At 40.8% G+C, this 57,671-nt stretch carries 56 protein-coding genes and 1 pseudogene (2 of these 57 running past the window's edge); 16 read left to right on the forward strand and 41 right to left on the reverse strand.

Annotated elements, in window-relative coordinates:
• From leuS to K6I41_RS16395, 6 genes are all read left to right on the forward strand, one after another.
• On the forward strand, positions 1-2,442 hold the 3' portion of the coding sequence (gene leuS, locus K6I41_RS16370) for a leucine--tRNA ligase (RefSeq protein WP_250374792.1). Its footprint begins 183 nt before the window's first position; only the last 2,442 of its 2,625 coding nucleotides appear in the window; its start codon lies beyond the left edge, outside the window; its stop codon occupies positions 2,440-2,442.
• Between the two features lie 27 nt (positions 2,443-2,469).
• Positions 2,470-2,979 (forward strand): LPS-assembly lipoprotein LptE, encoded by a 510-nt coding sequence (locus tag K6I41_RS16375; RefSeq protein WP_004794663.1) that lies wholly within the window; start codon positions 2,470-2,472, stop codon positions 2,977-2,979.
• A gap of 18 nt (positions 2,980-2,997) precedes the next feature.
• Positions 2,998-3,987: a DNA polymerase III subunit delta gene (gene holA / locus K6I41_RS16380; protein WP_049837889.1), complete on the forward strand. Its 990-nt coding sequence runs from the start codon at positions 2,998-3,000 to the stop codon at positions 3,985-3,987.
• A 107-nt stretch (positions 3,988-4,094) separates the two neighbouring features.
• Positions 4,095-5,435: a MacA family efflux pump subunit gene (locus K6I41_RS16385; protein WP_004794665.1), complete on the forward strand. Its 1,341-nt coding sequence runs from the start codon at positions 4,095-4,097 to the stop codon at positions 5,433-5,435.
• A gap of 2 nt (positions 5,436-5,437) precedes the next feature.
• Positions 5,438-7,432, forward strand: a complete 1,995-nt coding sequence (locus tag K6I41_RS16390) for a MacB family efflux pump subunit (protein ID WP_005302315.1) — start codon at positions 5,438-5,440, stop codon at positions 7,430-7,432.
• Positions 7,433-7,454: 22 nt separating this feature from the next.
• Positions 7,455-8,849: an efflux transporter outer membrane subunit gene (locus tag K6I41_RS16395; protein ID WP_250375803.1), complete on the forward strand. Its 1,395-nt coding sequence runs from the start codon at positions 7,455-7,457 to the stop codon at positions 8,847-8,849.
• A gap of 69 nt (positions 8,850-8,918) precedes the next feature.
• Here K6I41_RS16395 and K6I41_RS16400 read toward each other — a convergent pair whose 3' ends face one another.
• The 3 genes from K6I41_RS16400 to orn form a co-directional block, all read right to left on the reverse strand.
• Positions 8,919-9,722, reverse strand: coding sequence for an enoyl-ACP reductase FabI (locus K6I41_RS16400; protein ID WP_023274323.1), 804 nt, complete (start codon positions 9,720-9,722; stop codon positions 8,919-8,921).
• Between the two features lie 137 nt (positions 9,723-9,859).
• Entirely contained in the window at positions 9,860-10,591 is a 732-nt protein-coding gene (locus tag K6I41_RS16405) for a Bax inhibitor-1/YccA family protein (protein ID WP_250374793.1), read from the reverse strand.
• Positions 10,592-10,745: 154 nt separating this feature from the next.
• Positions 10,746-11,312: an oligoribonuclease gene (orn, locus tag K6I41_RS16410; RefSeq protein ID WP_005302306.1), complete on the reverse strand. Its 567-nt coding sequence runs from the start codon at positions 11,310-11,312 to the stop codon at positions 10,746-10,748.
• A gap of 124 nt (positions 11,313-11,436) precedes the next feature.
• Between orn and rsgA the strand changes: the two genes are divergently transcribed.
• The 4 genes from rsgA to secB all read left to right on the forward strand — a co-directional run bounded on the left by rsgA (position 11,437) and on the right by secB (position 13,762).
• Complete coding sequence (gene rsgA / locus K6I41_RS16415) at positions 11,437-12,498, forward strand: small ribosomal subunit biogenesis GTPase RsgA (protein ID WP_005302303.1); 1,062 nt, start codon at positions 11,437-11,439, stop codon at positions 12,496-12,498.
• 98 nt (positions 12,499-12,596) lie between these two features.
• Positions 12,597-13,013: a rhodanese-like domain-containing protein gene (locus K6I41_RS16420; protein WP_004794673.1), complete on the forward strand. Its 417-nt coding sequence runs from the start codon at positions 12,597-12,599 to the stop codon at positions 13,011-13,013.
• An 11-nt stretch (positions 13,014-13,024) separates the two neighbouring features.
• Positions 13,025-13,282 carry a glutaredoxin 3 gene (grxC, locus tag K6I41_RS16425; protein ID WP_002114715.1) on the forward strand — a complete coding sequence of 86 codons (258 nt, stop codon included), beginning with the start codon at positions 13,025-13,027 and terminating at the stop codon, positions 13,280-13,282.
• A 27-nt stretch (positions 13,283-13,309) separates the two neighbouring features.
• Positions 13,310-13,762 (forward strand): protein-export chaperone SecB, encoded by a 453-nt coding sequence (gene secB / locus K6I41_RS16430; RefSeq protein ID WP_003654925.1) that lies wholly within the window; start codon positions 13,310-13,312, stop codon positions 13,760-13,762.
• A 69-nt stretch (positions 13,763-13,831) separates the two neighbouring features.
• Here secB and K6I41_RS16435 read toward each other — a convergent pair whose 3' ends face one another.
• The 33 genes from K6I41_RS16435 to K6I41_RS16595 form a co-directional block, all read right to left on the reverse strand.
• On the reverse strand, positions 13,832-14,488 hold the full coding sequence (locus K6I41_RS16435) for a 4'-phosphopantetheinyl transferase family protein (RefSeq protein WP_151988829.1): 657 nt from the start codon (positions 14,486-14,488) through the stop codon (positions 13,832-13,834).
• Between the two features lie 24 nt (positions 14,489-14,512).
• Positions 14,513-14,947: a hypothetical protein gene (locus tag K6I41_RS16440; RefSeq protein ID WP_004794675.1), complete on the reverse strand. Its 435-nt coding sequence runs from the start codon at positions 14,945-14,947 to the stop codon at positions 14,513-14,515.
• An 11-nt stretch (positions 14,948-14,958) separates the two neighbouring features.
• Positions 14,959-16,185, reverse strand: coding sequence for a beta-ketoacyl-ACP synthase (locus K6I41_RS16445; protein WP_111855463.1), 1,227 nt, complete (start codon positions 16,183-16,185; stop codon positions 14,959-14,961).
• Positions 16,185-16,910 (reverse strand): 3-ketoacyl-ACP reductase FabG2, encoded by a 726-nt coding sequence (locus K6I41_RS16450; RefSeq protein WP_192835832.1) that lies wholly within the window; start codon positions 16,908-16,910, stop codon positions 16,185-16,187. Before K6I41_RS16450 ends, K6I41_RS16445 begins: the two co-directional genes overlap by 1 nt.
• A 23-nt stretch (positions 16,911-16,933) precedes the next feature.
• Positions 16,934-17,359, reverse strand: a complete 426-nt coding sequence (locus K6I41_RS16455) for a hotdog family protein (RefSeq protein WP_000762337.1) — start codon at positions 17,357-17,359, stop codon at positions 16,934-16,936.
• Positions 17,359-18,561 carry a beta-ketoacyl-[acyl-carrier-protein] synthase family protein gene (locus K6I41_RS16460; protein ID WP_250374794.1) on the reverse strand — a complete coding sequence of 401 codons (1,203 nt, stop codon included), beginning with the start codon at positions 18,559-18,561 and terminating at the stop codon, positions 17,359-17,361. Before K6I41_RS16460 ends, K6I41_RS16455 begins: the two co-directional genes overlap by 1 nt.
• Positions 18,558-19,103, reverse strand: a complete 546-nt coding sequence (locus K6I41_RS16465) for a DUF3261 domain-containing protein (protein ID WP_016142227.1) — start codon at positions 19,101-19,103, stop codon at positions 18,558-18,560. Before K6I41_RS16465 ends, K6I41_RS16460 begins: the two co-directional genes overlap by 4 nt.
• Positions 19,104-19,105: 2 nt before the next feature.
• Complete coding sequence (locus K6I41_RS16470) at positions 19,106-20,401, reverse strand: NAD(P)/FAD-dependent oxidoreductase (RefSeq protein ID WP_250374795.1); 1,296 nt, start codon at positions 20,399-20,401, stop codon at positions 19,106-19,108.
• 29 nt (positions 20,402-20,430) lie between these two features.
• A complete protein-coding gene (locus K6I41_RS16475) occupies positions 20,431-22,746 on the reverse strand; it encodes an MMPL family transporter (protein WP_250374796.1) in 2,316 nt (771 codons plus the stop codon).
• Positions 22,721-23,350, reverse strand: coding sequence for a LolA family protein (locus K6I41_RS16480; protein WP_250374797.1), 630 nt, complete (start codon positions 23,348-23,350; stop codon positions 22,721-22,723). The genes K6I41_RS16475 and K6I41_RS16480 overlap by 26 nt, the downstream gene beginning before the upstream one ends.
• On the reverse strand, positions 23,350-23,778 hold the full coding sequence (locus tag K6I41_RS16485; RefSeq protein WP_003654902.1) for an acyl-CoA thioesterase: 429 nt from the start codon (positions 23,776-23,778) through the stop codon (positions 23,350-23,352). The genes K6I41_RS16480 and K6I41_RS16485 overlap by 1 nt, the downstream gene beginning before the upstream one ends.
• 9 nt (positions 23,779-23,787) lie before the next feature.
• Positions 23,788-25,323, reverse strand: coding sequence for an HAL/PAL/TAL family ammonia-lyase (locus K6I41_RS16490; RefSeq protein WP_151767333.1), 1,536 nt, complete (start codon positions 25,321-25,323; stop codon positions 23,788-23,790).
• 1 nt (position 25,324) lies between these two features.
• The gene (locus K6I41_RS16495) at positions 25,325-26,251 is read right to left on the reverse strand and encodes a lysophospholipid acyltransferase family protein (RefSeq protein WP_250374798.1); all 927 of its coding nucleotides are present in this window, start codon (positions 26,249-26,251) and stop codon (positions 25,325-25,327) included.
• 2 nt (positions 26,252-26,253) lie between these two features.
• Positions 26,254-26,994 (reverse strand): glycosyltransferase family 2 protein, encoded by a 741-nt coding sequence (locus tag K6I41_RS16500; RefSeq protein WP_250374799.1) that lies wholly within the window; start codon positions 26,992-26,994, stop codon positions 26,254-26,256.
• A 2-nt stretch (positions 26,995-26,996) separates the two neighbouring features.
• Complete coding sequence (locus K6I41_RS16505) at positions 26,997-28,655, reverse strand: ApeI family dehydratase (protein ID WP_250374800.1); 1,659 nt, start codon at positions 28,653-28,655, stop codon at positions 26,997-26,999.
• 9 nt (positions 28,656-28,664) lie between these two features.
• Positions 28,665-29,219, reverse strand: a complete 555-nt coding sequence (locus tag K6I41_RS16510; RefSeq protein WP_250374801.1) for a COG4648 family protein — start codon at positions 29,217-29,219, stop codon at positions 28,665-28,667.
• Positions 29,216-29,470, reverse strand: a complete 255-nt coding sequence (locus tag K6I41_RS16515; protein ID WP_080649511.1) for an acyl carrier protein — start codon at positions 29,468-29,470, stop codon at positions 29,216-29,218. The genes K6I41_RS16510 and K6I41_RS16515 overlap by 4 nt, the downstream gene beginning before the upstream one ends.
• Before the next feature lie 5 nt (positions 29,471-29,475).
• Positions 29,476-29,736, reverse strand: a complete 261-nt coding sequence (locus K6I41_RS16520) for a phosphopantetheine-binding protein (protein WP_000067033.1) — start codon at positions 29,734-29,736, stop codon at positions 29,476-29,478.
• A gap of 1 nt (position 29,737) precedes the next feature.
• Positions 29,738-30,541, reverse strand: coding sequence for a lysophospholipid acyltransferase family protein (locus K6I41_RS16525; protein WP_199987233.1), 804 nt, complete (start codon positions 30,539-30,541; stop codon positions 29,738-29,740).
• Positions 30,526-31,140 carry a beta-ketoacyl synthase chain length factor gene (locus K6I41_RS16530; RefSeq protein WP_198307471.1) on the reverse strand — a complete coding sequence of 205 codons (615 nt, stop codon included), beginning with the start codon at positions 31,138-31,140 and terminating at the stop codon, positions 30,526-30,528. The genes K6I41_RS16525 and K6I41_RS16530 overlap by 16 nt, the downstream gene beginning before the upstream one ends.
• A gap of 197 nt (positions 31,141-31,337) precedes the next feature.
• Positions 31,338-32,747, reverse strand: a complete 1,410-nt coding sequence (der, locus tag K6I41_RS16535; protein WP_004794708.1) for a ribosome biogenesis GTPase Der — start codon at positions 32,745-32,747, stop codon at positions 31,338-31,340.
• A gap of 187 nt (positions 32,748-32,934) precedes the next feature.
• The gene (gene bamB / locus K6I41_RS16540; RefSeq protein WP_250374802.1) at positions 32,935-34,080 is read right to left on the reverse strand and encodes an outer membrane protein assembly factor BamB; all 1,146 of its coding nucleotides are present in this window, start codon (positions 34,078-34,080) and stop codon (positions 32,935-32,937) included.
• On the reverse strand, positions 34,080-34,778 hold the full coding sequence (locus K6I41_RS16545; RefSeq protein ID WP_004794712.1) for a YfgM family protein: 699 nt from the start codon (positions 34,776-34,778) through the stop codon (positions 34,080-34,082). Before K6I41_RS16545 ends, bamB begins: the two co-directional genes overlap by 1 nt.
• Before the next feature lie 27 nt (positions 34,779-34,805).
• A complete protein-coding gene (gene hisS, locus K6I41_RS16550; RefSeq protein WP_013198977.1) occupies positions 34,806-36,098 on the reverse strand; it encodes a histidine--tRNA ligase in 1,293 nt (430 codons plus the stop codon).
• Positions 36,095-37,210 carry a flavodoxin-dependent (E)-4-hydroxy-3-methylbut-2-enyl-diphosphate synthase gene (ispG, locus tag K6I41_RS16555; RefSeq protein WP_004698760.1) on the reverse strand — a complete coding sequence of 372 codons (1,116 nt, stop codon included), beginning with the start codon at positions 37,208-37,210 and terminating at the stop codon, positions 36,095-36,097. The genes hisS and ispG overlap by 4 nt, the downstream gene beginning before the upstream one ends.
• A 21-nt stretch (positions 37,211-37,231) precedes the next feature.
• Positions 37,232-38,023, reverse strand: a complete 792-nt coding sequence (locus K6I41_RS16560; RefSeq protein ID WP_005302244.1) for a helix-turn-helix domain-containing protein — start codon at positions 38,021-38,023, stop codon at positions 37,232-37,234.
• Positions 38,014-38,814, reverse strand: a complete 801-nt coding sequence (gene pilW / locus K6I41_RS16565) for a type IV pilus biogenesis/stability protein PilW (RefSeq protein ID WP_250374803.1) — start codon at positions 38,812-38,814, stop codon at positions 38,014-38,016. The genes K6I41_RS16560 and pilW overlap by 10 nt, the downstream gene beginning before the upstream one ends.
• Positions 38,815-38,829: 15 nt before the next feature.
• Positions 38,830-40,065: a dual-specificity RNA methyltransferase RlmN gene (rlmN, locus tag K6I41_RS16570; protein WP_004794719.1), complete on the reverse strand. Its 1,236-nt coding sequence runs from the start codon at positions 40,063-40,065 to the stop codon at positions 38,830-38,832.
• A gap of 123 nt (positions 40,066-40,188) precedes the next feature.
• Entirely contained in the window at positions 40,189-40,620 is a 432-nt protein-coding gene (ndk, locus tag K6I41_RS16575) for a nucleoside-diphosphate kinase (protein WP_003654870.1), read from the reverse strand.
• 113 nt (positions 40,621-40,733) lie between these two features.
• The gene (gene iscX, locus K6I41_RS16580) at positions 40,734-40,934 is read right to left on the reverse strand and encodes a Fe-S cluster assembly protein IscX (RefSeq protein ID WP_003654869.1); all 201 of its coding nucleotides are present in this window, start codon (positions 40,932-40,934) and stop codon (positions 40,734-40,736) included.
• A 99-nt stretch (positions 40,935-41,033) separates the two neighbouring features.
• Positions 41,034-41,585: a phosphatase PAP2 family protein gene (locus tag K6I41_RS16585; RefSeq protein WP_013198979.1), complete on the reverse strand. Its 552-nt coding sequence runs from the start codon at positions 41,583-41,585 to the stop codon at positions 41,034-41,036.
• Positions 41,586-41,609: 24 nt separating this feature from the next.
• A complete protein-coding gene (locus K6I41_RS16590) occupies positions 41,610-42,899 on the reverse strand; it encodes a glycosyltransferase family 4 protein (RefSeq protein WP_250375804.1) in 1,290 nt (429 codons plus the stop codon).
• 138 nt (positions 42,900-43,037) lie between these two features.
• The gene (locus K6I41_RS16595; protein WP_004794726.1) at positions 43,038-45,221 is read right to left on the reverse strand and encodes a carboxy terminal-processing peptidase; all 2,184 of its coding nucleotides are present in this window, start codon (positions 45,219-45,221) and stop codon (positions 43,038-43,040) included.
• Between the two features lie 192 nt (positions 45,222-45,413).
• On the opposite strand from K6I41_RS16595, the gene nagZ reads away from it, so the two are divergent.
• Entirely contained in the window at positions 45,414-46,433 is a 1,020-nt protein-coding gene (gene nagZ / locus K6I41_RS16600) for a beta-N-acetylhexosaminidase (protein ID WP_250374804.1), read from the forward strand.
• An 80-nt stretch (positions 46,434-46,513) separates the two neighbouring features.
• Entirely contained in the window at positions 46,514-47,356 is an 843-nt protein-coding gene (locus tag K6I41_RS16605; protein WP_250374805.1) for a class I SAM-dependent methyltransferase, read from the forward strand.
• A 53-nt stretch (positions 47,357-47,409) separates the two neighbouring features.
• On the opposite strand, the gene K6I41_RS16610 is transcribed toward K6I41_RS16605, so the two are convergent.
• Entirely contained in the window at positions 47,410-48,723 is a 1,314-nt protein-coding gene (locus K6I41_RS16610) for an alpha/beta fold hydrolase (RefSeq protein ID WP_250374806.1), read from the reverse strand.
• A 299-nt stretch (positions 48,724-49,022) separates the two neighbouring features.
• Between K6I41_RS16610 and K6I41_RS16615 the strand changes: the two genes are divergently transcribed.
• Positions 49,023-50,288, forward strand: coding sequence for a glutamate-5-semialdehyde dehydrogenase (locus K6I41_RS16615; RefSeq protein WP_005302218.1), 1,266 nt, complete (start codon positions 49,023-49,025; stop codon positions 50,286-50,288).
• Positions 50,289-50,358: 70 nt separating this feature from the next.
• Here the strand turns inward: K6I41_RS16615 and K6I41_RS16620 are convergent, their stop codons facing one another.
• From K6I41_RS16620 to edd, 4 genes are all read right to left on the reverse strand, one after another.
• Positions 50,359-50,871 (reverse strand): gluconokinase, encoded by a 513-nt coding sequence (locus K6I41_RS16620; RefSeq protein WP_192455142.1) that lies wholly within the window; start codon positions 50,869-50,871, stop codon positions 50,359-50,361.
• 17 nt (positions 50,872-50,888) lie between these two features.
• Positions 50,889-52,247: a GntT/GntP/DsdX family permease gene (locus tag K6I41_RS16625; protein ID WP_004698779.1), complete on the reverse strand. Its 1,359-nt coding sequence runs from the start codon at positions 52,245-52,247 to the stop codon at positions 50,889-50,891.
• A gap of 186 nt (positions 52,248-52,433) precedes the next feature.
• Positions 52,434-53,063, reverse strand: a complete 630-nt coding sequence (gene eda / locus K6I41_RS16630) for a bifunctional 4-hydroxy-2-oxoglutarate aldolase/2-dehydro-3-deoxy-phosphogluconate aldolase (RefSeq protein ID WP_005302210.1) — start codon at positions 53,061-53,063, stop codon at positions 52,434-52,436.
• Positions 53,064-53,083: 20 nt separating this feature from the next.
• Complete coding sequence (gene edd, locus K6I41_RS16635) at positions 53,084-54,937, reverse strand: phosphogluconate dehydratase (protein ID WP_005302207.1); 1,854 nt, start codon at positions 54,935-54,937, stop codon at positions 53,084-53,086.
• Between the two features lie 659 nt (positions 54,938-55,596).
• Between edd and K6I41_RS16640 the strand changes: the two are divergent.
• The 3 genes and pseudogenes from K6I41_RS16640 to pta all read left to right on the forward strand — a co-directional run.
• Positions 55,597-55,717 (forward strand): annotated as a pseudogene (locus K6I41_RS16640) (hypothetical protein).
• Entirely contained in the window at positions 55,699-56,901 is a 1,203-nt protein-coding gene (locus K6I41_RS16645; RefSeq protein WP_191900508.1) for an acetate/propionate family kinase, read from the forward strand. Before K6I41_RS16640 ends, K6I41_RS16645 begins: the two are co-directional and overlap by 19 nt.
• A 41-nt stretch (positions 56,902-56,942) precedes the next feature.
• Positions 56,943-57,671, forward strand: partial view of a phosphate acetyltransferase gene (pta, locus tag K6I41_RS16650; RefSeq protein ID WP_005302202.1) — the 5' portion only. Its footprint extends 1,416 nt past the window's final position; only the first 729 of its 2,145 coding nucleotides appear in the window; it begins with the start codon at positions 56,943-56,945; the stop codon falls past the right edge of the window.

The following is a 57,671-nucleotide window of genomic DNA, read 5'->3' on the forward strand; positions in this document are numbered from 1 at the left end:
ACAATTGGCGATGTAATTAGCCGTTTTTACCGTTTAAAAGGTGAAACTGTATTACAACCTATGGGTTGGGATGCATTCGGTTTACCTGCTGAAAACGCAGCAATTGCCCATAAAGTTGCTCCAGCAAAATGGACATTTGAAAACATTGCTTACATGCGTGACCAATTAAAAAAATTAGGTCTATCTGTAGACTGGGATCGCGAATTCGCAACTTGTACACCAGAGTATTATCACTGGGAACAATGGTTATTTGTTCAGCTTTATAAAAAAGGTCTGATCTACCGTAAACTTTCAACAGTAAACTGGGATCCGGTTGACCAAACAGTTTTAGCAAACGAGCAAGTTGAAAATGGTCGTGGCTGGCGCTCAGGTGCATTGGTTGAAAAACGTGACATTCCAATGTACTACTTCCGTATTACGGATTATGCACAAGAATTATTAGACGATCTTGACACTTTACAAGATGGCTGGCCTCAACAAGTGTTGACCATGCAACGTAACTGGATTGGTCGCTCTACAGGTATGGAAATTACTTTCCCATCTGCCAATACTGAAATCTATGCTGATGGCTTAACTGTTTATACAACACGTGCCGACACGCTAATGGGTGTGACATATGTTGCTGTTGCAGCAGAACACCCTCTCGCGCTTAAAGCTGCTGAAAACAACCCTGAATTGGCTGCATTTATTGAAGAGTGCCGCATGGGTTCAGTTGCAGAAGCTGACTTGGCAACAGCCGAGAAAAAAGGCATGGCAACAGGTTTGTTTGTAAAACATCCTGTAACTGGTGAAGAGCTTCCTGTCTGGATCGCAAACTACGTATTAATGTCTTATGGTTCTGGTGCAGTAATGGCTGTACCAGCGCATGACGAACGTGATTTTGAATTTGCTAACAAGTTCAACTTATCAATTAAACAAGTGATCGATGCCAAAGGTGCTGATGACGCAGACTACTCTGCAACTGAATGGCAAGAGTGGTACGGTTCTAAAGAAGGTAAACTTGTTAACTCTGGTGAGTTCGACGGTTTAGCATTCCAAGCTGCGTTTGACGCATTCCTTGCAAAATTAGAACCACAAGGTTTAGCAAACTCTAAAGTTCAATTCCGTTTACGTGACTGGGGTGTTTCTCGTCAACGTTACTGGGGTTGTCCAATTCCAATGATTAACTGTGATACTTGTGGTCAAGTCACAGTTCCAGAAGACCAGCTTCCAGTTGTATTACCAACAGACGTTGTTCCAGATGGTTCAGGTAATCCGCTGAACAAAATGCCTGAATTCTATGAAACTAAATGTCCTTGTTGTGGTGGCGATGCTCGTCGTGAAACAGATACTTTAGATACTTTCGTAGAGTCATCTTGGTACTATGCACGCTATGCTTCTCCAGACTTTACTGGTGGTATGGTTAAACCTGAAGCAGCTCAAAACTGGCTTCCTGTAAACCAATACATTGGTGGTGTTGAACACGCAATTCTTCACTTACTTTATGCACGTTTCTTCCACAAATTAATGCGTGATGAAGGCGTTGTACAAGGTAATGAGCCATTTACCAACTTGTTAACTCAAGGCATGGTACTTGCAGATACGTTCTATCGTGAAGCAGAAAATGGCAAGAAAACTTGGTTCAACCCAGCTGATATTGAATTAGAACGCGATGAGAAAGGTCGTATTCTTTCTGCAAAATATTCAGGCGACGGTCAAGAAGTTGTGATCGGCGGACAAGAAAAAATGTCTAAGTCGAAAAATAACGGTATTGACCCACAAGCGATTATTGATCAATACGGCGCAGATACAGCTCGTGTATTCATGATGTTTGCTGCCCCACCAGATCAATCTTTAGAATGGTCTGATGCAGGTGTTGAAGGTGCAAACCGTTTCTTGAAGCGTGTATGGCGCCTTGTTGCTGGCTTCCTTGAAAAAGGCAACTCAGCTTCTACGATTGATGCAGCTAATTTGTCTAAAGACGCTCAAGATTTACGTCGTAAAACACACGAAACTATTCAAAAAGTAAGTGATGATATTGAACGTCGTCATGCATTCAATACTGCGATTGCTGCTTTAATGGAGCTATTAAACGCAAGTAACAAGTTTGAAGCAAAAGATGACAATGACATTGCTGTAGAACGTGAAGCAATCACAACACTGTTAACTTTACTTGAACCGTTTGCACCGCATTTAAGCCAAACTTTATTGGCTCAATTTGGTACAGATGTTACAGCAGCAACTTTCCCTGAAGTTGATGCTTCTGCGTTGATGCGTAATACGCAAACGATTGTTGTACAGGTTAACGGTAAACTTCGCGGTAAACTTGAAGTTTCTGTTGATATTTCTAAGGAAGATCTATTAGCTCAAGCTAAAGCTCTACCAGAAGTTCAACAATTCTTAACCGGACCAACAAAAAAAGAAATTGTGGTTCCAAATAAATTAGTTAACCTCGTGGTTTAATTAAAGTTATTAATGAGAGGATCAAGCATGCACTTAGCCAAACGTTTAGCCGCTGTTGTTTTAACCTTAGGCCTTAGTGCAGGCTTAGTCGGGTGTGGATTTCATTTAAAAGGAACCAACCCGACTGCGACTCCGCTTGTTTATAAAAAGTTAAGCCTTGAGTTACCGGCTAAAACTGATGATTTGGAAACGCAGTTAAAAGTGTATTTAGCTGCAAATGGTGTTCAACTCAGCAATGATAATGATGCCTACGTACTTCGTGTTTTAGAGTACACCCCACGTCGTCAGCTTTTAAATGGAAAACTAACTGAAGTATTATTACGTTTGACCGTAACCTTCCAGATCGAAGATCGTCAGGGTAATAAAATTACTGAGCCACGCTCATTAACTGCATCTCGTAGTTATCAATATGACTTGGCAACAGTCAACACTGAAAATCAGCAAGAAAGTTACTTACAACGTATTGTAATTGATGATATTGCGCAGCAGATTACTCGTCAGATTTCAGCAAATCGCTTACCAAAAGCTCAGCCTTAATCTGTATTTTTGCCAGCAATGAAAATTGACTATTTACAAGCCTTAAAACGTACTCCGGAAGCTCGGGGTGCGTGGATTTTGCATGGGCAAGAGCCTTTATTAGAACAAAATTTATTAGATGCCTTTCGAAAAAGCTGGCAACAACAAGAAGTTGAAAGACAGCGCTATGATATTAGTAGCGTAAGCGACTGGAAAAATGTCTTTAACGCACTTAATAGCTTATCTTTATTTTCTCAGCAGCTTGCTATTGAAGTACACGGCAATATAAAACCTGATGCGAATGGCTTAAAACAACTCAAAAGCTATATACAACATAATGAACATAACCTGCTATTAATTGTTTTACCCAAACAAGATAGTAGTAGCCTAAAATCTGCTTTTTTCCAAGTTGTTGAAGCAAATGGGGTTGTAGTTGCCCTCACGGCAAATTACCCACAAGATCGCCAAAGAATTTTATCTGCTGAAGCAGAGAAACTTGAAATTCAACTCGACAATGATGCTTGGCAGTGGTTAATGCAACATCATGAGCACAATTTGCTGGCAGCTAAAAATAGCTTGATGCGTGTAAGAGACACATTTCCAGACCAACAACTCATTCAAATTGAACAATTATATGCGTGCCTACAAGATCAATCACGCTATACCACCTATGATTTAAGTGATGCGTTATTAGAAGGCAACCTTGGCCAATCTATTAAGATTTTTCAATATTTAATTGCAGCAGGCGAACCAGACAGTTTGATTTTATGGACTTTAAGTAAAGAAATGCGCTTGTTAATGCAATTGTTTGAACAACCCCATAATGCCTTGCAGCTCGGTATATGGAAAACAAAAGTCAGCTTATATCAACAAGCATTAAGAAGATTAAATCCACAACAGTTTCTAGGCTGGTCTACCCTTCTATTGCAAATTGATGCAGCAATTAAAGGAATGTCGAACGAAAATGCAGAACATTTAATGCAGCAAGCGATTGCTGAATTATGTGGGAAAACATTATTTATACACTAATTCGGCTGAATCATTTTTCTTCATTCCTGAAATATCATAAAAATTCACGTTTTATCCTCATTTCGCTTTTATACTAAATTAAATTTTAAACTTTTCGACCTCTCGCCATGCCAAAAATAAAGCCAATCAAACTTGTTATTATCATCGTCTGTATAGTCATTATTGCTCTTTTAGCCTGGAAGTTTTTCAAGCCAAAACAGCAGCAGCCTCAATATATTACTGCCGAAGTAACACGCGGGGATATTGAAAATAATGTACTTGCAACGGGTACACTTGATGCAACCAAACTGATTAGTGTCGGTGCACAGGTATCTGGTCAGGTTAAAAAGATGTATGTGCAACTTGGCGATCAGGTTAAGCAAGGTCAACTTATTGCGCAGATTGATTCAACGACCCAAGAAAATAGTTTAAAAACCTCTGATGCGAATATTAAAAATTTAGAAGCACAGCGCCTTCAGCAAGTTGCTTCTTTGAATGAAAAACAACTTGAATACCGCCGTCAGCAACAAATGTATGCGCAAGATGCAACACCACGTGCAGATTTAGAATCGGCTGAGGCAAGCTATAAAACAGCTCAGGCACAAATCAAAGCGTTAGATGCACAAATCGAATCGGCAAAAGTCACAAAATCTACGGCGCAAACCAATATTGGTTATACGCGTATTGTTGCTCCAACAGATGGTACGGTCGTTGCGATTGTGACCGAAGAAGGTCAAACAGTAAACGCCAATCAAAGTGCGCCAACAATTGTCAAAATTGCAAAACTACAAAACATGACGATCAAGGCTCAAGTCAGTGAAGCTGACATTATGAAAGTAGAGAAAGGACAACAAGTTTATTTCACTACCTTAGGTGAAGACACTAAACGTTACGCAACCTTACGTCAGATTGAACCTGCTCCAGATTCTATTTCTAGCGAATCAACAAGTACGACAAGCTCAACAACGAGTTCAGCTGTTTACTATAATGCCTTATTCGATGTGCCAAATACCGACGGTAAATTGCGTATTGATATGACTGCACAAGTTTATATCGTATTAAACTCAGCTAAAAATGCTCTACTCGTTCCATCATCAGCACTGAGCTCTAAACAATTTTCAGGTCAAAGAAAATCAGGCCAATCATCTGATAAAGCAAGCTCTACACCTGAAGCGGCTAAAAAATCTCAAGGAAATGGAGCTCGTTTGGAGCGTCTTAACCTGACTGCTGAGCAAAAACAGTTAATTGAACAAGGTAAATTAACGTTAAGTGTTGTACGTGTATTACAAGCTGATGGCACAACTAAACCAACTCAAATTTTGGTTGGCATTAACAACCGTGTAAATGCGCAAGTTCTTGCGGGCTTAAAACAAGGTGATCAAGTTGTCATTGCCGATAGCGCAGATACTTCTGCTGCATCAGCTAATAGTAGTAATAACCGTCGCCGTAGTGGCCCAATGGGAATGTAAGCATGACAAAACAAGCTTTGCTTGAAGTCAGCAATCTAGTCCGGGAATTCCCTGCTGGCGAAAGCACGATACAAATTTTAAAAGGCATTGACCTTACCATTTACGAAGGTGAACTGGTTGCCATTGTCGGTCAGTCTGGTTCTGGTAAGTCAACACTCATGAATATTTTGGGCTGTTTAGACCGTCCTACGAGTGGTAGTTACAAGGTTAGTGGGCAAGAGACAGGTAAACTCGAACCAGATCAACTCGCTCGACTACGCCGTGAATATTTTGGTTTTATTTTCCAGCGCTACCATTTACTGGGTGACTTATCCGCTGAGGGTAACGTTGAAGTTCCCGCAGTTTATGCAGGTGTTACCCCTTCTGAGCGTAAACAACGCGCAACGGCTTTACTGACCGAATTAGGTTTAGGTACTAAAACACTCAATAGACCAAGCCAGCTCTCTGGCGGTCAGCAGCAACGTGTTTCTATTGCCCGTGCCCTTATGAATGGCGGTGACGTTATTCTGGCAGATGAACCGACAGGGGCACTCGACTCTCATAGTGGTGTTGAGGTGATGCGTATTTTGCGTGAACTCAATGCCGCAGGTCACACTATTATTTTAGTCACCCACGATATGCAAGTTGCAAAAAATGCGACGCGTATTATCGAAATTAGTGACGGAGAAATTATTAGTGACCGTCCTAATGTTCCTGATCAAGCAGCCGAACCAGGCAATTCTGATCCTGATGCCGCTCCTGCTTTGCAAGGCAAACAAAAGAAAGGCAAAAGTATTTCTGCATGGCGTTCTACTTTAGATCGTTTGTCAGAAGCTTTTCAAATGGCTTTACTGTCTATGAATGCCCACCGCATGCGTACTTTTTTAACCATGCTTGGGATCATTATTGGTATTGCATCTGTTGTTACAGTGGTCGCGCTAGGTAAAGGTTCTCAACAACAAATTTTAAGTAATATTAGTAGTCTGGGAACAAATACGATTACGGTGTTTCAGGGCCGTGGTTTTGGTGATAACTCCAAAACTGCAAACTTTAAAACATTGGTTCCTGCCGATGCTGATGCGTTAATGACTCAACCTTATGTCAGCGCAGTCAGCCCAATCGTTAGTACATCAAAAACCATGCGTTACCAGCAGAATGAAGCAAACGCGACCATTAATGGTGTGAGTAACGATTATTTCGATGTAAAAGGTTTAGTCTTTAAAGATGGGCAAACTTTTGACCAACGTAGTGTGCGTGATCGTTCACAAGATGTTGTCATTGATACTAATACACAAAAACAATTCTTTGGAGATGGTAGCAATCCAATTGGCCAAGTCGTACTGCTCGGTAGTGTACCAGCACGTATTATCGGAATTGTAGAACCGCAGACAAGCGGCATGGGCTCAGATGATACGTTAAATGTCTATATGCCTTATACAACCGTAATGAGCCGTATGTTAGGTCAATCTAATGTACGTAATATCGTGGTTCGTATTAATGACAAATATTCAACTGCTGCCGCAGAAAATGCGATTGTAAACCTATTAACTCAGCGCCACGGTGCACAAGATATTTTCACCATGAACAGTGACAGTATCCGTCAAACCATTGAGAAAACAACCAGCACAATGACGCTTCTGGTTTCAGCAATTGCCGTAATTTCACTAGTGGTTGGTGGTATCGGGGTGATGAACATTATGTTGGTTTCGGTGACTGAACGTACTCAGGAAATTGGCGTACGTATGGCCGTAGGTGCTCGTCAAAGTGATATTTTGCAGCAATTCCTAATTGAAGCAATTTTGGTGTGTTTAATTGGTGGTGTGCTTGGCGTCTTACTATCGCTTGGCCTTGGACAACTTATTAATAAATTTGCTGGTGGTAACTTTAGCGTGGCTTATTCAAGCACTTCTATTATTGCAGCATTTGTCTGTTCAACCCTGATTGGTGTCGTATTCGGTTTCTTGCCTGCCAAGAATGCCGCGAAACTTGACCCTGTTGCCGCACTATCACGAGAATAAGGAAAATTGCATGTCTTTCTCTATGACTAAACTCAGCACAGCACTTCTTCTCACAGGTTCTCTTGTAGGATGTGCAGCTGTAGTAAAAACACCTTATGAAACGCCTGCGGTACAAGTTCCGGGTAGCTTTCAATATGACACAGCAAAAGCAAAAAACATGTCTGCCGATCAATACTCTGATCGTTGGTGGACGCTTTTCAATGATGCACAGCTCAATCAGCTTGTAAGCAATGTATTAGAACGTAACAGTGATTTAGCAGTTGCAGGTATTGCCTTAAAGCAAGCTCGTTTACAAGCTGATCTAACTGCAAACCAACAAGGCTTGCGTACCAGTTCTAGCGTTTCTACAGGACATTCTTTCGATTTAAATTCGGGAGATGATAGCTCTAAAGGTCTATCAATGAGTGCGGGTGTAAGCTATGAGCTTGACTTGTTTGGCAAGCTTGCACGCCAAACTGAAGCAAGTAAATGGGAAGCCTTAGCGACCGAACAAGACCTACAAGCCACTGGGCAAAGTTTAATTGCAACCACTGCAAAACTCTATTGGCAACTCGGTTATTTAAATGAGCGCTACACAACTGCCCAGCAAAGTCTCGCAACATCACAAAAGCTTTATGACTTGGTACAGATTCAATATAAAGCTGGCGCTGTTTCAGGTGTAGATCTGACTCAAGCAGAACAATCGGTACAAAGCCAGAAAGCGAGTTTAAGCCAGATTGAACAACAATTGGTTGAAACACGTACGGCTATTGCGGTGCTATTGCATGAGCCATTGCAACAATTAAACATTCAAGAGCCAAAGCGTTTACCACGCACTGCCCTACCTGCAATTGGTGCTGGTTTACCTGCCGATATTTTATCGCGCCGCCCTGATTTGCAAGCAAGTGAGTTACGTTTAAGAAAAGCATTAGCCACTAAAGATGCTACTAAGGCGAGTTACTATCCATCAATTAGCTTAACCAGTAGTTTGGGTTCAAGCAGCACATCGTTAACTGAGTTATTACGTAACCCTGCTCTGACACTTGGGGCGAGTTTGAGCTTACCATTTTTGCAATATAACGATATGAAGAAAGATATCGCGATTAGCAATCTAGATTATGAAAAAGCGATTATTCAATATCGTCAAACGCTTTATCAGGCTTTTGCTGATGTAGAAAATGCTTTATCGAGTCGTACCGAACTCGACAAACAAGTAGCGTTACAGGAACGTAATGTTGAACTTGCAGAAAAAACTGAACGTTTAACTGCAGTCCGTTACCGTTATGGTGCTGTCGCATTAAAAACACTTCTCGATGCTCAGCAAACCACACGTACTGCACGGTTAAGCCTCGTTGAAACCAAGCAAAGCCAATACAACGCGTATGTCACTCTCATGCAAGCTTTAGGTGGTTCACCTGTAAAAGAACTTCCTCAGTAACTTGTACCAATTAAAAAAGCCGTAGTCCTTCAACTACGGCTTTTTTTATGGCTAAATAAGTTTTAAAACTTATTCATCATCCATCATAGATTGGCTCATACCTACAGTATTGAAACCAGCATCTACATATAGAATTTCACCAGTAATACCTGAAGCCCAAGGTGAGCATAGGAACAACGCTGCATTACCTACTTCTTCAATCGTTACGTTACGTTTTAACGGCGCAACTTTTTCATTGGCATCTAACATTTTACGGAAAGATTTAATACCAGAAGCAGCTAGAGTACGGATTGGACCCGCCGAAATCGCGTTTACACGAATACCATCAACACCCAAGCTTGATGCTAAGTAGCGAACACCAGCTTCTAAAGATGCTTTCGCCATACCCATTACGTTGTAGTTAGGCATAACGCGCTCAGAACCTTGGTAAGTCAAAGTCAATAAACAACCTTGGCGAGCTTGTAATAATGGTTTTGCAGCACGAGCCATTGCAATAAAGCTGTATGCACTGATGTCATGGGCAACTTTAAAACCATCACGGTCAGTCACGTCAGTGAAGTCACCATCAAGCGTGTGTGCAGGTGCAAAGCCGATTGAGTGCACAACACCGTCTACACCGTCCCAATGTTTTGCAAGTTCTGCAAATGCATTATCAATTTCAGCATCAACAGCAACATCACATGGAAACACAAGCTTAGAACCGAATTGCTCAGCAAATTCATCCACACGTTTTTTTAATTTTTCGTTTGGATAAGTAAACGCAAGCTCTGCACCTTCACGGTGTAATGCTTGTGCAATACCAAAAGCAATTGATAATTTACTAGCAACGCCTGCAATCAAAAAGCGCTTACCTGCTAAAAGTCCTTGTGTCATGCCGATCTCACTCAAAACAATTTCAAGCATAATGCCAATATTCAGCGGTTTTCGAAATTGCATAATGCATCTTTTTTCAAAAATCGCACGAAAAAAAATCGCCCCTATAGAGGAGCGACTTCTCGATAAATTCAATCTTAGTCGTCAGACAATAAGCCAAGTAAGCGTAAGAAAGAAATATACATCCACACTAAAGTTGCAAGTAATGCTATACCACACAACCATTCCATGAATTTTGGTGCACGATATGCTGCATTAGTTTCGATTAAATCAAAATCTAAAATCAGGTTAAGTGAAGCAATCACTGCAACAAATGCAGCAAAGCCAATGCCTAACCAGTTGCTTTCAAAAATATAAGGAACGCTTGAACCAAATGCTAAACGCATGACCATCTGGACGATAAATACAATAAAGATCGCCAAAGATGCAGAGATTACAACTGACTTGAACTTTTCAGTTGCGCGAATAATTTGGAATTTATATAGACCAAACATCACCAAAGTCGTAACGAAAGTCGCTAATAAAGCTTGAAGAGGAACACCTGGGTATTTCAACTGGAAAGTAAAAGAAATACCACCTAAAAAAGCCCCTTCAAATAAGGCATACGGAATTGCCAATGTTGGCGCGGTCGTTGGTTTAAACGTTGTAATTAAAGCTAAAACCAAGCCACCAATTACACCCACAATTGAAGCCGCGTAAGCAATGCCAACATTTGCAGTAAAGGCTGCATAGAAAAATAAAGCGACACCCACCGCAGCAGCAATAACTGTCAACATTACAGATTTTTGAATCGCACCTTGCACAGTCATCGGTTGACTATAGTCACTGACCGTTTCAACACGGGTCAGTATCGGGTTATTACTTTGCATAAATGCTCTCTTTTTATAATAAAAATTTAAAACATCATTTTAAGCAAAATGAATATGAAAGCCAAATCAGGCGATCGGCATTATTGTAACAATCCCCTTTAAACAATAAAAAAGGAGGCAATAGCCTCCCTTTCATATCACTCAGGCAAAGTCATTAATCTTTACCGTCAGTGTTCATGATAAAAAAATATTCACGGTAGTATTTCAACTCAGAAATCGAGTCACGAATATCATCCATTGCCAAATGCGATGCATTCTTTTTCAAACCGCTCATGATTTCAGGGCGCCAGCGTTTTGAAAGTTCTTTTACCGTAGATACATCAAGATTACGGTAGTGAAAATACTGCTCAAGTTCAGGCATAAGACGGTGTAAGAAACGGCGATCCTGACAGATCGAGTTACCACACATCGGTGAAACTTTTGGATTCACCCATTTTTTTAGGAATTCTAAAGTTTGTAACTCAGCATCACGAGCTGTTAATTTGCTGCGACGAACTCGTTCAATCAGACCAGATTGCCCATGCTGGCGAGTATTCCACTCATCCATTGCATTTAAAATACGGTCAGGCTGGTGAACGGCTAAAACCGGACCTTCGGCAAGTACATTTAAATGATCATCTGTAATAATTGTTGCGATTTCAATAATTTGGTCATTATCGGTATCTAATCCGGTCATTTCCAGATCAATCCAAATTAATCGTGTATTTAAAGTACTGCTCATGTATGTACGTTCTAAAATGCCGTAAAAACATCAATAGTAGCAAATTTCTTGCATCTGCGCTGTAATTCTATAGCCGCTTCATGCTATTTTTGCCATCTTCAAACAGTGGTTTTTTGGGATATGAATGGCTTTAATTCGTAAGCGTCGTTTAACTGAACAACAGCAACGTCGTATTGAAAAACAGCACAAAACTCGCCAAGAAGAGGCCGATACTTCACAAGATCTGGACGGACTCGTTGTACAACATTATGGCCGCCAACTTGAAGTACAAGCACTCTCTGTACCTGAGCATCACCCAGAAAAACCTCAAGTTGCCGAAGGAGAGCCAGAACCTTTCTGGAAACCTATCGAGCTCAAAAGCGTATGGCGCTGTCATACTCGAACAAACTTAGAATTACTTGTGACTGGTGATCGAGTTAAATGGCAAGCTGACCCAAACACGGGTTTAGGTATTATTACAGCCATTCACCCTCGTACCTCTTTACTTACCCGTCCAGACCGTTATCACAAAGTTAAACCTGTGGCAGCAAATATCAGTTTGATTGTGATTGTCTTTTCACCGCTTCCTGAACCTGCACCAACGTTAATTGACCGTTATTTAGTTGCTTGTGCAGATGCTAATATTCCTGCTCTTTTAGTCCTCAATAAGTCTGATTTGTTAACCGAAAATGACCCAATTCTCACACTATTAGAAGAATATAAAACTTTGGGTTATGAGGTGATGATTTGTCAGTCTAAAAAGGGAGATATCTCTGCTTTATCTGAACGTTTAGATGGCGAAACAGTCGCTTTCGTTGGCCAGTCAGGTGTAGGAAAAAGTTCTTTAATTAATGTGCTCATTCCAGAAGCAGAGCAAAAAACAAATATTATTTCTGAAAACTCTGCACTTGGTCAGCACACAACAACCTCTACACGTTTAATGAATTTCGGTAAAAATGGGGCGTTAATCGACTCACCGGGAATTCGTGAATTTGGGCTTTGGCATCTTGATTTAGAAAAAATTCGTATGGGCTTTCCAGAAATTGAAGCACATTTGGGTTCTTGCCAATTCCGTAATTGCACCCATACTCATGAAAAGAACTGTGGGTTAAAACATGCTGTAGAATCTGGTGAAATTTTACCACGGCGCCTAGATAGCTTTTTGCGTTTAAATGATGAGATTCAAGAAGCACAGCAAAAAAACTAATTTTCTGTCCGCTTTGCCCTTGAAGTGGTGATTTTGATCACCATCTATATACGCTATACTCTAGGTCAATTTTGTTTTTAATTTTTTTTAGGTGACTTGTGGAACGCTGGTTAGAGTTTATGGGGAATCACCCCATTTTGTTTGGTACGCTCGGAGTCTTGGTCGTGTTGTTCTTCATTTTTGAAGGTCAACGTAACGGTCGTAAAATTTCACCACAGTCGCTTGGTATTTTAGTGAAAGCGAAAAATGCCATACTCATCGACTTGCGCGATAGTAAAGACTTCCGTGAAGGTCATATTAGTGGTAGCCGCAATATTCCTTTCAGCCAAATTGCAAGTCATGCTGATGAATTAAAAGCAAGTGACCGTCCATTAGTATTTATTTGCAACCTCGGGCAAGTCGCTGGTAGTGCTTTGCAAAAAGTTGCTCACCATGACAGCTATCGACTCGATGGTGGCATTAGTAACTGGAAAGCACAAGGCTTACCTCTTGTAAAAAGCAAACCAAAAGCTTAAGGAGAATTATTATGGCTGCAAATGTCATTGTTTACTCAACTTCTGTATGCCCGTATTGTGTTCGTGCTAAACAGTTACTTGAGCGTAAAGGTGTTGCTTACAAAGAAGTAAATCTTTCTGTTGAAGCACCGGAAGTACGTGTTGAATTAATGCAACGCACTAATCATCGTACTGTCCCACAAATTTTTATTAACGATCAGTTTATTGGTGGTTTTGACCAACTTTATGCTTTAGAGCGTGAAGGTAAACTCGACGAATTATTGGCTTAATCTCGCATCCATATTAAGGAAAAAACAATGAGCGAAGAACAACAAGTTCAACCACAATTAGCTTTAGAGCGTATTTATACAAAAGATATTTCTTTTGAGGTTCCTGGGGCGCAGGTTTTTACTAAACAATGGCAACCTGAACTCAATATCAATCTTTCTTCTGCTGCAGAAAAAATTGATCCAACTCATTTTGAAGTTTCTTTAAAAGTTGTGGTACAAGCCGATAACGACAACGAAACAGCGTTCATTGTAGATATCACTCAATCAGGTATTTTCTTGATCGACAACATCGAAGAAGATCGCTTACCGTATATTTTAGGCGCTTATTGCCCAAATATTTTGTTCCCGTTCTTACGTGAAGCGGTAAATGATTTAGTAACTAAAGGTAGCTTCCCACAGTTACTTCTTACACCAATCAACTTTGATGCAGAGTTCGAAGCGAATATGCAACGTGCTCAAGCTGTTGAAGGTCAAGCTTAATTTTATAGCTTGCTCTAAACTAAAAAAACCGCGTAATTCGCGGTTTTTTTATGTCTGCTATTTCGCTTATTAAACATCAATTGAATGAAGCTGAATTGTAGGAAATTGAAAACCACGGCAAGATAATTCTGAGCGCCATGCCACTGTTAAAATCATATTACCCGCAACGAAGTTTTGATAAGCAAATGTCCCGATCAGTGGATGAGAACATATTCCGCCACGGTCTGTAGGATGTGCTTGAGTATTTAAAGTATTTAAATCTAAACGGATACCAAGGCCTGAAGCTTTTAGAACAGCCTCTTTTGTCGTCCAGACTTTAAACCAATATTCTCTATCTTGTTCTAGACTTTGCCATGTTGCATATTCATCGGGATGAAATGCATGCTGCGCTAGAGCTTCCAAACGTACTTTACGGTCTAACTCTTCAACGTCTATACCGATATCTTTAACATGCTGACTCATCGCTAAAGCATAATATTGTTGGCTATGAGAGTGATTAAAATTTAAATCGTGATTCAATAAATAGGGCTTGCCATGCTCATGCTTTGCAAACTCCAAATCCGTTATTTTAATTTGTAATTTCTGTGCTATCAGCTCGTTTCTAATATTATGTATTTGCTGTTTTTTATAATGATTAAATGTACGAAAGTCTGGAAAATCTTGTTTAGATTTTAAAAGAAGCTGGGACAATGTCTGTGTGTAGACTTCAATATTACGTTTAGACATTATCCCGACCTTATTTAAAATTAATTAGAACTTAACCACATCGCCTTTTAAGGTAACACCCGCCATCATCGCACCTTTATAGCAATCGTAAGTTGTCGTACTTGTAGTTTCATTGGCTTTAAAATAGCTCACAATATTGGTAACAGCGTTTGCACCTTGTGCTTTAGCATTATTTTGCATTTGGATCAGTGCTGAACGTAAAACCCAGTCACACGACGTTGCTGCTGACTTACCAAAACCATTGGTTTTTTTATTAGTCACCGCATCTTTTTGAATGATTTTACCGCCAGACTTTGTACCCTTTAAATAAAACTTTACTGAACCATCTAAAGTCCCATCTGCAACTGCACGGTCTACAGCTTCTTTAAAATTTAACTGATGTACTTCATCTCCAGCCTGAACAGTGGCAGTAAAACCCGCACTTAGCATTGCTACAAATAAAAGTTTTTTATTTAACATTGTTGTGTTCCTTATTGTTTAACACGTTTAAAAATAAGCGATGTATTAATTCCGCCAAAAGCAAAGTTATTGCTCATAATAATGTCAGCATCCAAAGTTCTCGGTTGCTGAACGATATAATCCAGATCACCGCACAATGGGTCGATTTCATCTAGGTTTAAAGTTGGAATAAATCGGCCACGATTCATCATTTCAATGCTCAGCCAAGCTTCAATAGCTCCACACGCCCCCAGCGTATGTCCAAAGTAGCTTTTTAAAGAGCTGATCGGTTTACGTCCTAAAACTGTTGCTGTCGCCTGACTTTCAGCTACATCCCCCTGATCAGTTGAGGTACCATGCGCATTCACATAAGCGATGTCTTTAGCCTCTACAGATGCATCTTTAAGTGCCAATTGCATACAGCGCCCCATCATCTCGGCGTCTGGTTTAGTTACATGTTGACCATCAGTATTGCTACCATAGCCAATCACCTCTGCATAGATATGAGCACCTCGAGCTTTGGCATGTTCGTATTCTTCTAAAATTAAACAGCCTGCGCCTTCACCAATCACCAATCCATCTCGCTTAGCATCAAATGGACGCGGTGTTTTTTCTGGTTGGTCATTCATGCCACTAGTCGCAAACAATACATCAAAAACCGCTGCACCTGCTGCACTGAGTTCCTCTGCACCACCCGCAATCATAACCTGTTGTTTGCCATATTTAATGGCTTCATAGGCTTGCCCAATGGCCATAGAACCAGAAGTACATGCACTTGAGGTCGGTAAAGTTAAGCCTTTTAGACCAAAATATACGGTCATGTTCACCGCACTTGTGTGGGCCATCATACGAATATAGGTTGTTGCGTTGATCTTACTCATGCTCTGATGAAGCAACATGCTAGCAAACTCACCCACGGCCTCTACGCTACCCGCAGAAGAACCAAAAGCAACACCGGCTTCGCCACTAGACAAAATTTCATGCCCAAGCAAACCAGCATTTTGTAAGGCAGTTTCCGCACAAACCACAGACATAAGGGCTACACGCCCCATCCCGCGGGTAACTTTACGGTTAAAGTGTTTTGGAACATGGAATGTTTCAACAGGGCCAGCAAGCTTGGTCCGAAGATCAACATATTGCTCCCACTCTGGCATGTAGCGTATACCGCTTTTGGCGGCGTCAAATCGAGCAAAAATCTCATCGGAGGTTTCACCTAAAGAGGTAATTCCGGCCATTCCCGTCACGACTACACGTTTCATCAGATGAGTCCCCCATTTACAGAAATAACCTGTCGAGTTACATAAGAGGCTTCATCTGAACACAAGAATTTCACCACGCTCGCCACTTCATCGACCTGTCCCATGCGTTGCAACGGAATCATTTTAAGTGCATGTTCTTTGACTTCGTCTGTCACCATTTCAGTTTCGATCAACCCTGGCGCAACACAGTTCACAGTAATTTTTCGCTTCGCTAATTCGAGGGCCAAAGCCTTGGTCGCACCAATCAATCCTGCTTTTGCAGCACTATAGTTAACCTGACCACGGTTACCCATAATCCCAGAAACCGAAGATAAGGTGACGATACGGCCACCTTTACGTAAATGAATCATTGGCATAACTAATGGTTTTAATACGTTATAAAAACCGTCTAGGGACGTTGAAATAACTTCGTCCCAATCTTGATCGGTGAGTGCAGGAAAAGCTCCATCATGAGTAAGACCTGCATTCAATACAACGCCATAGAATCCGCCATGCTGCTCTACATCTTGTTCTAAAATCTGTTGAACAGTTTGGCGTTCATTTACATCAAACATTAGATAATGGCTATTTTTTCCTAACGCTTGAATCTCTTGTACGACTTGCTCAGCCTCTGCCTGACGCGAACGTGCATGTACAGTCACATCAAAACCAGCCTTTGCTAGTTGTAATGCAATCGCTTTCCCAATTCCTCGACTTGAACCTGTTACTAAAATTCGTCTTGTCACAATGTATTCCTAATTCTTTGTGGTTATTCAAATGGTGATTCTGTTGGTTCAAATACACTTAACGTTGCCTGAATGCAGTGCTCAGCATATTGAATTTCACAGGAAAATTGCCCAAGTCCTTCATGAAAATATTGTTGTTCTATTTGAATGATCAATCGAGAACCCAAGGCGAAATAAGGGATCGGTAAATTTAACTTACGCGTTCCCAATAAAAAACCGACTTTTGGCGCTTGTTTTGACTGCTGACCTTGCCAGCCTGAATAAGCACTAATCGTTTGTGCCATAATTTCAATGCTTGCCCATGTCGGCAAACCTTCTGCTTCACAAAACATAAGCTCTGGCGTAATCGTAAGTTCTGCTTGCGCCCGCCCTTCTGCAACCTCAGTTAAATGGTCAATAAATACCATCGGTTGCTCATGAGGAATATATTGAATTGCATCTAGTTTCACTAGGGCTTCACTCCAAAAACAAGACTAATATTACTTCCCCCAAAAGCGAAAGAATTACTCATGACATAGCGGATGGGCTGTTTTAGTTCGGCATTTTGCACATAGTTTTGGTCAGCCAAATCTGGATCAATCTCAACACTTTGATGTAAAGGCAACCAATTTTGATCTTTTAAAACTTGCTCACAAATAAAAGCCTCTATGGCACCCGCTGCACCAAGACAATGTCCAGTTTTATGTTTTGTACTACTTAAAGCAACTTGGTAATCGCCAAAAATTTGCCTTACAGCCTTAATTTCCATTGCATCATTTTGTGGAGTTGCTGTTCCATGCAAATTGATATAACCCACCTCTTGAGCTGAAATACGTGCCATATCTAATGCACGTTGCATAGCTAAAGCAGCACCTTTGCCTTCAGGATGCGGGGCCGAAATGTGCCATGCATCCATAGATTCACCCGCCCCCATTAACATGACAGGTGCTTGTTCTTTACTTAGTACAAAAAACGCAGCGGCTTCACCAATATTAATACCATCACGGTTTAGACCGCAGGGTTGGCAAATATGTTCAGATAAACTCTCTAGGCTATTAAATCCATTTAGAGTCAACTTACACAAGGTATCGACGCCACCGACTAGCACAACATCGGCTAAATCTGCGTGAAGTAATCTCTGCCCTGCAGCTAATGCTTTAGCGCTTGAAGAACAAGCTGTCGAAATCGTATATGCAGGTCCTTCCCATCCTAAGTACTGCTGTAATGCTTTCGCTAAACAGCTCATTTCTTGAGGATAATGAGATATCGATAGATCTGTTTGCCCTTGAAAATATTGCTTAAGTAATAATTCATTATCTGCAATACCAGAAGTCGATGTGCCCACCACAATCGCCAAACGTTTATTTTCAAAGGTTGCTGTATAGGCTTTTAACTCTGTTTCTATTTTAGATAATGCGGTTAATGCAAAACGTAGATTACGTGAATCTACAGACTGTAAAGCATCAGGTACGCTCGAACATAATGGATGCGTATATTGTCCCACCCAAACATCACGATCAGCGATTAAATCATTACGCAAACTCAAAGTTTGCTGCGGCTGTTGTAATGCTTGTTTGATTTGATTAAGTTCGCAGCCTAATGCAGATAAACCAACACTAAATTGTATGCCTACTGCCATTGGAGCTGCATTTGCTGAAGGTAAATGTTTCATGGCGTAGGACTTTCTTCTGTCTGTAAAGTGTTCTCAATCGAACTCAGCGTCATGGTATAAGGGACTTGTTCATTAATCAACTCAATGCTTCCTTGTCCCTGTTTAAGCTGCAACACAGGCTGCTTTTCAATATAAACAACCTGCTTGTCTGCTTGTTGTTTCATCTCTACAGCTTGCTGCCCTAAATGCGAAAACTGAGGGTATGTCGCAAACAAAAGGTCACGCACCACAAATTCAAAAGGCAATAAACGCATTTGATCAATACGCTGTTCAACATGAACCCGATGCCCATCAAACTGTAACTTAAATAATTGCTGCCCTGTCAGGCTTAAAGCGACCATATCCAGTACAGCACCCTTTTGCTGTTGATATAACAAGAAGCTAAAACTTTGCTGCTTCCACTGAACTTCAACTTGATCTTGCCTTTGATAAGTCTGAGCCTGCCATAGAGGACTTTGCAGCCCTTTGGCATGAGGCATGACCTGACAACCATTTAAAAATATAAAGCTACTGAGTAATATCGTTGCCCATTTGCGTTGCATGGTTATCCCTCAAGTACCTGTTCTTGCGCCAAGCCTTCACGACAATATTCTGCCAAAGTGTTGAGTCTACGTTTGGCACTTTTATGGATTGGATTTTTTTCATCCCACGCATAACCAGCCAATAATGAAGAAATCATACGGCGAATACCTTCATTCTGATTTTGCGAGAACACCACATCTTGGAACTCGCCTTCGTACCATGACTCAACATAGGCACGAAATACCTGAATGCCGCGGCGTAATGGTTTTTCATATTCTTCTAACCAGTCGACTTGCTGACCTTGTAAAACTCGTTCAACCAAAGGAACCGCCAAACTTGAAGATTTAAGAGCAATCGTCACACCCGATGAAAAGACCGGATCAAGAAATTCACCCGCATTACCTAATAGCGCATAGTTGCGGTCTGCCAAGTGTTTTACATTCGCTGAGTAGCCCACCAAAGTACGCACTGGTGTATCAAACTTTGCATGGCGCAAGACATGTGACAAGCTTGATTCATCAGCCAAAATACGCTTAAACATTGCCTCTGGTTCATTATCTTCAGCATTTTCGACCGTGTATTTGTCAAAAAATTCTTGTTCTGCAACGACACCGAAAGAAGCACGCCCATCAGCAAATGGAATTAACCAATACCATGCACGGTGATCTTTTTCATGCACCGTAATTAGAATTTTATTGCGATCAAACTCTGGGTCATCTGTAATTCCATCTTCAACATGGGTAAACAGCGCACGTCGTACTGGAAAGTTTGATGGACTCTCCAGATCTAATAATTTTGGCAAAATTCGACCAAAGCCACTTGCATCTAACAAGAATTTAGTTTGAATCTGATAACGCTGTTGTTCTTCATCAATTACTGTAAGTACAGGCTGTTCAGATGCAACATCAACATCTAAGACTTCATGTCCAAAGCGTATGTCTGCGCCATAAACTTGAGCCTGTTTTGCTAGCAAATTGTCAAAATCTGCACGGCGAACTTGCCAAGTTGTTCCCGGACCATCCGTAAATTTTTCTGTAAAGTCATAAAAACTACGCTGTTTGCCACGTAGAAAAGCTGCCCCATTTTTAAATTGAAAAGCATATTGCTCAACATGCTCACGCACTGTTTCTAATAAACCAGCCTCTTCTAAAAATGCCATAGATTGAGGTAACAATGACTCACCAATCGAAAAACGAGGGAAATGCTGTTTTTCAATGACCGTAACGGTATAGCCCTTTTTTCGAAGAAGTGCAGCAGCAGAACTACCTGATGGCCCAGCCCCAATAATCACGACGTCAATTTTTTCTATAGTGCTCATAGCACAACTTCCTTTTTAATTTATTCAAATTATGAATGGTCTTGTAAATTTACAATATGTTTTTCATCTGCGGGCGTTAACAAAGTCGCATAGATAAACGAGAAAATAACCCCGAATAAAACCGTTAAACCAAAACAATGAATTGCATAAGTATGGCTAAATGAAAGTAATCCAAAGCCAAGTAAGGTCGACATCATACATAAAAATAATGCCATTCCAACTACTTGAGGGTGATCATGTCCATGTCGGTAGAAAATTGCATAGTCGACACCAATCCCAATAATCAGGAAAGTCGCCATAATACTAAACAAATTTATTTCGACACCTAACCATGCCTGAATAGCAAAAGTGCTCAGTAATGCCAAACTGACTGGCAGAACCAATGGCACAATCGAACTTAGTCCATAAATAAGCGCTAAGCCAACCGCCAGACCAATTAAGGCATAAATCAGAAGATGTTGAGCCTGCACTCGATGTTCAGCAAACATTTGCGACATTTCGGTAATCGGTTGCTGGAAATGTATATGATCATTCTGAAGCTGCTTTAACACGTCAGGCTGTTTTGCTCCTGTCACCATGACTAATCGCTCATTGGTTTCAGGCTGTAAAAAAGCTAAAGGGTGATCTTTAAATACAGAAAAATCTAATAACGGTTGTGTCGCCAGTTGCTGTTGCCACTGTAAAACATCATTAACATTTAGCCCCATGCTTTGTGCATATTGCTGCAAAGTCGCTTTTGGAATATTTCTTAGTAGTTGTACATTGTGTTGCTGCTCTGCCAATGGTGGAATCCATTGCCCCAGAGCTTGAAATGCACTGATTTTTCCGCTTGTTTGTAACTGTTGCAAGTGGCTAATCAGTTGCTGCTCTTGTTGCTGCATTTCATTTGCAGAAGCGGCTCGTACTACAAAATAATCACTGCTTTGTTGCTGGCCAAATTGTTCACGAACCGCTTGGTCTTGCTGCTTTAAACTCGCGTCCATACCTTGTAAATTACGAATATCATCGTTACTTTTAAGATAGAAAAGACTCACCGTACCTACTGCTAAAATGATTGCAATCAAGCTATAACGGACTGTGGTTCGTTGCTGAAACCATAACCGTGCGTGTCCAATCCACGATAATGCTTTTATTGCTGGCTGGGCATTGAGTGCAGGTAATCTTGGTAATAGTAAAACACTACTGATCCACGCCGCAGTTAATCCTACAATTGAAAAGACTGCAATCTGCTTGAACCCAGGAAACGGAGTAAAACTCAAAAAGATGTAAGCAACCAATGTGGTCATTAAGCCCATAAACAAACTTGGTAATAGCGGTTTTAAAATTTGAAAACCACCAAGCTTTCTATGCTGCGATTGCATCGCCATAAAATAAAATGAAAAGTCGACACAAACACCAATCAGACTTGCACCAAATACTAATGTCATCAGGTGAATTTCACCAAATACCCAATGTGTGACTGCAAACGCCACAAAGCTTCCAGTCGAAACTGCAATAAACTCGGTCGCCAAAGGTCGCAGTGAGCGAAAGCCGAACCAAACCAGAAAAATTAAGCCCAGTGTCGAGCCAACACCAATGGTTGATATTTCCTGTTTAGCGGATTGCGTCCCAAAATTTGAAAATAAAATAGTTCCAGTCCAATGAGATTTTAATCCCATTGCAGCTAACTTTTGCTTAGTTTGCTCAATCCAAGTAGAGGTCTGTTCTTGGTAATCAATATTGTATGGGCTTTGCGTCAACTGTAATACGAAAAGCCGAGAGATACCTTGCTCATGATGAATCGTGGCAAAGCCCTGCTCCATTTCAATATCTTGTTGCGACGGGGTTGCCAACTGCATGGCATAACGGGGGAACAATAATAGCGGGTCTTGCTTAAGTGATTCAGCAGTGACAGGCATGCCTGGACTCATCATCTGCATCAGACTTTGTTCAGTCAGCGCAGCATAATCCTTTTTTTGCAATAAGGCTTGATCTTGAGCACTCAACAAACCTGCGCGATGTTGATACAACTGTTTTGCAAATTGATCAAAATCAAGTTGTGGCTTCAGCGGTTGCCACAACTGACTTTGCTTGGCCTGCGCTGTTAAGAAATGAGTCGCTTGTTGTATCGCAGCTTCATCTTTGGCATCGACCACCACAAATACTTTATTGTTGAGTTGCTCATTCATGTACTGCTGAGTACGTGCAAGTTCTGGGTCTTGCTGAACTTTAGGCAATAACGCAAAAATATTAGTTTGAATATGAATATCTTTATTCAGCCACGTCACGCCAAGCCCCACCGCAATCAGTAGCAGAGCAATTAACCAAAGCGCGGTGAACCTATTTTGCCAGTTGGAAAATCGCATGCTCAGCAGCCGTTAGAGTCGTCGGTTGAGAAGTCTGGTGACTAAAGCGAATGGTCGTTAAATTATTCGCTTTCTCGGTAATTACGATTTGGTTGACGTACTGTTGTCCTTGAGCATCAACACGCACAAATAACTTTTTAAACAAGCTACTTTTCGGAGTTAAGCTCATGCTCCAACCCGCTGGACTATAATTCGCACTTACCACATTAAAATTCTTTGCCAAAGCCTGTTCATTACCAGACATGAGTTGTAAGAATAAAGTCGCGACCGAACTATATGGCGATTGATCAACTTGTATTTGGCTAAATGTACGCTGAGTTTTCTGTACCAATTTGGTTGGGGTAACAATCAAATCTGCTTGTACAGGTCGTTTGATTTGCCAGGCTACACCATAAGATTTTGAGAACAACAAAGAGCCGTTCGATATAAAAGTTTTATTCAACGATGGCAATTTTTTTTGCTGTTCAAAATCAGCACGAACCGTAGGAGACTGTGACAATTGCTGAAAAATTTGAGTGATCTGTGTTGGCGCTGCATAGACCGCACTTAAACTGCTCATCCAAACAGCAGCACCGAAACCTAAAGTTTTGATGAATTGAGACATCACGTATTCCTCTTCGGTTGAAACTCAGACCATGCATTCAAGCGATCAAACAAAACCTGTGGCGATTGAAAACACATTTCACGAGCTTCAATATTCACCGCTACCTGTGTGGTATAACCCTTGGTTAAACGTTTTCCTGACTCAGCATCAAAAATCAAATAATCAATTTTCAAACGGTTTTCCCATTCTTTTAAAATGGCCCGAACCCGAATCTTTTGTTCAAACTCAATACCGTATGCATAGCGAACATGGCTTTCAATCACAGGCCATGCATAGCCTGATTCTTTCATCTGCATATAGTTGTAATGAAATTGATCGAGCAATTTACAGCGCGCAATCTCAAAATATTTTAAATAGTGTCCATGCCAAACCACATTCATGGTATCGACATCATGAAATGGAATTTCAATGATTACATCTGCATGCATTGGCTCACCTTATCCCATAAATTCTGGTTGATTAAACAGTTCAAGTTGGTCTAAACGATCAACAATCTGTTGTAATTCGGTTTGTAATGGTCGGTCTTCTTCGACAAATGCAAAGCTTTGTAAGGTCCATTGCATAAATGCCTGCAATGTTGGACTTAACTGTGTGGTGAGGCCTTTCAAGTGAATCGCCTGCACACTTGCACAGCACAGCGCTGCAATGACTTGCTGTGTTAAGGTAATTACTCGGCTCGCATCACGCGCAGCAATAGTTCCCATGCTAACTTTGTCTTGGTTATGACATTCAGTTGAACGTGAAAAAATTGAAGCTGCCAAAGTGTTTTTTAAGGCTTCAGCCGTCCACGCCGATACTCCGATTTGTACCGCTTTAAAACCATGATTCAGTGGCAAACGTTCAGCCGTTGCACCCGTTAAATTACGTGGTAAACCATGATTCATTTTATGATCGACTAGTTGTGCAATCTGTCTATCCATCAAGTCAGCAATATTGGCAATCATAATTTTTAAGCTGTCCATTGCTTGTGCAATGTGTCCACCGTAAAAATGACCGCCATGCAATACACGCATACCGACTGGATCAATCAATGGATTGTCGTTACTTGAATTCAGTTCATTTTCAATAAACTGACGTAACCATACTTTTGAGTCTTCAAACACACCAATAATGTGCGGTGCACAACGAAGCGAATAACGGTCTTGCAAACGTGGACTTTGATGTGCTGTTTGTACTTCACTATTCAGCCAATCACGTAATTGCTTGGCAATTTGCTGCTGCCCCGGATGGGGCTTCTGTGCAAACAGAACTTCATCAAAATGACTAGGATTACCTTCCAAAGCCAATACATTTAGAGCAGTAATTAAAGTACTTGCAAGTGCAATTTGCTCTGCTTTTTTATAATTTAAACAAGCAATTGCTGTCATCACTGCTGTGCCATTCATGAGCGCCAAACCTTCTTTCGGTCTAAGCGTTAAAGGCTGCATATTCTTTTCAGCATAGACTTGAGCAACTGGAACAGTTTGTCCATCAACATAGACATCACGCTCACCAACTAAGGTTCCCGCAATATAAGACAACGGCGTTAAGTCACCACTTGCTCCGACTGAACCTTCAGATGGAATGACTGGAATTACATTTTCATTCAGCAACCAAACCAAGCGTTCAAGTAGTGCTATCGACACGCCTGAATAACCGCGAGCCAATGAACATAAACGTGTCACGACTACTGCACGTGCAGTGATGACATCTAAATTTTCGCCTAAACCACAACCATGAAAGCGTGAAAGATGTAGAGGTAGTTCATTAACCTGATGTAATGGCACTTCAACCAAACATGAGTCGCCATACCCCGTAGTCACTCCGTAGATAACCCCTTCTTCCTCAAGGAGTTGATCGAGAAAATCAGCGCCTTTTTGAATTAGTTCACGCCACTCAGACGTTTCTGGTAAAGCAACCTGACATTCGCCTCTTGCTACAGAAACGACATCTTCAATACTCAGTGGCTGTTCACCTACGGTTAACACACGCATGTTATTTCGTCCAAAAATTATAAAAATTAAACCATTGATAAGGGGCACGCAGACAATGCTGTTCTAGTACGGCAACGTACGTTTTAGTGATGGTTTGCATACTTTCAATACGCTTAGCACGAGGTAAATTTATCTGCTCGGCAATTGAGTGAATATGCACTTGAAACTGCTGTTGCACTCGATAGCAAAACACCGCAATAACAGGCACTTTAAGTAAATTTGCTAAAATCCATGCACCTTGTGGGAAAGCTGCTGACTCCCCAAAAAAATCAACATGCTGTACACGATCTGACTGCACAGGCACTCGGTCTGCCGCCACAATGACCCACTCACCTTGCTGCATTTTTTCTTGCAGCAACATTGCAGTTTCAATACCCAGCTCATCAACTGATAAAAGACAGACATCTGCCTTATCATTTATTTTTTTCAAAAACTCATTAAATTTTGTCGCGTGCTTTTGGTAAACCAGCACATTAATTTTCTGTGGATGCTCTGACTTAATGGCTCGAAGCAACTCAATATTGCCAAAGTGAGAGACAATAATCAGAGCACCTTTTTGATAATGCTGAGAGAAGTTTTCGTGCCCAAAAACTTGCAGTTCCTGCTCGGGAATATTACCCAACCAGCCCTCAATCTTATCTAAAATACATTCGCCAAATTGCATGAAATGCGCGTAGCTATTTGTCCAATTTGGTTGGTGGTTAAACGGCGACTGTGATCCAGCAAAATGATGCAGTTTTTGTAAATAAAGCAAGGAAGCCTGTCTTGCTGTGGCTGCAAATAACCAATACCACATAATGACAAAATACATCACCAACTTGCATAACCAACGTCCACCAAAACGGTAAAACCATAACATCAGCATAAGGGGCAACATGCCGCCTCGCTCTTTAATGTCATTCCATTTTGGTGAAGCTGAATCTGTCATAATTAACCTTGCAGCTTTTGTTTTAATATCTTCGGCAAGCGAATCAACATACCCATAAACAAAGTTGCATGTGCTTTGCTTAGTCCTAAGTTATCTCGCCAAGCATGAAAATGAGAAATACCCTGCTCTGGATAAACCACAGGCGTTGGTACATTAATAAAAGGAGTATTTTCCCACTTTAAACGCACTAAAATTTCACTATCAAAACCCATACGTGGCTGAAATTTAGCACTATTTAAAACATTTATTGTGCTCTCAAGCGGATACACACGAAACCCGCACATGCTGTCTTTAATTTCAAAAGACAAACTGTTTAACCAGACCCAAAAATGGGTAATGTAACGGCCATATAAGCGCTTTTTAGGAATAGAGGCATCAAAGTATGGCTGACCAATTACCATTGCATCTGGATGTTGTCGAGACTGCTCAATAAATTTTGGAATGTCATCCCAGCAGTGTTGACCATCCGAATCGAGTTGTAATGCATGGCTTAAACCAAGCTCATAGGCTGCACGTAAACCAGTCATTACGGCTTGTCCCTTACCTTTATTCACCTCATGTTCAATTAAGTGAATTTGGGAATATTGCTCGGCCAATGCTTTTAAAATTTGGCTACACGCATCATCACTACCATCATTGACCAACACTATCGGTAGATGAAAACTGTCCAGATAAGAAATCAAATCTGCTAAATAATGTGGATGATTATAAACCGGAACAACAAAGCCGTAATTGGACTGCATTTTTAATCCTCTACTTCTGTTTGCAAGGCAAATAATAATCGCCCTGAAGCCAGAATCTGTTCTGAATCACGTAGTTCAAAACTCACTTTATGCTCTTTTCGAGCAAGCTTGAGTTGTACCACGGCATACGGACGAATCAGGTTTTGAAATTTTAACTGCTCATACCCCTGACACCAGCTCAAATCAGACCAAATTGATTTAGCAAAATGTTGTAAAAAACCTATTTGCCCAACCCCAGGATAAATGGGTTGTGTTGGGAAATGCCCTTTAAAACAAGCTAACTCAGGTGGAAATTCCAACTCCCAAATGTAGTCATCTGAATTTTGTGACTGTGACAGCACTACGGGTTGTAACATAGACTTAAATAGAGTTTTCAAATAATTTTTATTGAGTTTGGACTGAGTATTTTGTGGTAACTGGCTAAGGAAACGCCATTGACGAGGAATCGAGATCGTTTCCAAGCTATCTTTTAGTTGTTGTTTTAAATGGCTGACAAAAGCGGACTTACCGTGCTGTTGTAACTGCTCACGAGCTTGTTCTGTCAGAACAACAATACAACCCAATATTTGACGTTGCTCATGCTCAAGTACCAACACATGACAGTGTTTTACGACATCTAGAGCCTGAATACTTTGCTCAATCGCATCTAGACTCAAGCGCTTTTCTTCAAGTTTTACAATTCGATCTGTACGCCCCATCAACTTAAAGGTCTGACATGTTGCATCGGTCCATGCAGCGCCATCACCTGTGCTAATCCAATCATCTTCATAGGCGTGATTACTCTTAACCATGAGCTGCTGTTCTTCTATACGAATAGCCACATTACTAAATGCAGTCCAAGCATCTTCATCTTTAGCACGATGGGCAATACCACCAGTTTCCGAACTTCCCAAAACTTCAACAATTGGACGATTTAAGAAAGGGCGAATACCACTTTCTAGCTTGCCACCAGAACTAAACACCATTTGACAGTGTTGCAAAACGACATCGGTTGTCCAACGTTTTAATAATGCAGGACTTGAGATCAAATAATTGCTTAATCCCAACGTTTCTAATTGTTTTTGAGCTTGTACCACATCTTCTGGGAATGCCATTTGAGGCACATAAAAACTTCGACCAGTAGCAAGTGGTAGCAGTAATTTAAACAGTAATCCATAAATATGTTGATGACTAACCGTTGCAATCGCGATCGCATGTTCATCAAAACTAAAGCTTTGACTTAACCCTTGAACTTCGTTGAGTAATTGTTTGAGTGTCCTTGGAATTTTTTTAGGTTCACCAGTTGAACCTGATGTATAAAAATAGAGTTGCGCCTGCTCTAAAAAAGCATCGTCTAAGGTTAAAGATGAAGGAACAACTTTTTCAGTATTTTGGCGCTTTAAAAAATAAATCTGCTGTGCTGCAAAATCTTGTTCTAGTTCACGTACTCGATTTGGTGGTAAAAGTACTTGTTTTTTCGCTAGCAAAGCAGCAAAGAATAAAACCAGAAATTCATAGCTATCTGCTTCCCATAAAGCCCAAGTTAGATTTTCCATTTGAGCAATTGCAGTAGCTTGTAAGACCACATCCTGCCAAAAGTAATTAAAACTGGTCGAGTGCAGAGCATCGTCTATACAAAGTGGCTGAGCTGAATCGATGAATTTCTGAAAATGGCAATACATAGTTTTTAATTAATGATTTGAAGAATGTAAACGCTGATGTCGCTTACGCAAAATAAATTCACCAAGGAACAAAATGCCCATCAGCACATAAGAAATAAAGCCATTATAAATGACCCAAACCTGAGTTGAGGTAAAAAGCACAGTGCTTAACGCGATCAGTGCATTACAAAAAAAGAAAACACACCAAACTTTAGTCACCTGTCTGGTCCACTGCACCCCAGAATCAAGTAAATCAGGTTCAACGAGTCGGGCAAAGCGCTCAATCATAGACGGCGGCTTGATGAGTGTCAGCGAAAAAATAATTAATGCGCCTAAACTCATACCGACTGGATATAACTTTAACCACGCATGATTGTGTGACAATAAGCTCAGACTGCCACAAACAATAGCAAAACCGGTTAAAGGCCATAATAATGAGTTACCTTTACCAAAAAGTCTGACGACACCCAACCCGATGAGTAATAGGCTTACCCAAATGAATTGACCGTGTGTCAAACTCCAACCCACAATAAAGGGATACAGCACAAAAAGTGCTGCTATTATCCCTTTAAGAATAAACTTCATTCAGCAGTCATGTTCTGAATAACCGTCACAACATCCAGTACGGTTCTCACATTTTTAAAGTCTTCAGGCTTTACTTGCTTACCTGTTAACTCTTTAATTTTTACAACTAAATCAACCGCATCAATACTGTCGACATCAAGGTCTGAATAAAGATTCGAATCGAGTTGAACAGACTCTGGTTCAATTTCAAACAAATCTTCCATCCATTCACGGAGTTTAGTTAATACTTGCTCTTGAGATAACATCATCACGCTCCTTATGACTTCTGTTGTGCTTCAACTAAAGCAACCAAACTCTGGATTGATTTAAAATGCTGTTTGGTTTCATCCGACTCTGCATTTAAATGAATGTTGTAACGCTTTTTCAAAGCTAGTCCCAACTCAAGTGCATCAATCGAGTCTAATCCTAAACCTTCTCCAAATAGTGGCGCTTCTGTATCAATATCCGCAATAGTGATATCTTCAAGTGCCAAAACATCAATAATCATTTGCTTTAGTTCATCAGCAAGATTGCTCATTTCAAGATAACTCTTCATCAAAAATTTTATAAAAACTACGGCTTAACTGACGAACTTGTTTAGGTCCTACTGTTAAATCGTCTAACAAATCTGATACTTGTACTGCATCTAAAACCTTGACCTCGATATGAAATGGTTGAGATGGTACGTGGTACCATTTTTCATTCTTGGTTAATGTTGATGGTGTGCAGGTAATAATTACTGGACGAATTGGTACATTTGCGCGAATGGCAATATTGGCTGCGCCTCGCTGAAATTCGTTGAGGGTCATCCCTTTTTCAGTGCGCGTTCCTTCCGGAAAAATTAAAAGAGAAGCCGCATTGTTTTCTTTTAGACGCTTTACACAGTCTTCAACAAACTGCTGAGAACCTGCATTTAAAATATAGCCTGCGCTTTGTACGGGTCCTTTGGTAAATGGGTTCGACCAAAGAGACTGCTTCACAACACAATTAGCCTGCTGCATCATACCAATTAGTACTACAACATCAATCAAAGTCGGATGATTGGCAATCACCAACTCTTGACGACTATTTTGTAGCTTTTCCAAGCCTTCTACCGAATAAGTCATGATGCCAAGTTTAACCATCATTTCGGTAAAGCCTTTAAAACTATGTTTAATCACATTTTGTGCACGCTGCTGACGCTTTTCAGAATCAGAGGTTGTCGCATTTAGTACTGGTGCAATCACTGAGGCAATGGCTATGCCACCCAGTCCAAAACTGGCAAAACTAAAACCAGTAGCAGCCACACGCCAGCAATAATTACTTTTTTGCTTGAGGTTTTTAAGATTTAGCATTTGTTCCACCCAAATGCAGATGTTAACTGGTCAGCATCCTGCCAAAAATGAGCAAAAGCAGGAGCATCTGCTTCATCTGTATGCATCCACGCAGTAATTTGTAAATTAGGTTGCTCTAGAGTAACGACGGTAGCCATTGCATAGGCAGAAAAATCGACTGCCTCAGCATAAATATTAGGTAATGGCTCATCATAAGCAACGACTAGGACTCGCTTGATATCAGTCATTGACTTTAAAAGTGCATATGCCTCAATCAAACTTTCAGTCCATGAACAGCTTAAGCTTGTAGAGGGAGTATCATCCTGACATAAAATAGAATAAAGCCCGGAAATTGCATTATGAACAGACGTTGAAAATTGTGTAGGCGATGGAGTTTGTTCATTTAAAACATCTTTTAAGATATTTAAAGTTTTGGCCTCATCACCATATTTTGACACCCAAACAATATAATCGGCTTTATTACCATCTAATGCACCGATCGCGCTATTTAAAGCAAGTTTAGCTAAGGGCGATAACCGTCTACGCTGCATCGCGGGAATGCAGTCGAGAGCTGCGTAGGAGGGCTGAGCATGTGTAAATATAAGCTGAGCAAGATGTAATGTTACCATGCTAAAAAATGAACCCTAAGCCGCGTTATTCTGTCGAAATATAAATTATTTTATAAAGATACTGATTATAGCATTCGTTATAAAATTTACAAAAAATTACGTTTAATACTCACACTTTTTCATAACTCTTGGCATGTGCTCATTTATTTGCAATAAAAAACCCAAAGAAAACTTTGGGTTTTTGAACGTTAAAAAGCTTAACGATTAAATTTTTTCTCTGCTTTTTTAAATTTCTGAATGTAGCGACGACGACGCGCAGCAGTACGTTCATCAATTTGACTCTTACGACCTTCAAACGGGTTTTCAGAAGTTTTAAAGTCAATACGAACTGGTGTACCTTCAAGTTTATATACTTTACGGAACACATTTTCTAAGTAACGACGATAATCCGCAGGAGTCTTATCAACCTTATTACCATGGATCACAATCGTTGGTGGGTTTTGTCCACCCATATGCGCGTAACGCATTTTAATACGTTTTCCACTCACCATTGGCGGTTGATGTGCATCTGTAGCATCATTCAAAATTTGGGTTAATTTCGCAGGTGAAACTTTTAAATGCGATGAATCATAAGCACGGTGAATAGTTGGGTACATATCCCCTACACCCGTACCATGCAAAGCTGAAATAAGGTGCACTTTCGCCCATGGAATAAAGTCAAAACGACGATCAACATCCAATTTACATTGTTTGCGATCATATTCGGTCATGTTATCCCATTTATTAATGGCGATCATCATGGCACGCCCAGCTTCAAGCGCATAACCAATTAAATGCAAATCTTGCTCAACAACCCCTTCACGAGCATCGAGAACCACAACAACCACATGTGCATCTTTAATTGCTTGTAGCGTTTTCACAATTGAGAATTTCTCAATCATTTCTTCTACTTTACCCTTACGACGCACACCAGCTGTGTCAATTAATGTGTATTGACGGCCATCACGTTCAAAAGGAATATAAATCGAATCACGGGTTGTACCCGGTTGGTCAAATGCTACTACACGATCTTCGCCAAGTAATCGATTGACCAAGGTAGATTTACCAACGTTTGGACGACCAATAATAGCTAAACGTAAACCTGTTGCTTTGTCGTGTTCTTCTTCACTTTCGTCTTCAGGAACATTCTCAAGAACATCCTCAAGCATTTGCTGTACGCCACGACCATGGCTGGCAGCAACTTGTAAAGGTTCACCCATACCAAGTTTGTAGAATTCAACCAAAGCCGCTTCTGCATGAACGCCATCTACCTTGTTCGCAACAAGATAAATTTTCTTGCCCAAAGTACGTAGTTCACGGGCAATTTGCTCATCTGAAGCCAATAAACCAGCACGAGCATCAACCACAAAAATAATGATATCTGCTTCATTGATTGCTGTTTTTGACTGCTCGGCCATGTAGTTATCAATACCGCCCTCATTTTCACCAATACCACCAGTATCAACGACAATGAAAGACTTATTCTGATAAGTCGCATCACCATATTTACGGTCACGAGTCAGGCCTGCGAAGTCGGCTACAAGTGCATCACGACTCTTGGTAATCTGGTTAAATAACGTTGATTTTCCGACATTCGGACGACCAATGAGCGCAATAACGGGTTTCATACAATAACCTTAATTCAAGACCAGCCATATCTCATGGCATGAGCATTAAAAACAGTACAGGAGATATATTTTAAGGTCAGAGATGACCATAATAAAAGACGGGGCTTTGAACTGATTTAATTCAAACACCCCGATATTTTTAACAGCATAATTTGTTAAGCGCTTATTTTAGCACAAGCGAACGAAATTAACGATTCTGCCAAATACTTAAATCACCTTTTCGGGTCGAAACATAAAGTTGATTCTCGATAACACGCAATGTGTTAACTTCACCACTTGTTTTTGAACGACCAATTAACTTACCTGTTGTTGGTTCAACAAGATGTAATACGCCATCTAAATCACCTACAACAAGATCTTGTCCTAACACAACTGGGTTACTTAAATGACGGTTTAACAAACTATCATTTTCCCAGATTTTTTCACCAGACGCTAAATCGTAAGCTGTTAACTTACCATCTGTTGAAGAGACAAATACTTTATTGTCATAAACTTCTGGACGTTTAGTACTGCTCGAATCTTCACTCCAAACGACACGTTGAGAAGCAAGATCGGTTACAGTCACTTGACCTTGGAAACTGGTCGTTACCATAAACTGTCCAGCTACAGTAGGATCACCATCGATATCAATTAAACGTTGAATATCAGAACGACCTTCACTTACCGCAACACGACGTTGGAAACGCGGAATACCACTAATGGTATCAATTGCATAAACATATGCATTCGCAGAAGCAATTAATACAGTACGAGGGTCAAGGCCAACTGGTGATGCCTGGCCACGTAAACTAAATTGGACATTCGGTAACTTATAAGCCCAAACTTGTTGGCCTGAAGTAGCATCATGTGCAAATACAGTACCATCATTCGCAATGGTAATAACACGTCCAGATTGAACCAATGACGGGCTTAACAATGCGCCAGATAACTGTGCAGTCCACTTCTGCTCGCCTGTTGCCTGATCTAGTGCGAAGAGTTGACCTTTACTGTTACCAACAACAACAATTCCTTCAGCAGCTTCAACACCAGAACTCAAGCCTAATTTACTGACTTTCTTTTCCCAAATGCGTTGTTTACCACGATATGCAGCTACTTCACCTTTTGGATCAAGCGTGAAAACCACACCATCGTTTGCATCAAGTTGCAAACGTAATGGATCAGCTTTATCTGTAGAAGAAACACTACGCGAAAACACTGGCGTTAAGGTCTTTTTCGACTCGGTTAATTTCGGTAGAGGATTTGGTTTAACTTCTTTTACTTTATTACTAGAACATCCCACCAGTACAGCCGATGCGATTGCAATTGCCAAAGGCAGTTTGAATTTCTGATTCATTAAGACTCTTCCACCTGTGTTTCCAAAATTGGGCGCTCAATCTGTGGATCTTCAACTAAAACGCCAACACTTTCGAGTTTAATTTGTAAAATTTGTCGCTCTTGTTTACGTTCTAGTAACGAATTCCAAGCTGCCTGATACGCTTTTTTAGCAGAATCAACATCTTTCTTAGCAACAAAGATATCACCACGTAACTCTTCTACCGTTGCTTTAAATGCAGGATCGACGTTACCAGACAGAGTTTTTAGTGCTTCATCATATTTGTTTTGCGCCAATTGTGCATCTGCTAAACGCAATTTTACAACCTGAATCAAACCTTCATCTTTAACTTTTGAATTTTCAACTTTCTTTAAGGCTTTTTCGGCAGCAGCATAATCTTGTTTTTCATAGGCTAATTTTGCTAATACAAACTGAGTCTGTATGGCCTGAACAGAGTCGATATCATCTTTTACAATTTTATCTGCTGATGCAGTTACTGAACTTAAAGCATTTGGATTATCGGCACTCGCATTTGCCTCATCCATTAACTGCTGTACTTTTGCAGTTTCTACCTGACTAGTTGCCAGATTCTTTTTTTGCCAGTATGTCCACCCAAAAAAGGCAATCAACGCAATGAGAATTCCGCTAATCATGGCAGAACCATATTTTTTGGCGAACGACTTTAAGCTGTCGAATTGTTCTTCATCACTTAAGCTCATGTGATTGTCCTTTTCCAGATGTTCAGTTTATTTTGTAAATTTTTGGATTAAAAATGGTACGAGGTCAGCAATTGCGACTTGTGACTGTTCAGCTGTTGCTAACTCTTTAATAGCAAACTGCTGCGCTTCCCACTCTCGTTCCCCTAAAATCAAAGCAAAGATCGCTCCAGCCTGATCAGCTTTTTTCATCTGGCTTTTCATGCTGCCTTGTGAACCTGTTTTGATTCGAATACTGCTATTTGCAGCTTCTAACTGGTCACGTAATTGTTCCGCTAAAATCAAAGCATTCGTTTGATAAGCAGGTTCTGCAACCAAAAAGACTTCACAATCGCGAATAACTTCAGCTTGTTCAACTTGCTCAAGCAGAAGCAATAAACGCTCCATACCCATCGCAAAACCAACAGCTGGTACAGATTGATCTGGCTTACCTTTTAATTGGCCAACTAAACCGTCGTAGCGTCCACCAGCACATACTGTGCCTTGCGAACCGAGTGCTGTAGTCGTCCATTCAAAAACAGTCTTGTTGTAATAGTCCAGACCACGTACCAACTTCTGGTTAATTACAAACTGGATGCCAGCAGCAGTCAAATAATCTTGTAACTGCTTAAAATGATCCAAACTATCTTCTTTTAAGAAATCATGCAATTTCGGCGCATTTTCCAGAATTTTCTGGGTAGATTCAATTTTAGAATCTAAAATGCGTAATGGATTTGTTGTTAAGCGACGCTGCGAATCTTCATCCAACGCATCTTTATGCTCATTTAAAAAAGCAACTAATGCATTGCGATACTCTGTACGCTCATCAGTTTCGCCTAAAGTATTCAACTCAAGCTGAACCTTATCAGCAACGCCCATACGTTTCCATAAGCGAGCTGTCAACATAATCAATTCAGCATCAATGTCAGGAGTCGCAACGCCAAAAGTTTCTACACCAAACTGGTGGAACTGACGGTAACGCCCTTTTTGTGGTTTTTCATAACGGAACATAGGTCCCATATACCACACACGTGGCGTAGCGCCGCGCAACAAATTATGTTCAACCAAGGCACGAACACAACCAGCTGTACCTTCCGGACGTAAAGTTAATGACTCTGGTGGGTTGCCTTTATCGAAAAAGGTATACATTTCTTTTTCAACAATATCGGTGGCATCACCAATAGCACGTTTAAACAAGCCCGTTTGCTCAACGATCGGTAAACGAATTTGTTGATAACCATAAGCATCCATTAACGATGCTAAATGTTGCTCAAGACGTCTCCACGCTACTGTTTGCGTTGGCAAGACGTCATTAAAACCTTTGATTGCGACAATTGAACTCATGATGAACTACGAATAATTTCTTTAGATTTAGCTTCTTCAAGCTCTTGGACACGTTGACGAACCATTGTTTCGATTTCATCAACCAATTGATCGGTATCGATTAAATGGCTTTTCTCACCATTACGATAAACCAGTGAGCGAGGCGCAGCCCCAACAACCCCGATATCAGCTTCTTTTGCTTCACCCGGGCCATTTACCTTACAACCAATCACTGACACATCCATTGGAGTACGAATATCTTCTAGACGCTCTTCCAAAGCTTGCATCACTTGAATAACATTAAACTCTTGGCGCGAACAACTCGGACAAGCAATAAAGTTAATGCCGTTAGAGCGTAGGCCAAGCGATTTTAAGATATCAAAACCAATCTTGATTTCATCTTCCGGTTCGGCAGCAAGCGAAATACGCATTGTATCGCCAATACCTTCCATCAATAATCCGCCAAGGGCAATCGCTGATTTCACAGTACCCGTACGGTAAATACCTGCTTCGGTAACGCCAAGGTGTAATGGATTATCAATTTGCTGAGAAAGCAAGCGATAAGCATCCATGGTTAAAAACACATTTGAGGCTTTTACGCTAACTTTAAACTCATGGAAATCAAGGCGGTCTAAAATATCAATGTGACGTAAAGCCGATTCAAGAAGCGCTTGCCCAGTAGGCTCGCCATATTTTTTCTGTAAATCTTTTTCTAGAGAACCCGCATTCACACCAATACGCATTGAAATACCGTGATGACGTGCTGCAGCAACGACCTCACGAACTTTCTGGTCTGACCCGATATTACCCGGATTAATACGCAAACAGTCTGCACCATAATCTGCAACTGCTAAGGCAATTCTATGGTCAAAATGAATATCTGCAACTAATGGTACTGAAACGCGCTTACGAATTGCGCCAAATGCCTCAGCAGCCTCCATAGATGGGACCGAAACACGCATAATATCAGCACCTGCATCAACGCAACGCTCAATCTGAGCAACAGTTGCATCAACATCGCAAGTTTCAGTGTTTGTCATACTTTGCACACTAATAGGTGCATCGCCACCGACATACACCGACCCAACACGAATTTTGCGTGTTGGTCGACGTTTAATTGGGTTCTCTATCATTGTATCGCTCAACTCATGGTATTAGCGGGATAAACGGAATTCAGCTTTACCGTTTACCGTATATGGAGACAATGAAATCTGTTCTTGGTTTAAACTTAATGACACCGCAGTTGCATCATCAAGACGAATCTGAAATGGAGACTCGCCGTTTAAGTTTAAAGTTGATGACTGACGGCCTGTCGCCAAAACTTTACCTGTTGCATCAACAATATGAACAGACGTTGGACGGTTAAAGTTTAGCACCAATTGATCACCCACTGTTGAGGTGGCATTTCCTTTCATAGGCAAAACTTCAACACTAGATTGATTTACTTTAGGTAAATCAGCATCTTCTTTCTTAGAAGTCCATTTTTGAATACCCATGACAATCAATGACACAACAGCAATAACCACGATTGCAAGAAGTGCACGCTTCAACCATTTCTTATTACGGTCACTATTAGAACCAGGGAGTTTACCCATGATTTTAATCGGTGAGTTGTTTAAGGCATGGTTTGGTAAAAGCCCGGTATCATTTGCATAAATTTCATCAAAGCGCTGAATAATTGCCGTCGCATCTGTATTTAAATATTTTGCATATGAACGGTAATAGCCCTTGATAAAAGTAGCTTCTGGCAATGACTTGTAATCATCTTGCTCTAAAGCTGTTAGAGTCTTAACCGGCATGTTTAAATCTGAAGAAACTTGCCCTAACTCTTTATTCTGAGCAACTCGAATTTGACGTAAATACTCACCAGGACGTTGAATATTTCCTAAAGCAGAAGTCGGTAAGCTTGAGCCAGTTGGCTGCTGTGAATTAGGATTTATTTCCATACGGCCTCAGTACTATACTGTAATTGCAAATAACGTTGATATTCTGGACTTTCCGGGAATAAAGCACGTAACTGGTTTACTAACACTTGCATTCCCATTTTATCCGCATTGGCTCGAGCCACTCTTACACCAATCCAAAGTGCTCTTGCACCCTGATTTTTCTGCCCCACTGTATGAACATATTGCTCATACATTTGTGTAGCAGCCGGAATCTGCTGCTGCAAATAAAAAATTTCCGCTAACTCTAACATTGAAATATAAGAGTCGCGGTTAGCAAGGAGTGCTTGTTTGAATGTTTTTTCAGCATTCGCAACATCACCCAATTTTAAATAAATACGCCCCAGATTTTCTAACGCCTGATAGCGTTGGTCATAACCCAATGTTGTACCAGCAATACGAAATTGCTCGACCGCATCATTATAGCGTTCCATTTGATACAAGTACGTACCATAGTTATTATGTGCTTGAGCATTATCTGGTTCAGATGAAATTGCTCGTTTAAAGTAATGTTCTGCTTTTTCTAAGTTCGGCTTACTACCTTCTTGCTGTAGTAAAATACCCATCATCATATTTGCCGTTGCATCGCGGCTATCTACACTTAAAGCTTGATCAAGAGCTCGCTTTGCTGAATCCAAGTCACCCGAACGGATATGTTCAGCAGCAAGTTGTGTACGTACTTTTACCGCTTTTTCTGGGTCTTTCTTTTGCACATGCGTTGTCTGGCAACCACTTACCAGAAATGCAACTGCAACCCCCATACATAATACCGTTTTTAACTTTGGAGTACTCAAAGCCTGCCCTCAATTTTATCCCTGTGTACGCAAAATCTCTTGACGCTGTGTGACTTTCTTCTGCCACTGTTCAGCACGGCGAGTTCTATCGGCCACTTGACCGACTAACTGTCCACATGCAGCATCAATATCATCACCACGTGTTTGACGAATCGTACACACAAATCCAGCATCAGACAAAGTTTTTTGGAACGAGATAATTCGATTTCGGCTTGAGCGACCATATGGTGCATGCGGGAACGGGTTAAATGGAATTAAATTAATTTTACTTGGTAGGTTTTTTAATAATTTAATCATTTGCTGTGCATGTTCAGGCTGATCATTTACACCCTCTAACATCACATATTCAATAGTCACATGTTTACGCGTACTTTCATTACCATCTTTGGCAATATAACGCTGACATGCTGCAATCAACTGAGCCAATGGATATTTTTTATTAATTGGCACTAATTCATTACGTAATTCATCGTTTGGTGCATGTAAAGAAATTGCTAAAGCAACATCAATGTCTTTTGCAAGCTGATCAATTTTAGGTACAACACCTGATGTTGATAAAGTCACACGACGCTTAGACATGCCATAAGCAAAGTCATCAAGCATAATCTGCATTGAGCTTAATACGGCATCATAGTTGAGCAATGGTTCACCCATACCCATCATCACGACATTGGTCACTGAACGCTCGCGCTCCGCAACGGGCACTTCTTCCATATAGGAATAGTTTGCCATCCAAAGTTGTCCAATGATTTCATCTGGCGTTAAATCACGTTGGAAACCTTGTTTGCCTGTTGAACAAAATGAGCAGTCTAATGCACAACCGACTTGTGACGAAATACACAAAGTCTTGCGCAAGCCTGTTTTATCTTCGGCAGGAATTAATACAGTTTCAACTAAAGAACCTGCACCATCGCCCACACGAAAAACCCACTTACGTGTACCATCTTTTGAATAATGACGGTGAACCACTTCAGGAGCTTTGATTTCACAAATCTGTTCAAGCTTCGCGCGCAATTTCCCTGAAATATTGGTCATTTCAGCAAAATCAGTAATGAAGTATTGATGTATCCATTTCATGACCTGACCGGCACGAAACTTTTTCTCACCAATATCTTCAAAGAATTTTTCTAATTCAGTACGAGACATGCCGAGTAAATTCACTTTATTTTCGGCAGCAGGAATTACCAGCGTGGACGAAGATTGCTGCTGTCCATCAAGATTTTCAGATGAAACGACCTCTGCAGAACTCATGTGTATTTACCTAAACCATGTCAAAAAACTGAAGATATTGTTCAAGAATCAAACAATATTCTCTTGAGAGAATAAAAAAACCAGATAAGTAGTATACCACTTATCTGGTTTGAATGCTTTCGATTAACGAGTGCGTGGGCAGATCTCGTTGTCAGCAAAGAAGTAAGCAATTTCACGCTCTGCAGAAGCAACTGAGTCAGAACCGTGAGCAGCGTTTTCATCGATGCTTACAGCAAAGTCAGCACGGATAGTGCCAGGAGCTGCTTCTTTAGGGTTTGTAGCACCTAAGATTTCACGGTGTGCAAGAACTGCATTTTCGCCTTCAAGAACAGATACTACAACTGGACCAGAAGTCATGAATGCAACTAAGTCACCAAAGAAACCACGTTCTTTATGCTCAGCATAGAAACCTTCAGCATCAGCTTGAGAAAGGTGTTTCATTTTAGTCGCAACAATTTTTAAACCCGCTTTTTCAAAACGAGCAAAAATATCACCGATGTGGTTTTTAGACACTGCATCAGGTTTTACGATAGACAAAGTACGTTCAATAGCCATGAGTGGCTCCTTTATTTTAAAATTTAAACATTGAAAAATTTGCCGCATTATACCGATGTCATAGGCAATAATCAGCTTTGAATGTGTAAAAGTTGCGATTTTTTCTACTGTTTTTAGCGAACTTCGTCTATCCAGGCCATTTGAATCCCTTCTAGCAATCCTTCTGTCGATTTATTTGGGTCATCATTGAAGTCTGGTAATGCGCATACCCATGCATGTAAATCGGTAAAACGAATCCATTGCGGATCAACTTCTGGATGTGCTTCTGACAATTCAATGGCAATATCAATCGTATCTGTCCAACGTAAGCCCATAGCGGCTCCTATCTGTTTAATCTGCTAAATCACGAACTGTGTACTTTAGCAAATCCACAAACCTAATCGATAGCTTAAGCTGATAAAAATTACCGATACTTATAAGGCGATGTTCAATAGTGGAGCCATAAAGATAATCATACCCGCGACCGCCGCACCAATAAGTGCACCGACAATCACATCACTTGGGTAATGAAGACCAAGCACCATACGAGACAAGGCTACAAGCACCATGAAAGGAAACATCGCCGCAAGCAAAGCGGGCTGGATATAACCCAACACAATTGTCACCATCACGGCATGAAGTGTATGACCCGATGGAAAGCTAAAATGATCAAGTGGTCTCTCACCGAGCACAATCACCTGATGCACTTGATAAGGGCGAGGTCGTGTTGTCTTATGTTTTAAAAATTTATAGATTGCCGTGCCAATAGAACCACCTAATAACAAGTAGATGATTTGCAGGCTATAGGTGATGCCTTGCATCCCCCACACGATTGCCAGCATTAGATACCAAAATGGACCATCACCCACACGACTGATAATTTTAAAGAAAAGGGCAACGCGCTGTGAGTGAGAGAAATTATTAAGATATAAACAGCCTCTTAAATCTAAATCTAGTATTTTTATTTTTGCATTCTTAAATTTCATGGTCATTCTCCTATTTTAGGATACTTAGGTGAAGTCCACCGAGGGCTCCTTCACTACCTGATAAAATGCCTGCTCCAATTGCTGAACCGGAAGTTGCCAACCGCTTTGCTGTACTTTATGACAGGCTTGTACGCCCATTTCTCTAAGTTGTTGTACTGAAGGAAGCTGATAAATTTGTTGTATAAAGTGGCTTTTTTGTCCAAGTGGGCTTAACCAGCCATTCACACCATGGGTTAAATATTGATGTGCACATGCATAATCATACGCGATAACTGGCAAACCGCTTGCCATCGCCTCCAAAACTACGTTACCAAACGTTTCAACTTGACTCGCAAATACGAATACATCTGCACTCGCGTAGGCAGCCGCCAAATCTTGACCTCTCAAACTTCCGGTAAAGATAACACCCTTCGCTTCAGGTAATGACTTTAAACGAGCAAAATCCGGGCCATCGCCCACTATCACTAATTTAGTTTTATGCGGCTGAACAGTTTGTAAGTTGGCATAACTTTCAATGAGTACTTGCACTTCTTTTTCTGGCGACAAACGCCCTACATAAAGCATAACGCGAGTATTCTCATCGGCATCCCATTGTTTTCGTAAATTTTCAGAGCGATGCTTTGGTGAAAATCTCTTTGTGTCTACGCCGCGGCCAACAACAACCAGCGGGCAAGTAATACCAAAACCGCGTAATGCTTCTTGTGTATCTTTACTTGGCACACAAGTCACTTGAGTATTGTTGTGAAACCAGCATAGGTATTTTTGAATCGGTTTAACCAAAAAAGCCAAATCGAAGAATCGACTAAAATCTTGAAATGGCGAATGAAAGCCACTAGAAACCGGAATAGATTTTGCCTTAGCGGCTTGCATGGCAGTTAAACCTAATGGTCCTTCGGTCACAATGTGCACCACATCCGGTACAAACTTTTCAAAAGCTTTCGATACTTTTAGATATTGTGGCCAACCAAACTGCAAAGCCGGATATTTGGGAATAGCCTGTGACATCACCAGACATTCTTGCTCTGGCGTAAAGTCATGGCATTTTGCTTTTTGCTCTGGACGAATCAGTAAAATCTTATGCCCCTGCTTTTGTAAACCTTGGCATAGTTGTAATAATGAAAGTGCCACACCATTAATTTCAGGTGGCCAAGTTTCCGTCACAATCGCAATTTTTAAACGTGGGCGCACCAAATCATGCAATGAATGTGGATTAGATAGCTGCTGCTTTTGTTTAAAAAAGAATTGGAAGCTTTCAGGAAGTTGCTGTTGTTTTAATAGTGCTGTCGCGTATGAGCTTTGCATAGCGCCATCCATCAATGTATTTATTTTCATGCTTAAAGATTAAGCAGTTTTTTTGACATTTTGATGATAAATGCGTGACAGTTTACTGACATGAAAAATAAAAAAAGCACACTGATAACAGCATGCTTTTCTCTTAAGACCTAGTAATACTTAGCGGTTTTGCAATTTTGCATAGTCCATGAGTACATTTGCAGCTTCAGTCACAAAAGTTTCTTCCTCTGGTAATGCAGGGCGTTGAGATGCTTTCATTTTAGCGCGAGATTCAGCTAGAGCATCTAATGAAGCTTGATAGCTTTCCCAGTTTGCAAAAGGCTTTTGACCTGTTGCAGCACGGCGTTCATTTTCTGCATCTAAAGTTTGTTTCTCTAAACCAAGTAATTCAGCACGGCGTTTATCAATATCAAGCACCACTTGTTTCTGATCACTCGTAACTTTAGCAATCGCGGTACGTTTATTTAGATATTTAAACTGGGCATCATTAGCAACACGTTGTTCAGAGAATTGAGATAACTTGGCCACATAAGGTTGCACAGAGCCTTCACGTTTAAATGGTGCTGTAGGAATTGTGTCCCACTTCAACGCATTCTTCGATTTACGTTCACCAAACTCTTCGTTATAGATATCGACGAGTTTAATGTCTGGCACTACACCTTTATTTTGTGTACTACCACCTGTAATACGGTAGAACTTACGCTGAGTTAAAGTCGCTTGACCGTATGCCAAAGTATCAAGTTGAACCTGAGCTGTACCCTTACCAGTCGTTGTGCTACCAATAATAATACCGCGCTCATAGTCTTGGATTGCAGCAGAGTAAATCTCACTTGCAGATGCAGATGCCAAGTTCACCATTACAGCAAGAGGCCCTGTGTAAACTTGCTGACCACCGTCGTTGTCTTCAAAAACACTTACGTTGCCATTGCCATCACGAATTTGAACCACTGGACCTGACTTAATCACTTGACCCAGCATACGTGCAACTTCTTCTAATGAACCACCTGGGTCATTACGCAAGTCGATAATAATACCTTCTACTTTTTTCGCTTTTAACGCTTCAAAAGCATTTGCTGTATCTTCAGAAACTGAACGATATTGTTGACCCGCACGACGTGAACGATAGTCAAAATAGAATGATGGAATTTCAATCACGCCCAACACATGCTTTTTACCATCACGTGTCACTTCAACTGTACGTGAACGAACACCAGCATCTTCTTCTTGAATCACATCACGCACTAAGGTCACATTACGTGCTTGACTCATTGATGCGCCAGCACCAAGAAGTTTTAACGTGACTTTGGTTCCACGCTTACCACGAATGAGTCCAACAATTTCAGAACTTGTCCAACCAACCACATCAATCATTTTCTCGCCTTCTTGGGCGACTCCAACGATTCGATCTCCTGATTTCACTTGGCCAGACTTACTTGCAGGACCACCTTCTACAATGGTTTCAATCTTGGTGTAATCTTCATTTCCACGCTCTGGACGAATCGACACACCAATACCCTCAAGCTGCAAGGTCGTTTGGCGATTCAATTCTATCGCATCGATTGGTGGGTAATAGTTACTGTGTGGATCATAAGTTGCCAACATGGCATTTAATGTTTTATCCAACACATCATCGCTTTTCACACGACTAATTCTTTCAAGCTGACGCGTATAACGTTTAGTTAAAGTCTGAGCTGGTGTTAAATCTTCTGGGCCAGTTAAATCTTGACCATCAGCAAGTGATGGATTTTCTTTAAGCGCTTTTTGTTTCGCCTGCTCTTCTTCACGGCTAATCGTTAAGTTGATTAACTGTGAAACCAACATTTTACGCCAGTGATTTTGTTGCTCAGCCGATGTTTTAAAATACGGTGCTTTTTCACGATCAACTTCAATATAGCTATTTGGCTGTTTTAAATTTTGCTGCTGTTTAAGCTCGGCTAACATGAACTCATAAAATTGTTTTAAGCGTTCACGATATTGCTGATGAATTGCAAATGGTCCAGTCAAATTCCCCGCTTTTAAAGAAGCACCAAAATTTGAACCATATAGTTTTTTATAATTTTGAACTTCAGCGTCTAAAAATAGTGAGTGATCCGGATCAAGACTATCTAAATACATATCGAGAATACGATTTGATGTCGTCGCATCCAGACGCATATTCAAATAATGTTGGCGATCAACTAAAGTTGCCAGTTGGCGAGCCACCAAAGCCTGTTCTTGCGTTGGCTGGATCGATTGAGAAACCACAGCAGTATTGGTTGCTGCTCTCGCTTCATTCATCGTATGAGTGAAGAATAAACCGCCAGTCGCGATCGCTACTGCACAAGCTATAGTTTGAAGTTTCATAAATTTTTAATACTTCCTTGGGTGTTCCTATCTTACACGCTCTGTTTTCGATATGAACTAAGCAGATTCAAAATCTTAACCAACTAAATTGTTTATACCGTGTAGTTTTATCATATTCTGTACTGACAAAATGTAGCAAAACATTGCAAAATTCGCTTATTGTTTTTCAATCAAAATTCAAATGGAACCAATATGATTGGCGCATTGATGCTGGACATCGCCGGCACAGAACTTACTCAAGAAGATATTGAACTATTACGCGCTCCGCAAGTCGGTGGCATGATTTTATTTGCACGAAATATTGAATCTCCACAACAAGTCCGTGCATTAACGGACCATATGCGTCAAATTCGTCCAGATATTTTAATTGCTGTCGACCAAGAAGGTGGTCGAGTTCAGCGCCTAAGATCAGGTTTTACCTTATTACCGGCCATGGGTCGTTTCGGTGAGCTCTATATTACTCAACCTCAAAAAGCACTTGAACTAGCTGAACAGTGCGGTTGGCTCATGGCAACTGAAGTCTTGGCTGTAGGTATCGATTTTAGTTTTGCACCCGTTTTAGACCTTAATGCAATTAGTGATGTGATCGGTGACCGTGGTTTCTCTAGAAATATTGAGGATATCGCACCGCTTGCTGGCGCGTTTATGCAAGGCATGAAAAAAGCTGGAATGGCAAACACGGGCAAACACTTCCCGGGCCACGGTTCAGTAAAAGCAGACTCTCATGTCGCAGCCGCAATTGACAGCCGCAGCTATGACGAAATTTACAACCATGACATGCAAAGCTTCATTAAGCTTATGCCTCAGCTTGATGCGCTCATGCCTGCACATGTGATTTATGATCAGATCGATCCAAATCCAGCAGGTTTTTCACCGTTCTGGATTCAAGAAGTTCTACGCAACCGTTTGAAGTTTGATGGTGTACTTTTCTCTGATGACTTAAGCATGCAAGCTGCATGTGTAGCAGGTGGCGCAGATGCACGTATTCAAGCTGCTTTAACCGCGGGTTGTGATATGGGGCTCGTGTGTAATGACCGTAGTGCGGCATGTACAGCACTTGAAGGTATTGCAAACCTAGAGCTACCAAATCAAGAACGCCTTGAACGCATGCGTGGTCAAATTCCACAAATTCAGATTGGTGAAATCTTATCGCTTGGCGACGAGTGGCAAGCTGTCAAAACAACCATTGAAGAGTTTAAAAATTCGATCTAAATTGAGTTAAACGTATATTTGACTGATGGTCTCGATCATCAGTCAAACCACACAAAAACAATAAATCGAGCTCAGGACGAATGACACAACAACTTTCAAAACACCGCCATATCTCTTTTACAGCCCACTATACAGGCTATATCTGGTATCAAATGGGGATCTCTCATGAAGCACTTGCCACTACCAAAGGCAAATCACTAGCATATTTGGTTCATCCGATAGAGTCTTGGGCTGAGAAATATGTGGGCGGTAGCATGCGCACGACGCTCAAACAGCGCCACACCATGCTTGATCATCACTTAGAACAACTCATTCAAGAAAGTCCTGATTTACAAGTTCTAGAAATAGCATGTGGCCTGTCTCCACGTGGCTGGTGGTTTAGACAACATTACCCTTCGATTACCTATCGGGAGCTTGATTTACCCGATATGGCACAAACCAAACAAAATGCGTTACAGCAAATTGAAAACAATGCACCTGAAGTTTTATCAGTTGATTTATTTACAGAAGCTTTTGCACAAGCATTTGAAGTATTTGACTCGAACCGCCCGCTAGTTGTGATTAGTGAAGGTTTAATTAATTATTTTGATAAAAATTTATTAAAACAGCTGATTCAATCAATTGCTCACTATGGTTCGTCTTTTAAAAATTTTCATTATTTAACTGACCTCTACCCTGAACCATTTAAAAACAAACTTGCCAGTATTATCTGGAATAGCAGTAAATTATTGAAATTAATGTCTCGAAGCTCGTTTAGTTTTCACTTCAAAAGCCCCAAAGAAGTTGAAGACTTTTTTAAAGATACAGAGTTCGATCAAGTTAGCGTGGAACAACCACAAATTTTCTTTGGACAAGCTTCTCAAGATAGTCATGAGCAACATTTAGGTGACTTGGTCTGGACCATTCACGCACAAATAAAATAACAAATAAAAAATGGAAGCTCGGAATAAATGAGCTTCCATCTCTAACTATATTATTAAGCTGCTTGTTTTTGACGAGTAATAAAACGGCTTAAACGATCAGCAAGTTCGAAACTACCATGTTTAAATAAAGCTCGAATGCCTTGCTCTGTACTCTCAAAAATTAAGCACTCAATTGCAAAGCTACCTTCCTCATCTTCTAAATGTAGTGCCAAATCACGTGGATGATCATTCACAAAATCAAGCTGCGAAAAATCATGCATTTTTAAATACATACCGAAGAAAGTGACATCAACGATCGTTACAGGTACCTCTACATCAGACTCTCGGTGAGTAAGTTGGGTTTTTGGTTGCAAAACCCGAACTCGCTCTTCACCACGGCGCTCCATGTTTTGCATTTGTTCACGTGTCATAGGAATAATGCCATCCAGATTTTGGATAGATTCCCCTTTCAAAAATGAAGTGAACAAACTCATGGTTTCTTTACGGCGCTGCAATTGAGGTACATGATCTGCGTTTGCAATAAGTGCAAATTCCATATCTGGGCATTGCAAAGCAAAGTTTGCATTTTCATGAGGCAGAGTAAAACTATCGTACTGCCCTGCTGCAACTAGCGTTTTACACTCTGGAATGGGTACATCAGTTAACCGTAAAAGACGATTACAGTTAATTTCGTAACGTTCTCTCTCTGTACCCGTAAACTCAGCCATTTGCCTAAAAAATAATTTTTTGGCTGTTGGTGACATGCGGGTTTTATCTAATTTTGCATGATTAACTAAATATAAAATTACAGCTTGCCCAAACTCTTCCATGCGGTTTTCTTGCATGAGCTTGAGCGACTCTTCCAAAATCATTCGCCAACTTTTTCGGGTCTTTTGCATAACGCCCATCAAAATCATGCGATCCATTAATTCTGGACGGTGATAAGCAAAGCAAGAAGCAATCACTGACCCCAAAGACATTCCCATCACAGAAACTTTTTGTAGTCCCACAATATCTAACCAGCGTCCTAACATTTTAGACAAATCAGGTAGCTCTAAAGTACCTGCTGATACTCCTGTGTCCCGATTGGTAATTTGCTGATTTGCGCCCATAGAAGGTAAATCAATTAATATGACCGGACCACTTTCAAACAATTGTTCAACACAATATTTATAAGAATTAAAATTCTGGAAAGCTCCGCCCACAATCACAATTGGCGTATTGTGAATCGTTTTTGGGTCGGCAATCGCCATATATTCAATTTTCCAGCCGTCAATCCATGTGGTACGAGCAGGTTGTTTAAAACTATCTCTATGGTAGATATCGAAAAAGCCAAAACCGGCATAAGCTTGGTTGATCTCCGAATCCATTTGAATAATGGAATTCATATCCTTGCTTCCTCCTTGCTGTAATTTTTTTATGCTGCAAGAGTTCCTTCTTGAACACGTAATCTTTTATGCACAAAACTTTAAAATTTGTATTAGTTTGTATTGCACAATAACATTCTAAACAATTGTGTGAAATATACGCAATCGCTCAAATGACCGCTCATCTTGTTTAAGTCGCTAATAGTTTGCAAAATATTTAAATGTTTTTTTATGGCGGTCACATTTTTCAAAAAAAGCCATTCATTGTTCCGCATTTGACTGCTACTATCTTACTCATTGGTAAATGATTAAAAAATGCTATGCAAGATTCAATTGAACAATATATGCAAACAGTTGGGCAACAAGCACGTCAGGCCTCTCGTGTCCTTACAAGTGCTTCAACCTCACTAAAAAACCATGCACTCTCTGCTATTTATACTGCTTTAGAAAATAATCAGGCAGCAATTTTGGCAGCGAATCAAATCGACATGGATAAAGGTCGTAGCAATCAGCTCGACAGCGCATTGCTTGATCGTCTTGAACTTACGCCCGCACGTTTTAAAGGAATGTTGCAAGGTCTAAAAGATGTGATTGCACTTGTCGATCCAATTGGGGAAATTACGGATCTTGCATATCGCCCCACAGGCATTCAAATTGGTAAAATGCGTGTGCCTTTAGGTGTTGTTGGGATGATTTACGAATCACGTCCAAACGTAACCCTTGAAGCTGCATCTTTAGCCATTAAATCGGGCAACGCCATTATTTTACGTGGTGGTTCAGAAGCACTCGAGTCAAATAAAGCAATTGCTGAAGCGATTAAGCATGGCTTAAAAGTTGCTGGCTTACCTGAAGATTCAGTTCAAGTGATTAACACTTCTGACCGCGCGGCTGTTGGTCATCTTATTACCATGGCGGAATATGTAGATGTAATCGTTCCCCGTGGTGGCAAAAGCTTAATTGAACGTGTCACCAACGAAGCGCGTATTCCGGTCATTAAGCATCTTGATGGTAACTGCCATGTATTTGTTGAAGCACAAGCAGATTTGCAAAAAGCTTTACCGATTACATTAAATGCCAAAACACATCGTTATGGCGTTTGTAATGCGATGGAAACTCTGCTGGTTGATGAAAAAATTGCAGATGTTTTCTTACCACGCATTGCTGAACTGTATGCTGAAAAACAAGTTGAGCTACGTGGCTGTCCAGAAACACGCCGTATTTTAGGTGCCTCTGTAAAACCAGCGACAGAAGAAGATTGGTATACCGAATATCTAGGGCCAATTCTTGCAGTTAAGGTAGTAAGTGGCATTGATGAAGCAATTGACCATATCAACAAATATGGTTCACATCACACCGATGCAATCGTGACTGAAAACTACACGTTGGCTCGTCAGTTCTTGGCTCGCGTAGATTCAAGCTCAGTTGTAATCAATGCATCAACTCGTTTTGCTGATGGCTTTGAATATGGCTTAGGCGCAGAAATTGGTATTTCTACAGATAAAATTCATGCCCGCGGTCCAGTTGGTTTAGAAGGCTTAACTTCTCAGAAATGGATTGTGTTGGGTGACGGTCAAATTCGCCAATAACCGATTTAACACTTCAAAAAAAACGCCTGATCAATATCAGGCGTTTTTTATCATTTAAACTTTTCTATGATTATTCTTGGCAGACATCACTAACTACACCAAGTTGTTGCATGACTTGCGCAACAATCTGTTCAGGTGTCAAAGCAATATCAATCGTTATTGCTTCATGAAGATCCGGTTCTTCTAATGTATCTAGCTGAGTTTGTAACAATGATGGATCAAAGAAATGACCTGATCGTGCTGCAAGTCTTTCTTGTAATAATTCATAAGAGCCTTTGAGGTACACAAACTTAATATTTTGATCTTGCCCCCTCAAAATATCGCGATACATGCGCTTTAAAGATGAGCATGTAAATACAGCTGTTTCACCATCTCTTTGTTTGGTTTCAATCACCTGACGAATCGCCTGTAACCATGGCAGACGATCATCATCAGTTAAAGGAATTCCTTGGCTCATCTTACTTTTATTTGCAGCCGAATGAAGCGTATCACCGTCGAGAAATTCACAAGCCAAACGCTCTGATAATAATTCACCAATCAGGGTTTTACCTGTTCCACAGACACCCATTGCAATCACAATCATGGATTACTCACCTTTAATTATAAAATAGTGCTAAGCAGTAGCGTGAAAGATAAACCCAACACTGAAATGATCGTTTCCAATACCGACCAAGTCTTGAGTGTCTGCCCTACTGTCATACCAAAATATTCTTTGATTAGCCAAAATCCTGCGTCATTTACATGTGAGAACACCAATGAACCTGAACCCGTCGCAAGGACTAAAAGTTCCGGTCTAACAGCAACGCCAGCCGTAGCTGCAATTGGAGCAACAATGCTACAAGCGGTAGCCATAGCCACCGTTGCAGAACCTGTTGCCAAACGAATTAATGCTGCAACAAACCAGCCCAACAATAACGGCGATAAATTTGCCTTCAAAGCTGTAGATACAATCTCATCAGAAATACCGGTGTCACGTAAAATGCCACCAAAACCGCCACCTGCACCTACAATCAACATAATCCCGGCAATAGAAGCTAAACACCCGCCACAGAATTTTTCAATTTGTTCACGGTTAAAGCCCTGCATCGTACCAAAGGTAATAAAACTGACCAGTACAGCAATAAGCAACGCGATATCAGAAGTACCAATGAAACGTAGTACATCATTTGCGAAAGTTTTTGGTGCAAAGAACAGATCAGCCCAACTTCCGATTAACATGAGTACGACAGGCAACATAATCGTAAATAAGGTAATCCCAAAGCTTGGTAACTCACGGGTCTTAGTCGTATCTGCATCAACAAACTGCTTTGCTAACGGGTTATTTTCAGGCAATTTGACGTATTTATTAATCCAGAGTGCATACAAAGGCCCAGCCACAATAGCTGTTGGAACACCCACGATTAAACTGTAAGCAATCGTTTTACCAATATCAGCATGATATGCCTGCACTGCCAGCAAAGCTGCTGGATGTGGCGGAATTAAACCATGCACAACCGACAAACCAGCAACCATCGGCAAACCAACAACCAGTAAGGACTTGCCTGTCCGTTTCGCAATGTTAAATGCAATTGGAATGAGTAGAACAAAACCGACTTCGAAAAATACGGGAAGACCAACAATAAGGGCAATAAACATCATGGCCCAGTGAATATTTTTCTCACCAAACCATTTAATTAAAGTAATTGCTATTCGCTCAGCACCACCCGACTCGGCCATCATTTTGCCGAGCATCGTTCCGAGCGCGATTACAATCGCAAGGTGGCCTAAGGTTTTTCCAGTACCAGCTTCATATGATTTAACAATATCGCCCATTGGCATGCCAACAGCTAAAGCTAAACCGAGTGAAACAATGATAAGAACTAAAAAGGGATAAATTCTGAACTTCGCGATCATAACAACCAATGCAATAATCGCGATTACAGTGTAGATAAGCAACATGCCACCCTGAACGGTCTCCATGTGATACTTCTCCTTGGAATAATGCTATTTAGGCACACTGCCCAAACAAAGGTCTTCAACCACAGTAATTCCTACTGTTAAGACACTAAATTTTTATATTTAGGTGTGACCAGCACAAACTGGCCACCTCAATACAGCCTTAAAGCACATAGAATGCACTTCATTTTTTATAAATATTGACTACATTTACAGTGCTCTCAACTGACTCGCAATTTGCGCTAAGCGAGTAATTTCAGCCCAATCTTGTGCAGCTACAGCAGCTTTAGGCGTTAACCATGAACCACCTACACACACTACGTTTGGTTGCTTTAAGAAATCTGGCGCTGACTCTGCCGTAATTCCGCCAGTCGGGCAAAAACGTAAGTTTGGAAATGGACCATAAAATGCTTTTAGCATCTCAACTCCACCTGCTTGTTGAGCTGGAAAGAACTTCACAATCTCATAACCTAACTCAATCGCCTGAATCAGATCACTTGGTGTCATCACACCCGGTAATAAAGGTAAGCCAGCATCTTGTGCAGCCAAATGCAGATCTTTGGTCAAACCAGGAGAAACACCAAATTGAGCGCCTGCTTTTTTAGCTTGAGCACAATGTTCTGGCTTGGTAATCGTTCCCACACCTACCACAATGTCATCTGCCAATTGGCTAGCACGCTCAATAGCAGCAAGACCCGCAGCGGTACGCAACGTAATTTCAAGGACTTTTACACCACCAGCATGTAAAGCACGTGATACATCTTCACCTTGCTCAGCAGAATCAAATGCCAATACTGGAATGACTGGGCCTAATTTGACGATATCTTCAATTTTAATCATTATTTTTCAGTTCCTTTGACTCAAATCTGCTCTGGTGAAGTTTCACCAACTAATGCACCAAATACAGATGCTCCATGTTCAGCTGGTGCAGCAGCAGCACGGAAAACACCAAATAATTCACGGCCAAAACCAACTTCGTTTTCTGCCTGATGTTCTGGCTGTGCAACAGGACGCGACTGCCAAGTCTGTTCATCTATTTCGACATCGAGTACGCCGGCCTCAGCATCAATAATCAACATATCGCCTGTTTGAACTTTAGCAATCGGCCCATTTAGCAAGGCTTCTGGAGATAAATGAATCACCGCAGGAACTTTGCCTGAAGCACCAGACATACGTCCATCAGTAACTAAAGCAACGTGGAAACCTTGATCTTGTAAAACACCCAACACAGGCGTTAAGCGATGCAATTCAGGCATACCGTTGGCACGCGCACCTTGGAAACGAACGACTGCAATAAAATCTCGGTGTAACTCACCACGATCAAATGCTGCTTGTACTGCTTCTTGAGAATCAAACACGATTGCCGGAGCTTTAACTTTACGGTGCTCTGGCGCAACAGCAGAAATCTTGATAACACCACGACCAAGGCGACCTTGCATTAAGCGCAAGCCGCCATCTGGTTGAAACGGCTCGTCAATGCTACGTAGAACTTTGTCATCAAGGCTTTGAACCACACCATCAACCCAAGTGAGCTTGCCATCAATCAGTTTTGGTTCTTTTGTGTAATGTTGCAAACCTTTACCAGCCACTGTCGTTACATCGTTATGCAACAAGCCAGCTTCCAGTAAGTTACGAATGAGGAAAGCAACCCCACCCGCAGCTTGGAAATGGTTTACATCGGCCTTACCATTTGGATAGATTTTTGCGAGCAATGGAACAACAGCTGACAATTCATCGAAGTCATCCCAGTCAATCAAGATGCCAGCGGCACGAGCAATCGCAATTAAATGCAAAGTATGGTTGGTTGAACCACCTGTAGCGAGTAACGCCACGATGCCGTTTATAATTGCTTTTTCATCGACAACATGACCAATCGGCGTGTAGTTTCCACGCTCAACTGTTAAATCAAGTACACGAATCGCAGCTTCTGCGGTAAGTGCATCACGTAATGGTGTGTGAGGATGAACAAATGCAGCGCTTGGCAAATGTAAGCCCATGACTTCCATCAGCATCTGGTTACTGTTGGCTGTACCGTAAAAAGTACAAGTCCCTTGTCCGTGATAAGCAGCTGACTCAGCTTCTAGCAAAGCATCTCGACCAACTTGACCCGTTGCAAATTGCTGGCGAATTTTAGCTTTCTCATCGTTAGATAGCCCACTCGTCATTGGGCCAGCTGGCACAAAAATAGTAGGTAAATAGCCGAACTGCAAAGCCCCAATGAGCAAGCCCGGCACGATCTTGTCGCAAACACCTAGACACAAAGCTGCGTCAAACATGTTATGAGACAATGCGATCGCTGTGCTCATCGCAATGGTTTCACGAGAGAACAATGAGAGTTCCATACCAGCATTACCTTGGGTAATACCGTCACACATTGCAGGAACACCACCTGCAAACTGTGCCACGCCACCATTTTCACGAGCGGCTGTTTTAATTAAATCTGGAAATGTTTTATAAGGTGCATGAGCCGACAACATTTCGTTATATGACGACACAATGCCAATATTTGGTTCACGACCTACTTTAATAATTAATTTTTCATTGTCATCCATGCTGGCAAAACCATGAGCCAGATTGGCACATGAAAGTGCCCCACGAGCAGGAAATTTGCCTTGTGCATGTTCAATACGTTGTAAATATGCAGAACGAGTTTTTTGACTACGGGCGATTACACGCTCGGTCACTTTTGCCAATATTGGATTCGGCAAGTCCATGCTGGACGCTCCTGTACAACCGGATAAGCCGGAAAAGAAAAATAGACCAAATGATATATTTTTTATGATCATTTGAAAAAAGGATGAACAATATTATTCAGGCAAAAAGCGACATGCAACCCCAGCCAATGCTGCTGTAATGGCCTCAGTACAAGCTTTAAAGACATAGCGAGTTTATATTTTAGACAAAAAACTTATTTAATATTTAGGTATATTTACAGCTAAACCAAATCTCAAAAATATGGTAAATTTATTGTAAATCAACATAATAAAATATATTTAACAATATATAAATGATGAGCTTTTCATTCTAATTTTTAGTACTTATAAATCCATATTAGGTTCTTTTTTCACGCCCTTAATACCATCAAAACTTAATTTCAATTACGTATATTATTTGTAATATATGCTTAAAATTTAACTTAAAGAACCAGCTCACTTATTCAATAAAGGTTTGGTTTCTACCATTTAAAATTCATCCTTCGTTCGGGTTTATTTTTTCATAAATATATACAAAAAACTCGTTTCTAAGCATATAAAAAAACAAGGAATACAGTGGTTAAGCTTTATACTGGACAAATATTAGTTACAAATAATTTGATGGTCGATAGTGCTTAAGTCTAATGGGCTAAAGTCTATCTTGGACAGAAAAACAACACATGTTAAAACATGACAACCCGTTCAATCTGTATGAAAAAAATAATACATCTTGAACAGGAAGTTAGGAAAACTATTTTAAATCAGGACTTGGGTATTTCAACGTGGCTATATCAGTATTAGTTATCAATTGCGGCTCTTCATCTATTAAATACGCACTGGTTTCAGAGCGTCGAGAAGACCGTATTTACGGTTTAGCAGAAAACTTGGGGGCAGCTGACGCTCGTATTAAGGGAGTTACAGTTGGTGGTGAACCACTTGAACTTTCAATTCCTTATGCTGACCATGCCAAAGCTTTAGAAACTTTACTTGCACGTCTTGCCAACTACAAACCGCAAGCCATCGGACATCGTGTTGTACACGGTGGTAGTTTAACCAAAGCAGAATTACTCACTCCTGAAATTATTGAACGTATTCGTGCAGCAACGCCTTTGGCTCCGCTTCATAACCCAGCACATTTAATTGGTATTGATGCAACCGTACGCCTATTTCCTGAATTACCTCAAGTTGCCGTATTTGATACTGCATTCCATCAGACCATGCCACCGCATGCATACCGTTATGCAATTCCTAAGTTTTTATATACTGACCACAATGTCCGCCGTTATGGCTTCCATGGTACAAGCCACGCCTATGTGTCTGACAAAGCAAGTGAGCTCGCAGGCAACCTGAAAAAAGGTGGATGGTTAACAGCGCATCTAGGAAACGGCAGTTCAACTTGCGCAGTATGGAATGGACAAAGTGTTGACACCTCTATGGGCCTTACTCCACTTGAAGGTGTGGTGATGGGAACACGTAGTGGTGACGTCGACCCAAGCTTACATAGCTTCCTTGCGAAAAACCTCGGTTGGGATTTAGCAAAAATTGATAAAGTTTTAAATAACGAAAGTGGCTTACTAGGCTTATCTCAACTGTCTAATGACATGCGTACAGTGATTGAAGCTGCTGAAAATGGCAATGAAGATGCTTGTCTTGCTATTGAAGTGTTTAGCTATCGCCTAGCAAAATCACTTGCTGCATTAAGCTGTGGCTTACCAACTTTAGACGGCTTAATTTTCACAGGTGGTATTGGTGAAAACTCAGCTTATATTCGTGAAAAAACCTTAGCTTATCTACCTCATTTTGGTTTGCAGCTTGATAAAGATCAAAACAACAACTTAAAGCGTGGCACTGAAGGCCGAATCGACAATGGAACTGGTCCTCAAATTTGGGTCATTCCAACAGATGAAGAAGGTCGCATTGCCAAAGAAACTCGTCAAGTTGTTGAAGCGGCAGAAAATACAGCATCTGTAGCAAGCCTTGCTTAATTAGAGCTCAGCGAAAACTCGATATTTATTTATAGGTTTATATGAATACAATTTTATTGATTCCTACAGGCGAAGGGGTTGGCTTAACCTCTGCCTGTTTAGGCATGATTTACGCACTTGATTGTAACGGGATTAAAGCAGGCTTTTTAAAACCATTTTCTCAAGAAGACCAAGAGCATCTTGACCGAACCACTTCATTATTTGGTCATCTATTTCAAAGTAAAACTGTTCAATCTATTTCGCATGAAAAATTAACTCAGCTTATTGCCGCTGGGGAAGTAGATGAATTACTTGAAGAAGCTGTCAGCCTCCACCGTAGCGTTGCAGCAGACCACGATGTCATTATTGTGGAAGGCTTATTACCTAACGGACAAGACCACTTCGCTAGTGAACTCAACGCAAGTCTTGCACAAGCACTTGATGCAGAAGTCGTGTTGGTCAGCACAGCAGATATTCAAAATCCGAAAAAAGCCGCAGAAAAAGTAGATGCTCATTTACGCCAGTTTGGTGGAGCAGCGTCAAATCGTACTGCTGGTGTACTCTTTATGCGTACCCGCGGATTAACTGAAGAAACAGCACAAATTCCTGTTGCTTTTGATCCATCGTTACGACCGACTGAAGAAATCGCAAAATTTACGACCGAACTGCAAAAATATAATCGTTATTTCGGCTCTAGCGATTTACCAATCATTGGTTTAGTTCCATTTAGTAACACGCTAAGCGTACCGAGAACTCTCGATATTGCGAATGTCATTGATGGACAATGGGTA

Source organism: Acinetobacter sp. AS23 (genome assembly GCF_023612055.1).
Taxonomy (GTDB): domain Bacteria; phylum Pseudomonadota; class Gammaproteobacteria; order Pseudomonadales; family Moraxellaceae; genus Acinetobacter; species Acinetobacter oleivorans.

Coding starts and splice junctions, on each gene's coding strand:
- K6I41_RS16375 (WP_004794663.1), top strand. CDS start 2,470: ATGCACTTAGCCAAACGTTTAGCCGCTGTTGTTTTAACCTTAGGCCTT.
- holA (WP_049837889.1), top strand. CDS start 2,998: ATGAAAATTGACTATTTACAAGCCTTAAAACGTACTCCGGAAGCTCGG.
- K6I41_RS16385 (WP_004794665.1), top strand. CDS start 4,095: ATGCCAAAAATAAAGCCAATCAAACTTGTTATTATCATCGTCTGTATA.
- K6I41_RS16390 (WP_005302315.1), top strand. CDS start 5,438: ATGACAAAACAAGCTTTGCTTGAAGTCAGCAATCTAGTCCGGGAATTC.
- K6I41_RS16395 (WP_250375803.1), top strand. CDS start 7,455: ATGACTAAACTCAGCACAGCACTTCTTCTCACAGGTTCTCTTGTAGGA.
- K6I41_RS16400 (WP_023274323.1), bottom strand. CDS start 9,722: ATGACACAAGGACTTTTAGCAGGTAAGCGCTTTTTGATTGCAGGCGTT.
- K6I41_RS16405 (WP_250374793.1), bottom strand. CDS start 10,591: ATGCAAAGTAATAACCCGATACTGACCCGTGTTGAAACGGTCAGTGAC.
- orn (WP_005302306.1), bottom strand. CDS start 11,312: ATGAGCAGTACTTTAAATACACGATTAATTTGGATTGATCTGGAAATG.
- rsgA (WP_005302303.1), top strand. CDS start 11,437: ATGGCTTTAATTCGTAAGCGTCGTTTAACTGAACAACAGCAACGTCGT.
- grxC (WP_002114715.1), top strand. CDS start 13,025: ATGGCTGCAAATGTCATTGTTTACTCAACTTCTGTATGCCCGTATTGT.
- secB (WP_003654925.1), top strand. CDS start 13,310: ATGAGCGAAGAACAACAAGTTCAACCACAATTAGCTTTAGAGCGTATT.
- K6I41_RS16435 (WP_151988829.1), bottom strand. CDS start 14,488: ATGTCTAAACGTAATATTGAAGTCTACACACAGACATTGTCCCAGCTT.
- K6I41_RS16440 (WP_004794675.1), bottom strand. CDS start 14,947: ATGTTAAATAAAAAACTTTTATTTGTAGCAATGCTAAGTGCGGGTTTT.
- K6I41_RS16445 (WP_111855463.1), bottom strand. CDS start 16,185: ATGAAACGTGTAGTCGTGACGGGAATGGCCGGAATTACCTCTTTAGGT.
- K6I41_RS16460 (WP_250374794.1), bottom strand. CDS start 18,561: ATGAAACATTTACCTTCAGCAAATGCAGCTCCAATGGCAGTAGGCATA.
- K6I41_RS16465 (WP_016142227.1), bottom strand. CDS start 19,103: ATGCAACGCAAATGGGCAACGATATTACTCAGTAGCTTTATATTTTTA.
- K6I41_RS16470 (WP_250374795.1), bottom strand. CDS start 20,401: ATGAGCACTATAGAAAAAATTGACGTCGTGATTATTGGGGCTGGGCCA.
- K6I41_RS16475 (WP_250374796.1), bottom strand. CDS start 22,746: ATGCGATTTTCCAACTGGCAAAATAGGTTCACCGCGCTTTGGTTAATT.
- K6I41_RS16480 (WP_250374797.1), bottom strand. CDS start 23,350: ATGTCTCAATTCATCAAAACTTTAGGTTTCGGTGCTGCTGTTTGGATG.
- K6I41_RS16485 (WP_003654902.1), bottom strand. CDS start 23,778: ATGCATGCAGATGTAATCATTGAAATTCCATTTCATGATGTCGATACC.
- K6I41_RS16490 (WP_151767333.1), bottom strand. CDS start 25,323: ATGCGTGTGTTAACCGTAGGTGAACAGCCACTGAGTATTGAAGATGTC.
- K6I41_RS16495 (WP_250374798.1), bottom strand. CDS start 26,251: ATGACAGATTCAGCTTCACCAAAATGGAATGACATTAAAGAGCGAGGC.
- K6I41_RS16500 (WP_250374799.1), bottom strand. CDS start 26,994: ATGCAGTCCAATTACGGCTTTGTTGTTCCGGTTTATAATCATCCACAT.
- K6I41_RS16505 (WP_250374800.1), bottom strand. CDS start 28,655: ATGTATTGCCATTTTCAGAAATTCATCGATTCAGCTCAGCCACTTTGT.
- K6I41_RS16510 (WP_250374801.1), bottom strand. CDS start 29,219: ATGAAGTTTATTCTTAAAGGGATAATAGCAGCACTTTTTGTGCTGTAT.
- K6I41_RS16520 (WP_000067033.1), bottom strand. CDS start 29,736: ATGAGCAATCTTGCTGATGAACTAAAGCAAATGATTATTGATGTTTTG.
- K6I41_RS16530 (WP_198307471.1), bottom strand. CDS start 31,140: ATGGTAACATTACATCTTGCTCAGCTTATATTTACACATGCTCAGCCC.
- der (WP_004794708.1), bottom strand. CDS start 32,747: ATGAAACCCGTTATTGCGCTCATTGGTCGTCCGAATGTCGGAAAATCA.
- bamB (WP_250374802.1), bottom strand. CDS start 34,080: ATGAATCAGAAATTCAAACTGCCTTTGGCAATTGCAATCGCATCGGCT.
- K6I41_RS16545 (WP_004794712.1), bottom strand. CDS start 34,778: ATGAGCTTAAGTGATGAAGAACAATTCGACAGCTTAAAGTCGTTCGCC.
- hisS (WP_013198977.1), bottom strand. CDS start 36,098: ATGAGTTCAATTGTCGCAATCAAAGGTTTTAATGACGTCTTGCCAACG.
- ispG (WP_004698760.1), bottom strand. CDS start 37,210: ATGATAGAGAACCCAATTAAACGTCGACCAACACGCAAAATTCGTGTT.
- K6I41_RS16560 (WP_005302244.1), bottom strand. CDS start 38,023: ATGGAAATAAATCCTAATTCACAGCAGCCAACTGGCTCAAGCTTACCG.
- rlmN (WP_004794719.1), bottom strand. CDS start 40,065: ATGAGTTCTGCAGAGGTCGTTTCATCTGAAAATCTTGATGGACAGCAG.
- ndk (WP_003654870.1), bottom strand. CDS start 40,620: ATGGCTATTGAACGTACTTTGTCTATCGTAAAACCTGATGCAGTGTCT.
- iscX (WP_003654869.1), bottom strand. CDS start 40,934: ATGGGCTTACGTTGGACAGATACGATTGATATTGCCATTGAATTGTCA.
- K6I41_RS16585 (WP_013198979.1), bottom strand. CDS start 41,585: ATGAAATTTAAGAATGCAAAAATAAAAATACTAGATTTAGATTTAAGA.
- K6I41_RS16590 (WP_250375804.1), bottom strand. CDS start 42,899: ATGGATGGCGCTATGCAAAGCTCATACGCGACAGCACTATTAAAACAA.
- K6I41_RS16595 (WP_004794726.1), bottom strand. CDS start 45,221: ATGAAACTTCAAACTATAGCTTGTGCAGTAGCGATCGCGACTGGCGGT.
- nagZ (WP_250374804.1), top strand. CDS start 45,414: ATGATTGGCGCATTGATGCTGGACATCGCCGGCACAGAACTTACTCAA.
- K6I41_RS16605 (WP_250374805.1), top strand. CDS start 46,514: ATGACACAACAACTTTCAAAACACCGCCATATCTCTTTTACAGCCCAC.
- K6I41_RS16610 (WP_250374806.1), bottom strand. CDS start 48,723: ATGAATTCCATTATTCAAATGGATTCGGAGATCAACCAAGCTTATGCC.
- K6I41_RS16615 (WP_005302218.1), top strand. CDS start 49,023: ATGCAAGATTCAATTGAACAATATATGCAAACAGTTGGGCAACAAGCA.
- K6I41_RS16620 (WP_192455142.1), bottom strand. CDS start 50,871: ATGATTGTGATTGCAATGGGTGTCTGTGGAACAGGTAAAACCCTGATT.
- K6I41_RS16625 (WP_004698779.1), bottom strand. CDS start 52,247: ATGGAGACCGTTCAGGGTGGCATGTTGCTTATCTACACTGTAATCGCG.
- eda (WP_005302210.1), bottom strand. CDS start 53,063: ATGATTAAAATTGAAGATATCGTCAAATTAGGCCCAGTCATTCCAGTA.
- edd (WP_005302207.1), bottom strand. CDS start 54,937: ATGGACTTGCCGAATCCAATATTGGCAAAAGTGACCGAGCGTGTAATC.